Raw genomic sequence first — 57,671 nt, 5'->3', positions numbered from 1 at the left:
GCCAAGGGGTGCCATACGATGCTACGGGAGAATTCTTCCTGGGTCAGTTGGCTAACTTCAACCTGGCAGGTAACTTTAACAGCCGTATCAACCAAAACCTGCGTGAAGACAAAGGTTACACTTACGGTGCATATGGCTACTTCTCTGGCAATCCGGAAACAGGCTCCGTTGTATTCACCGCACAAGTGCGTGCTGATGCGACCATTGCTTCGATCATGGAAATGAAGAATGAACTGAATGAATTCTCTCAAGCTGGTATGACGGACGATGAATTGACGTTTATGCGCCAGGCAGTAGGACAAAAAGATGCACTGAAATATGAAACTCCAACACAAAAGGCGGAGCTCATCAGTGATATCTTTAAGTACAACCTTGATAAAGACTATCTTCAGCAGCGAAATGCGATTGTGGAAACCGTGGACAAGCAGACGCTTAACACTCTCGCACAGAAGTGGTTTGACCCTAATGACTACCAAATCATTGTGGTTGGCGATGCAAAATCACTTCGCCCTCAATTAGAAAAGTTGGGGAAAGACGTAGAAGAGCTTGAAATCATTCGATAGAGTACACATCTAATAGCGGAGGGCGTGCTCTCCGCTATACATCTAGATAAGTGACTTTTCATGGGTTCTTTATCTAGATGAACTAAATATCAATAACTTAGCTTTCACTTGCTTCGGATGGCAAGTGGCCTGCTCCTAATATAAGCGAACCTCATTTTGACTGATTTTGCTGCGCGACTGGAAAAAGTTGCATCAAACCCGGAAGTATTTAAACAGTTTGGACGCGGTGTTGAGCGTGAAACGTTACGCTATCGTCAGGATGGACAGCTAGCAACAACACCTCATCCAGAGGGATTGGGCTCAGCGTTCACAAACCAGTGGATTACCACGGACTTTTCAGAGTCGTTACTGGAGTTCATTACTCCGGTTTCTCATGATGTTCCGGAGCTAATGGCACAACTGAAAGATATTCATCACTTTACTCAAACTAAAATGGGTGAAGAAAAAATGTGGCCGCTTTCTATGCCATGTTATGTCGCCAGTGAAGATAATATTAATCTGGCACAGTACGGATCGTCTAACGCAGCTCGAATGAAAACGCTCTACCGAGAGGGTTTGAAACGCCGTTATGGCAGCTTAATGCAGATCATTTCGGGTGTTCACTTCAACTTCTCGTTCCCAGAATCGTTTTGGGATGCCCTATATGGTGAGCAGGATGAAGAGGCTCGTCAGGAAACCAAATCCGATGCCTATTTTGCCCTCATTCGTAACTACTATCGTTTTGGTTGGATGATTCCCTACTTCTTTGGTGCTTCGCCTGCGTTGTGTGGTTCGTTTATTCAAGGCCGAGAAACAAGCTTACCGTTTGAGAGCTTGGGTGGAACGTTATTCTTACCGAAATCAACGTCTTTGCGTCTGAGCGACCTTGGTTACACGAATAATGCACAGAGTTCGCTAAAGATTGGCTTCAATAGTATTGACCAGTATCTGGAAGGTTTAAGTGATGCTATTCGTCGTCCGTCAGAAGAGTTCGCAAAAATTGGTGTGAAAGTTGATGGCGAGTACCGTCAGCTCAATTCGAATGTGTTGCAAATAGAAAACGAATTGTACGCGCCAATTCGCCCTAAACGAGTGGCTAAAAGTGGTGAGAAACCATCAGAAGCGTTAAAGCGTGCGGGTGTTGAATATATTGAAGTTCGTTCATTGGACGTGAACCCATTCAGCCCAGTAGGCATAACTGAAGAGCAAGTTCGCTTCCTCGACCTGTTCCTGACTTGGGCAGCACTGTCAGACTCAGAACCAATGGATAACTGTGAACTGGAGTGTTGGCGTGATAACTGGAACAAAGTCATTGTATCGGGCCGTGAAAAAGGCTTGATGCTTCAGATCGGTTGCCAAGGTGAGCGCTTACCTCTACAAGAGTGGGCTCACCGCGTGTTTGCAGATCTACGCCAAATTGCTGTGATGATGGATGAAGTGAACGGTGATAATGCTTACCAAGAGGTTTGCGATAAGTTAACTGGCTGGATTGATGAACCTGAATTGACGACTTCTGGTCAATTGCTGGAACTGACCAAGGAGTTGGGCGGCTTAGGTAAAGTAGGTTGTTCACTTGGTATGAAGCATCGTGAAGATAACCTGAATCACGGCTACCAGCATTACTCACAAGAAGTGATGGAACAGGAAGCGTTAGCATCGGTTGAAAAGCAAAAGCAAGCAGAGCTAAGTGACACGATGTCTTTTGATGACTTCCTGGAAGACTATTTTTCTTATTTAAAACAATAACAGAGTAGTAAGGATTGGGTGGGATTGAATATTAAGCCTCTGGTTGTATCGGTGTTAGGTAGTGTGTTGCTCGCCGGATGTGCGACGGCACCACCACAGCAGCAAGATAATCTATGTGAGATATTCCGCGAAAAATCTGGCTGGTATGATGATGCGAAAGATATGGAAGAAGAGTGGGGTACTCCGATCCATGTCGCAATGGCGATTATCAAGCAAGAGAGCGGATACCGACACGACGCAAAACCACCCAAAGATTATGTGCTGGGCTTTATCCCTTGGGGTAGAGTCAGTAGCGCATATGGCTACGCTCAGGCGCAAGATCCCGCCTGGGACGATTTTCAGGATTCGACCGGGCAAGGTGGCTCGCGTACTAACTTTGATGACGCTATGATGTTTGTCGGTTGGTATACCCACGAAACCCGTCGCCAGCTTGGTATCTCTTTATGGGACCCATATAACCAGTATCTTGCCTATCATGAAGGGAGAGGTGGTTATCAGCGCGGAACCTATAAAAGGAAACCTAGCTTAGTTAAAGTCGCGAGACGTGTAGAACAAACCGCGAAGAATTATGGCTGGCAGCTGAAACAATGTCGTCAGGAACTGGAAGACAACAGCAGCTGGTTCTTTTAACCCTCATAGGGATAAACAGAAATCAAACCAATACCGTAAGGTGTTGAGATTACAATCAGGAGAGATGTAATGCCTTTACTCGATAGTTTTACTGTGGATCACACTCGTATGAATGCACCTGCTGTGCGAGTCGCGAAAACCATGCAAACCCCAAAAGGGGACACCATTACTGTCTTCGATTTACGCTTTACTGCACCAAACAAAGATATCCTTTCAGAGAAAGGCATCCATACACTAGAGCACCTTTACGCTGGCTTTATGCGTAGCCATCTAAACGGTGACAGCGTTGAGATCATTGATATTTCACCAATGGGATGTCGTACTGGATTCTACATGAGCCTGATCGGTACGCCTTCAGAGCAACAAGTCGCGGATGCTTGGATTGCATCAATGGAAGATGTACTGAAAGTAGAAAGTCAGAACAAAATCCCTGAGCTAAATGAATACCAATGTGGCACTGCGGCAATGCACTCACTGGATGAAGCAAAGCAAATTGCGAAAAACATTCTGGACGCGGGTGTGTCAGTGAATAAAAATGATGAGCTAGCTCTGCCTGAGTCGATGTTAAAAGAACTGCGTATCGACTAAGACCTGAGTTGTCTTATCAAATGATTTAACGAAATGAGCCTGACAATGTCAGGCTCTTTTTATGTGTCTGTAAACAGATTACTTTTAGTTACTGCCTTTCTTCCGTTTAGGGTAGACGCGAACTAACTTAATTCGGTTCTCTTCAATCTCGACAATTTCCATCGGATGTCCGGACACTTGCACGCTCAGGTGACTTTCGGGAATGTCTTCTAAGTGCTCTAAGATCAAGCCGTTTAGTGTACGAGGACCATCAGTCGGCAGATGCCATTTCAGACCTTTATTGATGTCACGGATATTGGTGCTACCTTCAATCAAGAAGCTGCCATCCCCTTGTGGGCTGATTTCATCAGATAAGCTTGGTGAGATCGAAGTGGTAAACTCACCGATGATCTCTTCCAGGATATCTTCAAGCGTTACCAAGCCAATAATGTCACCATACTCATCAACGATAAGGCCAATGCGCTGTTTATTGCGCTGGAACTTCAACATCTGCACGTTCAGAGGCGTACCTTCAGGGATGTAGTACACCTCATCAGCCGCACGCAGTAATGTCTCTTTGGTGAACTCATTCTTTTCCAGCATCAGGCGGTAAGCCTCACGCAAACGCAGCATGCCGACCACTTCATCGATTTGGTCGCGGTAAAAAACGATACGGCCATGTGGTGAGTGCGTTAACTGACGAACGATAGACTTCCAGTCGTCGTTGATGTCGATACCAGTAATTTCATTACGTGGCACCATAATATCGTTTACCGTGACGTGCTCAAGATCTAGGATGGACACCAGCATATCTTGGTGGCGACGAGGGATAAGGCCGCCGGCTTCATTTACTACTGTACGTAATTCTTCTGAGCTGAGGTGATCTTCCACAGAGTGATCCGCCTTTACCCCAAGCAGACGAATAAAGCCATTGGTAATGAAGTTTACAAGCAGCACAAGTGGTGAAAGCAACTTCATCAGAATGGTCAACAGAATGCTGCTGGTATAAGACACGCGCTCTGGATACAAAGCGGCAATAGTTTTTGGCGTCACTTCGGCAAACACCAAAACCACCATGGTGAGCGCACCAGTCGCAATCGCCACACCCATGTCACCGTAGAGGCGCATGCCGATAATAGTCGCAATTGCAGAAGCGAGGATGTTCACAAGGTTATTGCCGATAAGAATAAGACCGATCAGGCGATCCGGACGGTCCAATAATTTTTCGACACGCTTTGCTCCCTTATGCCCATTTTTGGCTAAGTGTTTCAAGCGATAACGGTTCAGTGACATCATCCCTGTTTCTGAACCGGAAAAGTAACCTGATATGACGATAAGACACGCGAGTAGCGCAAATAAGATACCCGTAGATATGTCGTCCAAAACGTTGCTGTTCCTTGTAAGTATTGGGTTATTTTTAAAAGCTATGTATAACTGTTAAGTCATAGATTTACGGTACTGTATTTGATTTAACTTTGAATATAAAGGGCTTGTGGACGCCTTAATTCAAAATGATCTCTTTTACAAAGCGGCTGCCGAAATAAGCCAGAGTGAGTAATGTGGCTCCCGCAACGGCAAACCAGGTCACTTTTCTTCCGCGCCAACCTTTTTGATAATGGCCCCACAGTAATACTGAATAGACCACCCAAGCAATGAAAGAAAGAATGGCTTTATGCGCTTTTCCTTCCGCGAACATATCTTGAACAAACACGTAGCCAGTAATAAGCGTAGCCGTCAGAAGTAAATTACCAATCAAAATAATTTTAAACAACTGACGTTCAACCATAAGTAATGGCGGTAAATTAGGGTTGATTGCCAGAGACTTTTTGGTTTTCAGTTTGTGGTCCAGCCAAGCGAGTTGCAGCGCATACAACGCACCAATACTCAGAGTGGCATAAGAAAACAGAGCAAAAGAAATATGAATGAGTAGCTTAGGATCGTTTTCTAAATGCTTGATGAAGGTGCTTGGTAAAAAAGCCGCGGCAGATAAGTTGATGGCAGCAAAGCTATAAACAACAGGCAACAGAAACCAAAGCCGGTTCTTTAGCATCGCAACGCTCATCACCAGAGAGATGATGAAACTGATAAGAGAGGCGACATTAAGAATACTAAAGTTCTGACCAGAGCCATCGAGGATCAGATCACTCAATAACCACGCATGGAAAACAAGCGCACAGGCAGCGCTGGCAAATACGGTTTTTGCTTTGATGACTGACTGCTGTGAAAGTCCGGGTATGATCGTCGCAATCGCTAATACGTAAAGTATGGCGGCCGCGATGGCAATTACGCTATCCATGAATCCTAAATGTTGTTGTGCACAATAGAGAAATTATACCTTGCATTACTCTTTGCGGCTACGCTCTATGCGACAACAATCGCGATAGATGAGATATTGAAATTAATAAGTTACCCCTCCATATAGAAATAGAGACAATAATAGAGCAGCGGTACGGGTATGACTCAGACCTTGGCTAAGGTATACTCACACTAATTAATCGCCATTTTAGCGAAGAGACAAAGATGTTTGAGAATTTAACGGATCGATTATCCAAAACGCTGAAAAATATCAGTGGCAAAGGTCGTCTGACAGAAGACAACATTAAAGAAACCCTACGTGAAGTGCGAATGGCACTCTTGGAAGCGGACGTTGCGCTTCCTGTTGTTCGTGAATTTGTAAACCGCGTTAAAGAAAAAGCGGTTGGTGTAGAAGTTTCGAAATCTCTGACTCCGGGTCAAGAGTTTATTAAGATCGTTCAAGGCGAACTTGAAGCTGTAATGGGTGAGTCTAACGAAGCTCTGAACCTAGCCGCTCAGCCGCCAGCAGTGCTTTTGATGGCAGGTCTACAAGGTGCGGGTAAAACCACATCGGTAGGTAAGCTATCTAAGCTGTTAAAAGAACGTGATAAGAAGAAAGTACTGGTTGTGTCTGCCGACGTTTACCGTCCTGCGGCGATCAAACAGCTAGAAACACTGGCATCAGACATTGGTGTTGATTTCTTCCCGTCGTCACCAGACCAAAAGCCTATTGATATTGCGAACGCAGCAATCGACCACGCGAAGAAGAAATTCTACGACGTTCTGATTGTCGATACCGCTGGTCGTTTGGCGATTGATGAACAGATGATGGGTGAGATTAAAGATCTTCACTCTGCGATTAACCCGGTTGAGACACTGTTTGTTGTTGATGCAATGACAGGTCAGGATGCGGCGAATACCGCTAAAGCCTTTGGGGATGCACTGCCACTTACGGGTGTGATTCTAACTAAAGTTGATGGTGACGCACGTGGTGGTGCGGCGCTATCGGTTCGTCATATCACGGGTAAACCAATCAAATTCCTAGGTGTTGGTGAGAAAACTGACGCACTAGAACCTTTCCACCCAGACCGCGTAGCATCACGTATTCTTGGCATGGGTGACGTTCTGTCTTTGATTGAAGACCTGCAACGTAACGTCGACCAAGAAAAAGCAGAAAAACTGGCGAAAAAGTTCAAAGAGAAGAAAGGCTTCGACTTAGAAGACTTCCGTGAACAGCTAGGCCAAATGCAAAACATGGGCGGCATGATGGGCATGATGGATAAACTTCCAGGCATGTCTCAGCTACCTGACAATGTCAAAGATAAAGTCGATGACAAGATGTTTAAGCAAATGGAAGCGATCATCAGCTCAATGACGATGAAAGAGCGTCAACGCCCAGAAATCATCAAGGGCTCGCGTAAGAAGCGTATTGCTGCAGGTTCCGGTGTGCAGGTTCAGGACGTAAACCGTCTGCTAAAACAGTTCACCCAGATGCAGAAAATGATGAAGAAGATGCAAAAAGGCGGCATGAAAGGCATGATGCGCAACATGCAAGGCATGATGGGTGGCATGGGCGGAGGTGGTGGTTTCAACCCATTTGGTCGATAATCACCCGCTCACACTATAGTTTCAGGGTGTTAGCTACATCACAAACTTTAATTTCAATTTATGTTGGTGAAAAAGTAACTAAATCCCTTGCATTGCTCCGGCATAAGAGTAAAATTCCGGAGCTTTATTTTGGCACGAGCCCCAAATTGTTCATTTATTGAATGGTTCTTGGGGTTAATTTTATTTTTGAGAAAGCAAAGAGGACGACATGGTAACCATTCGTTTGGCACGTCACGGCGCTAAGAAGCGTCCATTTTATCAAATCGTAGTAGCGGACAGCCGCAACGCTGCAACTGGCCGTTTCATCGAGAAAGTTGGTTTCTTTAACCCAACTGCTAAAGGTCAAGAAGAAGGTCTACGTCTAGACCTAGACCGCGTTAACCACTGGGTTGGTCAAGGCGCGTCTGTATCTGACCGCGTTGCTAAGCTAGTTAAAGACGCTCAAAAAGCGGCTTAATTTTTTACTGTTAGAAGTAGAAACTAGTTTATGTCGATGAAAGGTAAAGAAACAATGAGCAACGAAAAGATTGTTGTAGGCAAGTTTGGTGCTACTTACGGCATTCGAGGTTGGCTTAAGGTTTTTTCCTACACAGACAATGCTGAAAGCATTTTCGATTACAGTCCTTGGTACATTAACCAAAAGGGCACATGGGTTGAGTACAAAGTAGAAAGCTGGAAGCGCCATAACAAAGGTATGGTGGCTAAGCTGGAAGGCATGGATGTTCGTGAAGACGCGCATTTAATGACGAACTTTGAAATTGCTATTGACCCTGCGGTACTACCTGAATTGTCAGAAGATGAGTTCTACTGGCGTGAATTGTTTGGGATGCAAGTAGTAACCACTAAAGGTTACGATCTGGGTGTCGTTACTGACATGCTAGAAACTGGCTCAAATGATGTTCTGGTTGTTAAAGCAAATCTTAAAGATGCTTTCGGGCAAAAGGAACGATTAATCCCGTTCCTTGAAGAGCAAGTGATCATTAAAGTTGATCGCGAAGCTCAACGGATCGAAGTTGACTGGGATCCTGGATTCTAATCTCCAAAATTACAGAGCGAGATAAACATGTGGGTTGGCGTTATTAGCCTTTTTCCTGAAATGTTCCGTTCTGTTACTGATTTTGGAGTAACAGGTCAAGCGGTTAAAAAAGGTCTTTTGTCGATTGAGACTTGGAATCCTCGAGATTTCACTCACGACAAACATCGAACTGTCGATGACCGACCTTACGGTGGTGGCCCAGGTATGTTAATGATGGTTCAGCCTTTGCGCGATGCCATTCATACCGCTAAGCAAGCCTCACCGGGTAAGACGAAAGTCATTTACCTCTCTCCTCAAGGTCGCAAGCTCGACCAGCAAGGGGTTGAAGAACTGGCAACAAATGAGAATTTACTTCTTATTTGTGGCCGTTATGAAGGGGTAGATGAGCGCATCATTCAATCCGAAGTCGACGAAGAATGGTCGATTGGGGATTTTGTGATGACGGGTGGCGAGATACCAGCCATGACGTTAATTGATTCAGTTTCTCGGTTTATACCGGGAGTGCTGGGTGATTTCTCGTCAGCAGAAGAAGATTCTTTTGCTAATGGTTTGCTAGATTGCCCTCACTATACGCGTCCTGAAGTATTGGATGGCAAAGAAGTACCAGCGGTACTGATGTCAGGTAATCACAAGGACATTCGTCAATGGCGACTCAAGCAGTCGCTGGGCCGAACTTGGCTAAGAAGACCAGAGCTCCTGGAAAACCTAGCTCTGACTGACGAACAGGAACAATTACTTGCCGAGTTTGTTAATGAGCATAAAGCCGTTAACGAACAGAATGCAAAGTAACCTAATTTATTTAGTATCAGTTTATTCTAGGAATTTTAAAATGAGTAACATCATCAAAGCTCTTGAAGAAGAGCAAATGAAATCAGACCTACCTAAATTTGCACCAGGTGACACTGTTGTTGTTCAAGTTAAGGTAAAAGAAGGTGACCGTGAGCGTCTACAGGCTTTCGAAGGCGTTGTAATCGCAATCCGTAACCGTGGTCTACACTCTGCTTTCACTGTACGTAAGATCTCTAACGGTGAAGGTGTTGAGCGTACGTTCCAAACACACTCTCCAATCGTTGATAGCATCGAAGTTAAACGCCGTGGTGCAGTACGTCGTGCCAAGTTGTACTACCTACGTGAGCGTTCTGGTAAGTCTGCTCGTATCAAAGAGAAACTTGCTAAGAAGTAATGCTATAACTAGCGTTCTCATTAAACGGAGTCCTTTTGGGCTCCGTTTTTTATGTTTGCTCATAACTGGCTACTTTCCTTTCTACAGTTTTCATCGGCGCTCATTTACTGGCGTAAACTTCGTTCCTTCTCCTTGCTATATGAAAATACACCTTCGCGTAATCCTCTGAAATAGAAGGAGAGCGGTAAATGTAGAGAGTGGTAGAGAAACGAAAGAGAAGTGTTTTCTTACAGACAATAAAAAAGTTGACGCTCTCACGCCAACTTCCTCAATCTTCAGAACCTAGAACCTAGAACCTAGAACCTAGAACCTAGAACCTAGAACCTAGTATTGATCTTCTGACCAGCCGTCACTATCTGACATGTCTGGCGCGCCAGCAATGGCATTCTCTTCGTCTGCCCATTCACCAAAATCAATCATCTGGCATTTTTTGCTACAAAATGGTCGGTGAGGGCTTTGCTCTCCCCATTCTACGTCGGCTCCACATTGAGGGCATTGAACGATAGTAATTTTAGACATGGGTTGGTTCTCTGAATTAACAATGTTTCTCGAATAGAGAGGAATAATGAAATAGTAGTTGAGTGAGATTCGGCTAGCTACATACCGCTAATTCAAACTCGACATCTTGAGTGCAAGCTTGACCACTTTCAAACGACATAAACTTAATCGCAAAGCGGTTTTTATGACCTGAAATCATTGGGTAGACGCCGTGCTCCATAGGAATATGGAGTCTCAGAATATTCGCTTCATCAGCATCACTCTGGAAGAAGCCCGCACGGCCGATTTGAGCTTTAAATTGCCCAGTTTCTCGGGTTAACTTTAGCCATAAGTTCAACGCATCCGAAAGCGGCTTCAAGCTATCCAGCCATTTTTGTGCATCCTGCTTTTTACGTTCAAGTGGTAAATGCAGCCAGTAATGCAAAGCGGGTAAATCAAAACAACAAGAGCCACCAGGCAGATTAAACCTTTGTCTGATCGAGCTTAAGAATCGATCATCTTTCAGTGCCTGACCAAACCTTTCAGCGCGCATTAATTGTTTGTGCACTACATCGATGTCATTGAGTAATGATGTCAGTGCCTCTTGATCGACACCTTCTACATGGAGCCAATGTCGATAACTCAAACGCTGTTTTTCAAGATCTTTGGCCAGTTCACTTTTCAGTTGCAGTTGCTCGAAAATCTCAACCATATCAAACAACGCACGGAAAAAGAGCTGGTACTGATGATTTTCAGCAAAGCCAGAAGCCAAGTGAGCCTGACGCAGCAGAGACTCTACTCTTAGATAAATACGAGTTTTCTCATTTAACGGATGTTCAAATTTGTGCGTGGTCATCGACATAAGCCTTGGTGAATTTCATTCTAATTTTGCAGATTTTTCTTACACATGGCTAGGTACTTTTCATGCAAATCTGTGATTTGAAGCAAAAGATCTTGGTCATCCGGGTTATTATTAACCACATCGTCTGCCATATCGAGCCTTTGCTGTCTTGATGCCTGGGATACAAGTATCGCACGGGCTTGTTCTTCGCTGACATTATCGCGTTTCATCGTACGAGATATTTGCGTTTCAGGATCGACATCCACCACCAGAACACGGTCACATAGGCTTTCTAGTTGGTTCTCTACCAGTAGCGGCACAACCAGAAGTGCATAATCAGAGGTGACTTGCTGTAAGTCTTCTACCATTTTTTCGCGAATGATCGGGTGCAATAGCTTATTAAGCCAGTCTTTTTCATCTTGGTTCGAAAAGATTTTCTCTCTTAACTTCGCCCGATCGAGCATTTGATCGTCACGAACAATATCGCTACCAAAGTGCTCAATAATTGCTGTCAGTCCCGGTGTACCGGGTTCGACGACTTCTCTTGCAACAATATCTGCATCAACGATGTCGATTTTAAATTGCTGCTTGAACAGATTCGCCACAGTGGTTTTACCGCTAGCGATACCGCCTGTTAAGCCAATAACCAAAGTCATTTACGCTCCTAGAATTGATGTGAAATACCAATTTAGAATTTGATCACCCCAGAGTAAACTTACCCATCCGGCAATCGCTAAGTAAGGACCGAAAGGGAAGGCCTTTTCGATCCCTTTCTTCTGCAATCGTAGCTGAATTATTCCAAATATGACGCCTACGATAGAAGAAAGCAAAATGATCATTGGTAAAGCTTGCCAGCCCAGCCAAGCGCCAAGCGCTGCGAGTAGCTTAAAGTCGCCATAGCCCATGCCTTCCTTGCCAGTGAGCAATTTAAAGCCCCAATAAACAGACCAGAGACATAAATAGCCAGCGATTGCACCGATCACGGCATCTTGCAGACTAACAGGACTGACTTCGAACAATGCTAGAGCAATGCCAGCCCAAGTTAATGGCAATGTTAATTGATCGGGCAGCAGCATGGTATCGAGATCGATAAACGTCGCTGCGATCAGAATGAAAGTAAAGAATATAAGCGCAATAGTGAAATAGCTGAATCCAAAATGAAACGCAACGTAGCCGGAGCAGGCTGCCGTCAGTATTTCTACAAGTGGGTATCTGGCGCTGATCGCTGCGCTACAGTTGTGGCATTTACCTTTTAGAAGTAGCCAACTGATCACTGGAATGTTATCGCGAATGCGAATCGGAGTACCGCATTGTTGGCAAGAGGAGCGGGGTACGCTTAATGTGAGTACTTCTTTAGGTGATTCAATATTGTATTCAGGAAAAGACTCAGCACATTCACGGCGCCATTCCAGCTCCATGATTTTTGGAAGTCGATAGATAACGACATTGAGAAAACTTCCCACGATCAAACCAAAAACCACGGCGAATATAACGAATAACCACGGGTAGTACTGAAATACTTCCATATTTGTCTCTTGAGCGGTGCATCAAACGGCAAGGTGCTGTTTTAATGATTAATTTACAGCCTCCATTTTAGCCTAATACACTCATTAAGTTAAAGATTGGCAGGTACATTGCTGTCACTAATCCACCAACGACCACACCAAGAAAAACAATAATCAGCGGTTCAAGAATCTTACTTAGGTTATCGACGGTATTATCTACTTCGAACTCATAAATAGTTGCGACTTTATTGAGCATCTCATCAAGCCTGCCTGATTCTTCTCCAATCATCACCATTTGTAGCACTAATTCAGGGAAAACATCGCAGTTACGCATTGCGACATACATTGGCATACCAGCTGCTGTATCACGATAGACTTCTTCGACTGCCAGCTGATAGTGCAGGTTTCCTGACGTTTTGGAGGTGGTTTTTAAACTGGTCAGAATAGGAATACCCGCGCTAAAGCTGGTGGCCAGGGTTCGGCTAAATTTAGCAATCGCAGCCTTGGACAACACAGCGCCAAGAACGGGAATTCTCAATATGGCTCGATCCATCATCAAGCGAAAAGAATCAGAACGTTTGACCAGTATTCTTGCTGATATAATTAGGCTAAGTGCCCCAAGAGCGATAAATGAACCCCAATTTTGCATCCACGCAGACAAGTCTAGTACTTGTCTGGTGAACCAAGGTAAATCTGCACCAAACCCAGAAAACATTTTTTCAAACTCAGGGATAACTTGAGTGAGCATTAGATAGGACACGCCGAGCGCAACCAACATAACCATGGCTGGGTAGATCAGGGCTTTGATGACTTTCGCTCTGAGTTCCTCACTTTTTTCACGGTAAGTGGCCAGTCGTTCGAAGACTTCTGCCAGATTGCCTGAGAGTTCTCCGGTTGAGATAAGGTCAGTATAAAGTGCGTCAAAATGTGCGCTGGCGGTGCGCATTGCTTTCGACATCGGTGTACCCGCTTCAACCGCTCGAGTTACGCTCATTAAAATAGACTTCATCTCGGCTTTTTTATGGTTATTGGAAACCAATTTTAAAGCCTGAACGAGTGGGACACCAGTGACCAGCATAGTCGAAATTTGACGAGTAAAAACGGTGATGTCTTTGCCTTTTACCCGATGACTCAGTTTGGTTATAAAAGAAATACTACTTTTTTTCAGTTTTTTGATTTTTATGTGCTGAGCGCTGAGTCGTTCGCGTACTTCCACTTCGCTCATGGCCAGCGTTTGCCCAGAAGTTTTTTTTCCTGAGCTATTAATGCCTTTCCAGCGGAAGTTCTTTAGTTGTGGGGTCGTCGTTTTCATAGGCTAAATGGCTGCTAGTTCAAAGTGAAATTAAAAGTAGAGCACGCGCTGCAGTTCGCTAAAGCTTGTGACGCCTTGCTTAAGCTTTTCAATACCTGACATTTGTAGTGTGCTCATCCCGTTACGGATGGCGAGTTTTTCGAGTTGATTTACCGAGGCACCTTTAATCAGTGCTTCGGATAGGGTTTCATCGAAACGCATCACCTCATAGATGCCAGTTCTTCCCGAATAGCCGTGTGTACAGTGGTTACAGCCATTTGGGTTAGCTTGATAAATCTGGTCAGTTGCTTGAATGCCAATATGTTGTAATGCGGCGGTAACCTCTTGAGGCTGCTTACAGTGCGAGCAAAGTTTACGGGCTAAGCGCTGGGCAATAACAAGGCTGAGCGAAGAGGCGAGGTTGTAGCTTTCAACGCCCATATTCGTTAGGCGGATAACGGTTTCAGCGGCTGAATTTGTGTGGAGTGTCGACAAGACTAAGTGTCCGGTTTGTGCGGCCTTAATCGCGATTTCTGCTGTGTCCAAATCGCGGATTTCTCCCACCATGACCACATCAGGATCTTGACGCAGGAAAGAGCGCAGTGCCTCGGCGAAACCAAAGCCTATCTTGGGTTGAACCTGAACCTGATTAATTCCGGAGAGGTTGATTTCCACCGGGTCTTCAGCCGTAGAAATATTGATCTCTGGTTTATTGAGTATGCTCAGCCCTGTGTACAACGAGACGGTTTTGCCGCTGCCGGTTGGGCCGGTCATTAAAATCATGCCTTGTGGACGACGCAGAGCATCTAAGTACAGCTGCTTTTGCTGGTCACTGTAGCCTAGTTTATCGATATCCAGAGAAGCGGAGCTGCTGTCGAGCAGTCGCAATACGATTTTTTCTCCGAATAGAGTGGGTAAGGTGGACACTCGCATATCAATCGCAGTGTCTTGATTAAGCTTTAACTTTATTCGACCGTCTTGCGGCATACGCCTTTCAGCAATATCAAGCTTGGACAGAATTTTGATTCGAGCCGATAAGCGTCGACTTAAATGGCTTGGCGGCTGTTGAGTCTCAATTAGAATGCCGTCACAACGCAGCCGAACCCGATACATTTTTTCATAAGGTTCAAAGTGGATATCGGATGCCCCTTTACGTACAGCATCCAATAAAATCTGGTTGATATAGCGACTAACCGGTGATTGGTCCTGACTTAAGTCTTCGATGTTATCGATTTCATCAGCACCGACGTCAACCAAATTAGCCAACTCTTCTTGGTTGATCTCTTTTAAGCCGGATCTCTCCTGACCTAACGCGCGACCGTACAAACGGCGAATCGCAGCATCAAGCTCCGAAAAATCCGTAATGACGAGATCAATTTGCAATCCGGTTGCAAAGCGAAAATCATCTTCTGCTTGTTGGTTAGTTGGGTCGGCAATAGCGAGAGTTAACGTCGAAGGCGTTCGCTCCAGTGGCAGGGCATGATGACTCGTGATCAGCTCGCGCAGCCCCAATTTTTGGCACAGGGCGCTGTAATCATAATTAGATAACGGTTCGTAGGGTAAACCAAAGATTGAACTTAGATGAGTGGCGAGTTCTCTGGAGGTAAATATGCCTGAATTGACTAACGCTTCCGGTATCGAAATACCAGAAGCGTTGACTTGCTCTATTAACGACTCTTCTTGGTGCTGGATAATCAGATTAGCATTACGAAGAGTCCCAATTAAGTTGAATAACATTTATTTAATCGTTGAACCAGCAGCACAACCTTTTGGAGATATTTCACTTGCTGCTGTCGTTTCACATATCCAAAGTCCACCAGATCGAACTAACTGAATCTTTTGTGTATTGACGACACCTGCATCAAAGGTGAATTTTACTGTTCCATCTAAAGAGCCGTCGCTTGTAGGGGTGATTAGAACGTTGCCATCTCCCATGTCTTCTACGGTACCGAGCCGCGTAAAATCAGCTTTGGTACCTGATGTTGTTGAAGGAAAGCTACCTTCAGTAGCAATATAATCCTCGATGTTAGTTTTCAGAGCAGTAATATTTGCTAGGCCTACTCCTAAAGCTGATTTCTTTACGTAGTTTTGGTACTGAGGGATAGCAATTGCTGCCAAAACCCCTATTACCGCCACCACGATCATTAATTCAATCAGCGTAAAGCCTTGCTGTTTTTTCTGTTTATTTGACTTCATTCTCTCTTCCTTCTCATGAGATAGATAATGCTGTTGCATTGGCACAAGATTATGGAGAGTAAGAAGTGGTGAAAACTGGCAGGCAGCGGGTGATCGAGTCAGATAGATATCTTTAATGCTCAATTACATTTGATATGCAACGAATTGCGATTGATTTGGCTTTTTACGGATAAAAATAAAGGGCCAAAGGGCCAAAGGGCCCTTTATTTAATGTTTGTTTTATAAGTTGTTGAATTTTCTTGTTTAATATGGATTTTGTTAATTGGTTATTTGAAGCGCATCGAAAGATCCATCGCTTTCAGGTGCTTGGTTAGCGCGCCGACAGAGATGTAATCGACGCCTGTTTCTGCATATTCTGCGATGGTGTCTAAGGTGATGTTGCCAGAGTTTTCTAATGCTGCGCGACCTGCGTTGATTTCTACTGCTTCACGCATCATCTCTTTAGTAAAGTTATCCAGCATGATGATATCCGCACCGGCTTCAATCGCTTCTTTTAACTCGTCTAAGCTTTCTGTTTCCACTTCGACTGGTTTGCCAGGGTTCAACTCTTTTGCTGTTGTGATCGCTTGAGTGATGCCGCCGCAGGCAATGATGTGGTTTTCTTTAATGAGGTATGCATCGAATACGCCGATACGGTGGTTGAAGCCACCGCCACAAGCTACGGCGTATTTTAGAGCGCTGCGCAGACCCGGAATAGTTTTGCGCGTATCTAACAGACGGCACTCGGTGTGCGCGATCTTTTCTGCGTACACGGACGTTGTGGTCGCACAACCAGAAAGCGTCTGAATAAAGTTCATCGCGTTACGCTCGCCAGTAAGCAGGTCACGAGCAGGGCCTGATAAGGTACAAAGTGTCTGGTTTGGTTCAACCTTGTCACCGTCTTGTACATACCACTCGATAGTCACTTTACCGCCCAGCTGTTTAAATACTTCATCTGCCCAAGCCTGACCGCAGAACACACCGTGCTCACGTGTAATGATCGTCGCAGTGTTAACGGCATCTTCAGGGATAAGAGATGCGGTGATATCGTTGTTGATATCCACTGTGCCGCCGAGGTCTTCTTTTAAGGTATCGGCGACGGAGCGAGTGATCTCCAGAGGAAGTTGTTGTTTCAGGTATTCCAGGCGTTCTTGGCTGTTGTGTGTGTTCTTCATCGCAAATCTAGTCTTGAAAGGGAGATGGCAACGAATGATACTCTCCGGTGTCAATAATTTCAGCAGTTAATTTGCAAACTATAGAGGTTGATATGCCCCCAATAATCGAGAATGGCTGGTTGACGCAAGCAAAGCATGTTCCGTCGCCTTTTTTTGATGCTCGTTCAGATAGCACTGATATCTCTCTGCTTGTTGTTCATAACATCAGTTTGCCGCCTGGCCAGTTTGGCGGTCCTTATATAGAGGACTTTTTCTGTGGGAAATTGGACCCGAAAGTACATCCATTTTTTGAAGTAATTCACAAAATGGGGGTTTCGGCTCATTGCTTAATAAAGAGAAATGGCGAGATTGTACAGTTTGTGTCCTTTCTCGATAGAGCATGGCATGCTGGCCAGTCAAGTTTTGCCGGACGAGCTGGATGCAATGACTATTCGATAGGTGTTGAGCTGGAAGGGACTGAGTTTGTCGCATACACAGATGAGCAATATCAGTCACTTGCGGGTTTATCTCAAGCGATTATGTCGCAATACCCTAACATTACCCCTCAACGAATTACTGGCCACCAGTACATCGCCCCGCTAAGAAAAAGTGACCCTGGCTTAAGTTTTGACTGGGTCAAGTATCGACGACTAATTTGAAATTAAGTTGTGATAAATATGTAAATTATAAAAGCTAGAATCAATAAGGCATGGTTTCAACCATGCCTTTTTGTATACAAAAAATAATTACTTTTGTTGAAAATTAACTACATTTTTGTGTGTACAGCGAGGGAAGTGGCCGATATTTGCCCTGATCTTTTTGTCATTTTATGCTTTTACTTTCAAAATGCTCAGCACGTCATTTCCCCACTTGTTTTGTTATTGTAATTGGTAAGACCAATTTTATTGCTGTTTTAACCGTCAATTGTTATCAGAGTGTTTTTGCTAGGCCCGTTCTATGATTTAGGTCAATTTTTGGCTGGACAGTGACGTTTTAATTATGTTAATTTCTGCACCAACTTAAAATTGGTATTACCAATTACCTGCAAGAGTAGAAGAATAATAAATTATGGCTTATCAAAGGATTCGTCAGCCAAAGCTCTCTGATGTTATTGAACAAGAGTTAGAAAGGTTGATTGTGGAAGGAACATTGTCTCCGGGGCAGCAGTTGCCACCAGAGCGCGAACTGGCAAAACAGTTTGATGTTTCTCGTCCGTCGATCCGTGAGGCAATTCAACGCCTTGAAGCTAAGCGTCTTCTTACTCGCCGTCAGGGTGGTGGCACTTTTGTTAGTGAGAACATCTGGAAAAGTTTTTCCGATCCTCTGCTAAATTTATTGTCTAGTCACTCTGAAACTCAGCTGGATTTACTGGAAACGCGCCACGCGATGGAAGGTATTGCAGCTTACTTTGCAGCCGTTCGTGGTACCGAAGAAGATTTTGCTCGAATTCAAGCCTGTCTTGAACGAATCAGCCAAGCGCAATCCAATGATGACGTTGCAGCTGAATCGGCGGAAGTAATGCAGTTCTTAATTGCTTTAACGGAAGCGGCTCACAACGTAGTACTACTGCATATTGTGCGCAGCCTGGCACCTTTGCTTGAGCAAAATATTCTACAGAATTTTAAATTATTGCATCGCCGCCCTGAGGCGGTCGAGAAAGTAAGTAAACACCGAGCTAACATCGTGGATGCGATTGTATCTGGTCAGCCAGAAAAGGCGCGTGAGATGTCACATTCACACTTAGCTTATATTGAAGAAACATTGTTGGATTTGACCAGAGAAGAGTCTCGTCGTGAACGCTCTTTACGTCGAATGCAACAGGGCAATGACTCTTAAAGACGATTTGCTTGTTTTATAGATCCAACCAACAGAAGGATAGATCGCCATGTCTGATATGAAGCATGACGTAGATGCACTGGAAACTCAAGAATGGCTACAAGCACTTGAGTCAGTTGTACGTGAAGAAGGCGTAGAGCGTGCTCAGTTCCTACTTGAGCAAGTTCTAGATAAAGCACGTCTAGACGGTGTTGACATGCCAACTGGAATCACCACGAACTACATCAACACGATTCCAGCAGATCAAGAACCAGCTTACCCAGGTGACACAACACTTGAGCGTCGTATTCGTTCCATCATTCGCTGGAACGCAATCATGATCGTTCTACGTGCATCGAAGAAAGACCTAGAACTAGGCGGCCACATGGCGTCTTTCCAGTCTTCTGCTGCATTCTACGAAACATGTTTCAACCATTTCTTCCGTGCTCCAAACGAGAAGGATGGTGGCGACCTAGTTTACTACCAAGGTCACATTTCTCCAGGTATCTACTCTCGTGCATTCGTTGAAGGCCGTCTAACTGAAGAGCAGCTAGACAACTTCCGTCAAGAAGTAGATGGTAAAGGTATCCCGTCATACCCACACCCTAAACTAATGCCTGAATTCTGGCAGTTCCCAACCGTATCTATGGGTCTAGGTCCGATCTCTGCGATCTACCAAGCTCGTTTCCTTAAGTACCTTGAAGGCCGCGGCATGAAAGATACTTCTGAGCAGCGCGTTTACGCGTTCCTGGGTGACGGTGAGATGGATGAGCCAGAATCACGTGGTGCTATCTCTTTCGCTGCGCGTGAGAAGCTAGACAACCTATGTTTCCTAATCAACTGTAACCTTCAGCGTCTAGACGGCCCTGTAATGGGTAACGGTAAGATCATTCAAGAACTTGAAGGTCTGTTCAAAGGTGCTGGCTGGAACGTAGTTAAAGTAATCTGGGGTAACAACTGGGATTCTCTACTAGCTAAAGATACAACTGGTAAGCTTCTACAGCTTATGAACGAAACAATCGATGGCGATTACCAAACGTTCAAAGCGAAAGACGGTGCATACGTACGTGAGCACTTCTTCGGTAAGTACCCAGAAACAGCTGCACTAGTTGCTGACATGACTGATGACGAAATCTTCGCACTTAAGCGTGGTGGTCACGAGTCTTCTAAGCTATACGCTGCATACAAAAACGCGGCAGACACTAAAGGCCGTCCAACGGTTATCCTAGCTAAGACTGTTAAAGGTTACGGCATGGGTGAAGCGGCTGAAGGTAAGAACATCGCGCACCAAGTTAAGAAGATGGACATGACTCACGTTCTACACCTACGTGATCGTCTAGGTCTACAAGATCTTCTAACTGACGAAGCTGTGAAAGAGCTTCCGTACCTGAAACTTGAAGAAGGTTCAAAAGAGTACGAATACCTACACGCTCGTCGTAAAGCGCTACACGGTTACACGCCTCAGCGTCTACCGAACTTCACTCAAGAACTGATCGTTCCTGAACTAGAAGAATTCAAGCCTCTACTAGAAGAGCAGAAGCGTGACATCTCTTCTACTATGGCATTCGTACGTTCACTGAACGTTCTGCTTAAGAACAAGAACATTGGTAAGAACATCGTTCCTATCATTGCTGACGAAGCACGTACATTCGGTATGGAAGGTCTATTCCGTCAAATCGGTATTTACAACCCGCACGGCCAGACTTACACACCAGAAGACCGTGGCGTTGTTTCTTACTACAAAGAAGCGACTTCAGGTCAGGTTCTACAAGAAGGTATCAACGAGCTAGGTGCTATGTCTTCATGGGTTGCAGCAGCAACTTCATACTCGACAAACGACCTACCAATGATTCCGTTCTACATCTACTACTCTATGTTCGGTTTCCAACGTGTTGGCGACATGGCGTGGATGGCTGGTGACCAACAAGCACGTGGTTTCCTACTAGGTGCAACTGCTGGTCGTACGACACTGAACGGTGAAGGTCTGCAGCACGAAGATGGTCACTCGCACATCATGGCGGGTACAGTTCCTAACTGTATCTCTTACGATCCGACATTCGCTTACGAAGTAGCGGTAATCATGCAAGACGGTATCCGTCGCATGTACGGTGAGCAAGAGAACGTGTTCTACTACCTAACGCTAATGAACGAGAACTACGCAATGCCAGCAATGCCAGAAGGCGCTGAAGAAGGCATTCGTAAGGGTATCTACAAGCTAGAAACTTACACTGGTTCTAAAGGTAAAGTTCAGCTAATGAGCTCTGGTACTATCATGAACGAAGTACGTAAAGCAGCTCAAATCCTTAGCGATGAGTACGGTGTTGCATCTGACGTTTACTCTGTAACGTCATTCAACGAAGTAACTCGCGACGGTCAAGCGGCAGAGCGTTACAACATGCTACACCCAGAAGCGGAAGCGCAAGTACCATACATCCAAACAGTAATGGGTACTGAGCCAGCTATCGCAGCAACTGACTACATGAAGAACTACGCAGAGCAGGTTCGTGCATTCATCCCTGCTGAATCTTTCAAAGTTCTTGGTACTGATGGCTTCGGTCGCTCAGACAGCCGTGAAAACCTACGTCGTCACTTCGAAGTGAACGCAGGTTACGTAGTAGTAGCAGCGCTAACTGAACTAGCGAAACGTGGCGAAGTTGAGAAGTCTGTAATTGCTGAAGCAATTAAGAAATTCGACATCGACACTGAAAAAACAAACCCGCTATACGCTTAATTAAGAAGGTAGATAAGAAATGGCAATCGAAATTAATGTACCAGACATCGGTACGGATGAGGTTGAAGTTACTGAGATTCTTGTAAGCGTTGGCGACAAGGTTGAAGAAGAGCAGTCTCTGATCACTGTTGAAGGCGATAAAGCTTCTATGGAAGTTCCTGCTTCTCAAGCGGGTATCGTTAAAGAAATCAAAGTTGCAGAAGGCGACAAGGTTTCTACTGGTTCTCTAATCATGATTTTCGAAGCCGAGGGTGCAGCTGAAGCTGCGCCTGCTCCTGCGGCGGAAGCAGCTCCAGCAGCAGCTCCAGCTCCAGCAGCAGCGGCAGAACTGAAAGAAGTTCACGTACCAGATATCGGTGGTGACGAAGTTGAAGTTACTGAAATCATGGTAGCAATCGGCGACAGCATCGAAGAAGAGCAATCTCTGATCACTGTAGAAGGCGACAAAGCTTCTATGGAAGTTCCTGCACCATTCGCAGGTACGCTTAAAGAAATCAAAGTAGCAGCAGGCGATAAAGTATCGACTGGCTCTCTAATCATGGTATTCGAAGTAGCAGGTTCAGGCGCTCCAGCAGCAGCTCCTGCGGCAGTAGAAGCACCAGCGGCAGCAGCTCCAGCAGCATCTGCGGCAAAAGAAGTTAACGTTCCAGATATCGGTGGCGACGAAGTAGAAGTTACTGAAATCATGGTTGCAGTTGGCGATACAGTGGAAGAAGAGCAATCTCTAATCACTGTAGAAGGCGACAAAGCTTCTATGGAAGTTCCTGCACCATTCGCTGGTACTGTTAAAGAAATCAAGATTGCAGCTGGCGACAAAGTGTCTACTGGCTCACTAATCATGGTATTCGAAGTGGCGGGCGCAGCTCCAGCTCCTGCAGCGGCTCCAGCTCAAGCGGCAGCACCTGCAGCAGCGGCTCCTAAAGCAGAAGCTCCAGCGGCGGCAGCTCCAGCAGCGACAGGCGATTTCAAAGAGAACGACGAGTACGCTCACGCGTCTCCAGTTGTTCGTCGTCTAGCTCGTGAGTTCGGCGTAAACCTTTCTAAGGTTAAAGGTTCTGGTCGTAAGAGCCGTATCCTGAAAGAAGACGTTCAGAACTACGTGAAAGAAGCGCTTAAGCGTCTTGAGTCTGGTGCTGCAGCATCTGGCAAAGGCGACGGTGCAGCTCTTGGTCTACTACCATGGCCAAAAGTGGACTTCAGCAAGTTCGGTGAGACAGAAGTTCAACCTCTATCTCGCATTAAGAAGATTTCTGGTGCTAACCTACACCGTAACTGGGTAATGATCCCGCACGTTACACAGTGGGATAACGCAGACATCACGGCTCTTGAAGCATTCCGTAAAGAGCAAAACGCGATTGAAGCGAAGAAAGACACTGGCATGAAGATCACTCCACTAGTGTTCATCATGAAAGCAGTTGCTAAAGCACTTGAAGCGTTCCCGGCGTTCAACTCTTCTCTATCAGAAGACGGTGAGAGCCTAATTCTGAAGAAATACGTGAACGTTGGTATCGCGGTAGATACGCCAAACGGTCTGGTTGTTCCTGTATTTAAAGACGTGAACAAGAAAGGCATCTACGAGCTATCTGAAGAGCTAATGGCTGTTTCTAAGAAAGCTCGTGCTGGTAAGCTAACTGCGGCTGACATGCAAGGTGGCTGTTTCACTATCTCTAGCCTTGGCGGCATTGGCGGTACTGCGTTTACTCCAATCGTGAACGCGCCAGAAGTGGGTATCCTAGGTGTATCTAAGTCAGAGATGAAACCGGTATGGAACGGTAAAGAGTTCGAACCGCGTCTACAACTTCCACTGTCTCTATCATACGACCACCGTGTGATCGATGGTGCGGAAGGTGCGCGTTTCATCACTTACCTAAACTCATGTCTATCTGACATTCGTCGTCTAGTTCTTTAATAGAAGTTAGATGTATGAGAGGCGGCAATTTAGCCGCCTCTGCTAATAATAATTACTGAACAATTTGGTTATCGCCCTTATTCACTATGGGGTTTTCACAATCGAATTGTTGTCTAGCTCACAGGCTAAATTGATTTACTTTTCACGCCATTAACATCTCTGTAAACTGTTAGCGGTCTGAAAGTCACTGTTTAAAAAATCTTACTTAAACAAAAAGAATCAAAAATCACTCAGCCTGTTAGGGATAATGACTACAAGAGGTCAAAATGAGCAAAGAAATTAAAGCCCAAGTTGTTGTACTTGGTTCTGGTCCTGCTGGTTACTCTGCAGCATTCCGTTGTGCGGATTTAGGTCTTGAAACTGTACTAGTTGAACGTTACAGCACTCTTGGCGGTGTGTGTCTGAACGTGGGTTGTATCCCATCTAAAGCACTTCTTCACGTTTCTAAAGTAATTGAAGAAGCAAAAGCAATGGCTGATCACGGCGTTGTATTTGGCGAACCGCAAACTGACATCAACAAAATCCGCATCTGGAAAGAAAAAGTTGTTAACCAACTTACTGGCGGCCTAGGTGGCATGGCTAAGATGCGTAACGTAACTGTAGTTAACGGTTACGGTAAGTTTACTGGTCCTAACTCTATCCTTGTAGAAGGTGAAGGCGAGTCAACTGTTGTTAACTTCGACAACGCAATCGTTGCTGCTGGTTCTCGTCCAATCAAACTGCCATTTATCCCGCATGAAGACCCACGTATTTGGGATTCTACTGACGCTCTTGAACTAAAAGAAGTGCCAGAAAAACTACTTATCATGGGTGGTGGTATCATCGGTCTGGAAATGGGTACGGTTTACCACTCTCTAGGTTCTAAAGTTGAAGTTGTTGAGATGTTTGATCAGGTAATCCCTGCAGCAGACAAAGATATCGTTAAGGTTTACACCAAGCGTATCAAAGACAAGTTCAAGCTAATGCTAGAAACGAAAGTAACAGCAGTTGAAGCGAAAGAAGACGGTATCTACGTTTCAATGGAAGGTAAGAAAGCACCTGCTGAAGCAGAGCGCTACGATGCTGTTCTTGTTGCTATCGGTCGTGTACCAAACGGCAAACTGATTGACGGTGAAAAAGCGGGTCTAGAAATCGACGAGCGCGGCTTCATCAACGTTGACAAGCAAATGCGTACTAACGTTCCTCACATCTTCGCGATCGGTGATATCGTTGGTCAACCAATGCTTGCTCACAAAGGTGTGCATGAAGGTCACGTAGCAGCTGAAGTTATCTCTGGTAAGAAGCACTACTTTGACCCTAAAGTTATCCCTTCAATCGCATACACTGAGCCAGAAGTGGCTTGGGTTGGTAAGACTGAGAAAGAAGCGAAAGACGAAGGCATCAAGTACGAAGTGGCAACATTCCCATGGGCTGCATCAGGTCGTGCAATCGCATCTGACTGTTCAGACGGTATGACTAAGCTAATCTTCGACAAAGAAACTCACCGCGTAATCGGTGGTGCTATCGTTGGTACTAACGGTGGTGAACTACTTGGCGAAATCGGTCTTGCGATCGAGATGGGTTGTGATGCAGAAGATATCGCTCTGACTATCCACGCTCACCCAACTCTACACGAGTCTGTTGGTCTAGCTGCTGAAGTATTTGAAGGTTCTATCACTGACCTTCCAAACAAAAAAGCAGTTAAGAAGAAGTAAGTTTCTTTACTGATTAAATAATAAAAACCGCTGAACATTCAGCGGTTTTTTTGTTTTTAACAGCTAAGTTTCAAATACAAAAAAGCCTGGCAGAAGCCAGGCTTTATGATTTTTGGTGTAGACCTTACTGATTGCGATCGTAAATACAAAGCATATCAAGGTATGAACTTACGAGGTTTTTCAGCTCATCTTCACCCTTAAAACGGTTTGCTTGTACAAACAGTGAGTAGCAAATGCCGTGGAACAAGTTAGTCAAATGTTCTGGTTGATGCGTGTTACAGATTTCACCACGCTCAATTGCTTTGATAAACATGTTCTGTACCAACAGCTGGTTGGTGCGGTTGGTTGACACGAATAGTGGCCAAACTTCGTCGCGTGTCGATGCGCTCCACTCAAACCATACTTTCAGCCAGTGGCAATCTTGATTGACTAACTCAATCATTGCGCTGGTAATATTCGCAATATTGTCACGAGCGTGTAGGTCTAAATCGATGTTATCTGAAAGGAAGTTCGAGAACTGACGTACAACGTGGTTCAACACTTCATCAACGAGATCTTCGCGAGTTGGGAAGTAGTTAAAAACGGTAGCAACAGAAACCTGTGCGATTTCAGCGATATCCGCATGACCACCGCGGCCAATACCGCGACGCGCAAATACTTCCAACGCGATTTCCATGAGTTGTTGTTTACGCTTAATAGGGGAAAGCCTAGTACGGGCTCTCTTTGCAATTGAGTCCATTATATTTACCTTGCCATTTTCGTTGAATGGGGGGAAATCCCCCTAATTGATTATTTTAATAATTGCTTAAAGCAAGTGATGAGTGTAATGGTGCATATACTCAAGGTCAACATTTGTTGTGTGATTTGTAGACAGTAATGCCCTGATTGTTGATGCTTTTCGTCATAATCTGGCGAAAATACGGTTACGCTCCCAAGAAAATCGGGAAAGGGTTGTGGCTTTCAACACAATGAACGTGGTGATACACTACGCGCCGTAAGATTAGGTGATCGTTTGCGCGCGATTGACCTTAACCCACCAAATAAATTGAGCAGAGTATGAAACATACAGTAGAAGTCATGATTTCTGAGGAAGTCGTTCAGGATCGAGTTCGTGAAATAGGCAAGCAAATTACTGAGCGTTACCAAGGTAGCGAAGATCTGGTTTTGGTTGGCTTATTGCGTGGTTCATTTGTTTTTATGGCCGACTTAGCCCGTGCCATTGACCTGACTCATCAAGTCGATTTCATGACGGCTTCAAGCTACGGCAATACGATGGAAAGCTCACGTGATGTTCGTATCCTGAAAGATCTGGATGACGATATCAAAGGCAAAGATGTGTTGCTTGTTGAAGACATTATCGATACCGGTAATACGCTGAACAAGATTCGTGAGATCCTGTCGCTGCGTGAGCCAAAATCTATCGCAATCTGTACCTTATTGGATAAACCATCTCGCCGTGAAGTGAACGTGCCTGTTGACTGGATTGGCTTTGAAATTCCGGATGAGTTTGTGGTTGGTGTAGGTATTGATTACGCTCAGAAATACCGCCACTTACCATTTATCGGTAAAGTTGTGCCTCAAGAATAAGCACAGGTCCATTATCGGATTATAAAAAATCAGATAGAAAAAACGCCCATTTCGAAATGGGCGTTTTTTGTTTAATCAACTTGTCGTATTAACGACACAGCAGCTTGTTCTCGGAGTTTAAAATCGTCGACAAGGCTGTTTTGTACGACTCTTCAACAGTTTCTTTAGAGTTAGAGCGAATACCCAGATACTCTAAACGGCCGTCTTCAATACCATAAACAAAGCCGTGAATCTCAACATCTTGTCCGCGCTCCCATGCATTTTGCATGATGGTTGAATTACCCAAGTTATAAACTTGTTCGGCAACGTTAAGTTCACCTAGTTTATCGGCACGATCTTCCAGAGGCATTTGATCCAGATAGGTGCGATGTTTGAAGTAAATATCACGAATGTGCAATAACCAGTTATTGATCAAACCGAGTTGCGGATTATCAATCGCAGCGTTAACACCGCCACAACCGTAGTGACCACATACGATAATGTGTTTTACTTTGAGAACGTCAACGGCATATTGAACAACAGAAAGGCAGTTTAGGTCTGTGTGGATGACTTGGTTTGCAACATTACGGTGAACAAATAACTCTCCGGAGTAAAGGCCGGTTAATCGTTCTGCTGGTACACGGCTGTCTGAACAACCAATCCAAAGAAAATCGGGTTTCTGGCCCTCTGCGAGCTTAGCGAAATATTCAGGGCGATCAGACTTAATTTCTTCTGACCATTTTGAATTATTCTCAAATAATTGTTTAATTTCCGGCATCTTGCAAATAACTTCCCTTAAATGACAAAAGCACTGATAGCTAAGCTGTTCAAATATAGCAAGCGATCAGAATTTCAACTATACACAATGTTACAATTTCGATCCCGTTAAATATTCGTCAGACAGGACTCATCTGACGTGTTCTTACCAATAAATTCGTACAATTGAGCTCGTTTATTTATCTCCCTTCAAAGCCCATGAAATAGTTATGGTTTAAGGGAGAATGTCACTGGTTACAGTGATGAGTTTGGTTTGATATTAATGCAAGGGAATTAAGTGTTGTTCGGGAATCGATTTGAGGATATCAATTTCAAAGGGGACATCTTTGGTGGTGTCACTACGGCAATTATCTCGCTGCCTTTGGCTTTAGCATTTGGTGTCGCTTCAGGAGCTGGCGCAGAAGCTGGCTTATGGGGTGCGATCATGGTGGGTTTGTTTGCTTCTCTGTTTGGTGGTTCTAATACGCTGATATCAGAACCGACCGGGCCGATGACCGTCATTATGACCGCTGTATTGACGAGCATGATGGTGAAATATCCGGAAACAGGGATGGCGATGACGTTTACTGTCGTCATGATGGCTGGTGCATTTCAGATTTTGCTAGGGACACTTAAGCTGGGTAAATACGTTACCTTAATGCCTTACAGTGTGATTTCCGGCTTTATGTCTGGCATTGGTGTCATACTGATTATCCTGCAATTATCTCCTCTGCTGGGACACGCAGCGCCTTCAGGTGGAGTGCTAGGGACACTATCCGCATTACCAGAGACTATTTCTAACCTGAAGTTTAGTGAGCTGTTCTTAGGCTTGCTGACGCTAGGTATTCTGTTTTTCTTCCCGAAACAATATCGCAAGTATGTCCCTGCTCAGCTGGTGGCACTGGTTGCTGTAACCTTATTGTCGGTGATGCTGTTTGATACGGATGACATTCGCCGGATTGGTGAAATCCCAGCAGGCCTGCCTTCGTTGGTGGCACCACACATTAATCCAGACATGTTTGTCGAGATGGTTATCGATGCGCTGGTCCTGGGTACCCTTGGCTGCATCGATACACTACTGACGGCGGTTATCGGTGACTCGCTTACGCGTAAAGAACATGATTCTGATAAAGAACTGCGTGGTCAGGGCTTAGCGAACATGATTTCCGGATTGTTTGGTGCGCTACCGGGTGCGGGTGCGACGATGGGAACCGTGACTAACATTCAGGTTGGTGCGCGCTCACCGTTATCAGGTGTGGTACGTGCGCTGATGCTGGCATTAGTTGTATTGGTTGCGGGCGGGCTGACCGAGCCAATTCCAATGGCGGTACTAGCTGGTATCGCGGTGTATGTCGGATTTAATATTCTCGACTGGAGCTTTATTCAACGTGCTCACAAGGTCAGTTTTTCGGGCATGGCGGTGATGTACGGGGTGATGCTACTGACCGTATTCGTCGATCTGATTGTTGCGGTAGGGCTTGGGGTGTTTATCTCCAACATCATTATTATCGAACGCCTGAGTCGTGAGCAGGCGCGCCAAGTTAAAGCCATTAGTGATGCTGATGAAGATGATGTGCCTCTAACAGACAGTGAAAGAGGGCTATTGGATCGAGCCAACGGCACGGTTCTGTTCTTCTACCTTTCTGGGCCAATGATCTTTAGCGTATCAAAAGCGATTTCTCGTCAGCACTCAAGTATTGCCGATTATGAAGTGATGATCCTGGATCTTACGGATGTACCAATGATTGATGTGACTGTGGGATTAGCACTGGAAAACGCGATAAAAGATGCGCTGGATGCGAATTGTGAAGTGTATCTGTTGTGCCCAAATCAACGTACGCGTGAACAACTAGAAAAGTTCCACGTGATTGATCTGGTTCCGGCTGCCAACATTTATCGATTCCGCTATGAAGCTTTGAACGCCGCAGTTGCGCATGTTGAGGAAGCACAATACCAACGCATTACTGCGTAATTCACTCAGTTTCTATTTTCAGCTCTGCCAAGCCTTTTGGCAGAGCTCGTTATCTCACCGTCTGTTCCAGACCTCATTTCCCTCTGTTATCGACTCTCCAACGCTCAGAAAACCATAGGTTTACTGTGGATAACACGTCCAACTTTATCGAAAGGTTTAATTGTAATCATCGTTATTCAACGATAAACTAATAATCCTTCACTGCAATACCGAAAGATGTTTCTGGGGCATCGGCTCTTAATCGTTCAAATACTCTCACTTGGTATCAGCAATCACGAATTACAACAGACGGCAATCAACTACGCTATGTACGCATTAGAAATCGAACAGCTACGTAAAACGTACGCAGGCGGCTTTGAGGCGTTAAAAGGCATCAGTCTACAAGTTAAACAAGGTGACTTTTACGCGCTTCTCGGCCCAAACGGGGCAGGGAAATCAACCACAATCGGTATTATCGCTTCGCTTGTCAACAAAACTTCCGGAACCACCAAAGTTTTTGGTTATGACATCGACACCGACCTTGAATTAGCGAAACAAAATTTAGGTCTGGTTCCTCAGGAGTTCAACTTCAACCAATTTGAATCGGTTGAGCAAATCGTTATTCAACAAGCAGGGTATTACGGCGTACCAAAAGCGGTTGCAAAAGAGCGTGCACAGAAGTACCTGACTCAACTTGACCTTTGGGACAAACGATCAGAGGCTGCTCGAAATCTATCAGGTGGTATGAAGCGTCGACTCATGATAGCCCGAGCGCTAATGCATGAACCAAAATTACTGATTCTGGATGAGCCAACCGCTGGCGTGGATATCGAATTGCGCCGTTCAATGTGGGAATTCCTTAAAAAGATTAACGCTCAAGGTATCACGATTATTCTGACCACTCACTACCTTGAAGAAGCGGAAATGCTTTGTCGCAACATCGGTATTATTAATCGCGGTGAGCTGATCGAGAACACTACGATGAAAGGCTTGTTGTCTAAACTGCAAGTCGAAACATTTGTGCTGGACGTTGAGAATGAAAGCTGTCTTCAGCCTCTTGATGGTGTCATTTCTCAAACATTAAGAGAAGGCTCTCTAGAAATTGAGCTTGAGAAGTCGGAAGGCTTGAACCATGTGTTTACTCAGTTAACTGAGCAAGGCGTAAGAGTACTGTCGATGCGTAATAAGGCTAACCGCTTGGAAGAGTTGTTTGTCCGTATTGTTCGCGAGCAGAGTTAAGGAAACGATATGTATCATATTTATTGGACAGCTTTTGTCAGTTTGCTGGGTAAAGAGATCAATCGCTTTACGCGTATTTGGGTACAAACCTTAGTTCCGCCTGTGATTACCATGTGCTTATATTTCATCATCTTTGGTAATCTTATTGGTTCGCGTATTGGTCAGATGAACGGATTTAGCTATATGGAATACATTGTTCCTGGCTTGATCATGATGTCGGTCATTACCAACTCATATTCAAACGTTGCTTCGTCATTTTTCAGTGCAAAAATGCAGAAAAATATTGAAGAATTGCTTGTGGCTCCGGTGCCTAACTATGTCATTATTGCAGGTTATGTCATGGGTGGGGTTACCCGAGGCTTGTTGGTTGGCACCTTTGTCACTTTCGTCTCGCTATTCTTTGTTGATTTGAATGTGGATCACTGGGGAATTATATTCCTGACCGTATTTATGACTTCTGTTGTTTTTGCGTTAGGTGGATTAATCAACGCTGTATTTGCTAAGACGTTTGATGATATTTCTATTGTCCCTACGTTTGTCCTGACGCCATTAACCTACTTAGGCGGGGTTTTCTATTCGATCAGTCTGCTACCAGAATTTTGGCAAGGCGTATCAAAAATCAATCCGATCGTCTATATGGTCAACGCATTCCGTTATGGATTTTTAGGCGTATCGGATGTGGGCATCGTGACATCGTTTAGTGTACTAGGGGTTTTTGTTGTATTGCTGTATGCCGTGGCGCATTACTTAGTAACCAAAGGTAAAGGTTTACGCACCTAAACTTTACCGATGAAGTGACAACAAAAAAGGTCGACTCGAAGTCGACCTTTTGTTTTTACTTTTGCTTGCTAGGCATCATTTGACTTGCCATCGCTTGATTCTGAATTATCTTTAGCGTCAATAACCATATCGACGGTTTGATTGTCGATCAGACGAACATTACCTAAAAATGCTGACATCAGAATAACGGCTTGTGTTGTGTCTGCTGTTATCACATCTAAGGTGCGAGCATCACGGATAAATATTTCATCCGGATGTAACCCCGCCGCTCTGAGCTGATCACTTGCATCTTCAATGATTGAAGCGTAATCATCACGCCCGCCACGCATTGCACTGCTAATCCAACGCATGGTACGTGCAAGCACTGGTGCACGCTGACGTTGATCAAGTGTAAGTAGACCATTGCGAGAGCTCATCGCAAGCCCGTCCATTTCACGAACAGTCGGTACGCCTACGATTTCAATATCCATTGCCAGGTCATCCACCATCTTGCGAATAACAGCAAGTTGCTGGAAGTCTTTTTCGCCAAAACAAGCCAGATCTGGTTGGACAATATTAAATAATTTATTGACGATAGTCGTCACGCCGCGGAAGTGACCCGGACGAGAGGCACCTTCTAAAGTGGTCGAAAGACCAGGTACATCGACAAAAGTCTGCTTATCTAATCCTTCAGGGTAGATGATCTCCGGTGTTGGAGTGAACACTAGCTCAACCCCTTCAGCGGAGAGCTTGCTGAGGTCTTCATCCAATGTTCGCGGGTAGTTACTTAAATCGTCGGCACGTTCAAACTGCATCGGGTTAACAAAGATGCTTACGACAACCACATCAGCGTATTCGCGAGCTTTACGAACAAGTGTTAAATGACCGTCATGAAGATTGCCCATGGTTGGGACAAACGCGATTTTACGTCCTTCACGCTTATAGGTTTTTACCTGTTCACGAACCGCTGAAATTTCCGCAAAAGTTTGCATTCACTTATCCTCTAAGCAATGGTATGTGCATCGTCTGGGAATACACCGTTTGCAACATCTTCCATGTATTTTGCAACGGCTTTGCGCATATCACCTGTTTCTGCAAGAAAGTTTTTGGAGAATTTAGGCATGTAGTTGGCAGAAATACCAAACATATCATGCATGACAAGAATTTGACCGTCAGTCGCATTACCGGCACCGATACCGATGACTGGTACGTCAAGCAACTGAGTGATGCGTTCTGCTAAAGCTGCAGGAACACATTCTAGTAGGATAATTTGAGCACCCGCTTCTTGAAGCGCCAGTGCGTCTTTGACCATGCGATCGGCGTTTTCCTGCTCGCGACCTTGTACTTTATAGCCACCAAAGATGTTTACAGACTGAGGCGTCAGACCCAGGTGAGCACAGACAGGAACCGCACGTTCAGTAAGCATTTTAACGGTATCAACTAACCAATCACCGCCTTCGATCTTCACCATGTTTGCGCCAGCACGCATGATTTTTGCTGCATTTTCGCAGGCTTGCTCTGGCGTTGCGTAGCTCATGAATGGCATATCAGACATCAGCAAACAGTTTGGGCTACCAGCACGAACGCAGCGAGTGTGGTATACGATATCTTCTACGGTAACTGGAAGCGTATCGTTTTCGCCTTGAAGCACCATGCCTAGTGAGTCACCCACTAGTAGAACTGGCATTTCCTGGCTTTCAAAAAGTTGGGCAAAACTTGCATCGTAAGCTGTTGAAGTAGCAAATTTACGACCTTCTTGTTTGCACTTAATAAGGTCGTTAATGGTCATTTTTTTCATTGTTTTATCCTTACTAGGAGTTGGCTATGACTGCCAAATATTGAGGCCGTTTCTATCTACTTGATTCAGTAGTGAAGAGACCTCGGTCCCATCAGGGAGTTGTAAACTTGGTGCAATTTCCGCAAGAGGGTAGAGCACGAACTCGCGCTCTTTCATTCCGTAGTGAGGAATGGTCAGTCTTTCGGAATTAATCACCTCATTGCCGTAAAGTACAATGTCGAGATCCAATGTTCTTGGCCCCCAACGTTCATCTTTACGGACACGCCCTTGCTCTTGCTCGATCGCTTGGGTGCAATCAAGCAGTTGCAAAGGCGTCAAATTGGTTTGAATCGCCACGACCGCATTAATGTAATCCGGCTGATTTTGTGGCCCCATAGGCGTGCTGCTGTAAAGCTGTGAAGCTTTCACAAATTTTGATTCAGGTAGTGTTTTTAGCGCTTCGATCGCTTGTTTTGCTTGGCTGACAGGATCAGCCAAGTTGCTGCCTACCGCAATGTACGCTGTGATCATGACTTAGGCTTACTCTTTTTCTTGCGATAGGTTTTACGGCGACGCTGGCCTTTCGGCGCTTGGTCGTCGAGATCACCAGCCATTGCCTGGCGCATTTCTCGGCTTGCATTTTGGAAAGTTTCCCACCACTTGGCAAGCTTCTCTGTCTCCCCGCCTTCAATTTCGCCGCGCATTTCAAGAAAGTCGTAACCCGCGCGGAACTTGTTTAATTCCATAAGGCGTGAGGCGCGCTTACCATTGCGTCGTGGCAGGCGTAATTGCAGTTGCCAAATCTCGCGAATAGTCGCAGTGTGACGTCGTGGGATCGCAATTGTGCGAACCTGCTCATCAAGGATGATGTTACTGGCTTCCATGATGGCATCGTAGTAACCAAGATGGCGTTGTTCCATCAGTTTCTCGGCAACGGCACACAGTGGATACCACAGCATCGCTGCGAACATAAATGCAGGGTTGATGCGTTTACCTTCTTCGATTCGCATATCTGTAGAATCGAGGACCAGATCCAGCATCTGTTCGGTGTGTGATGAGTAGTCTTCAGTGAAGTGCTCAGAAATCGTCGGGAAAAGCTGTTGGAATAAGTTGTATTCGCGCAGCAGGTGGTAGGTTTCTAAACCTTGACCAGACTGTAACAGCTTTAAAGATTCTTCGAAAAGACGTGCAGATGGGATATCACGCAATAGCGTCGACATTTCTTCGATTGGCGCTGCGGTGTCTTCTTCAATATCAAAGTCGAGCTTAACGGCGAAACGAATCGCACGCAGCATGCGTACCGGGTCTTCACGGTAGCGAGTTTCTGGATCACCAATCAGGCGAATCAGACGATCTTCTAAGTCCTCGATACCACGAGCATAATCGTGAATTGAGTAATCCGCGATGTTGTAGTACATCGAGTTGATCGTGAAATCGCGACGTTCAGCATCTTCATCGATGGTGCCGTACACGTTGTCGCGTAGCAGCATGCCTTCTTTTGATTGCTGAGAAATACTTTTGTTTTTCTGTTCTTGATGGTGACCACGGAAGGTCGCGACTTCAATGATGTCCCGGCCAAACATGATGTGAGCCAAGCGGAAACGACGCCCAATCAAGCGGCAGTTTCTGAATAGCTGTTTTATTTGCTCTGGTGTTGCATTGGTCGCAATATCAAAGTCTTTTGGTCTCTGTCCAAGCAGTAAATCTCGAACCCCGCCACCCACAAGAAAAGCATCGAAACCAGCACCATTAAGGCGGTACAGTACCTTCAGTGCATTGTCACTGATCTGCTTACGCGAAATGTTGTGCTCTTCACGAGTTATTACATTGAGAGCGAGCTCTGGGATTGTGGCAGGTTCGCTTGGTGTATAGTCGTTTGTATTCATGTGCATCTGGCAATAACTGGGTTTAATCCAATTTTGCTTTGGTTAGTTTTGGTGCCCTCGGGCAGATTTGCGGCTAATGATAGCACTACACAGCGCCATTTGAGAATCATGCTGTGATTTCGATCTCTGTTGGTAGCTGTTCTAACTGCCAGTTTTCGCTGCCCCAGCGAAGGATATTCGTAATATCTGAGGCGCGTATTTCTTCTGGTATATCAAAGCCTAAAAACGTCATCGCTTTTAGTAGTGCTGGCTTCGGATTGTCAATATCAATAGCCGTCGCGTGATTTTGTTTCGACAGTTTATTGCCGTTGTTATCTATCGCCAATGGTAAGTGCAAGTAACTGACTTCAGGTTGCCCCAGAATTTGGTACAAGCTGATTTGGCGCCCAGTCGGTTCGATTAAATCTGCGCCACGAACAACTTCAGTGACCCCTTGGTCGATATCATCCAATACTACCGCAAGATTATAAGCAAATAAGCCATCTCGACGCTTAATAATGAAATCTTCATTAACCAGTTGTTCTGGAATCTGAATAGTTCCATGTTTCAGGTCGAAGAAACTGGCGATAGGTTTGGTCATTTTTAGGCGTATTGCGCCTTCTTTCAAGTTTTTATCTCGGCAAGTGCCCGGATAAAATCCACCATGTTGCTTAATTTGCTTACGTGTACACTGGCAATAATACGCGTCACCATTTTCTAGCCAAGTATCTATTTGAGCCTGGTAGAGATGATGACGCTGACTCTGGTAAACCACCTCGCCATCCCAATGTAATTGGTAAGCTTGCAGTGCTTCCAGAATGGCTTGTGTTGCGCCGGGCATTTCCCTTGGAGGATCGAGGTCTTCTATGCGAACTAACCATGCTCCATGGTTAGCTTTTGCCTGAAAATAACTGCCAAGGGCGGCTACCAGTGAGCCAAAATGCAGTGGCCCTGAAGGAGATGGGGCGAATCGGCCAACATAGCTTGTCATGTGTGTGTATCTCGAACAGATAAGCCAAAACAAAAAGGGAGCCAGAGCTCCCTTCCATAATCAAAATGCGTGGTGATTAGCCTTGCATCTGCTTTTCTTTGATTTCTGCAAGTGTTTTACAGTCGATACAAAGATCGGCAGTTGGGCGTGCTTCAAGACGGCGAATGCCGATCTCTACGCCACAAGACTCACAAAAGCCGAAGTCATCTTCTTCGATTTTGTCTAACGTCTTTTCAATCTTCTTGATCAAACGGCGCTCACGATCACGATTACGCAGTTCTAGGCTGAACTCTTCCTCTTGAGAGGCGCGGTCCACTGGATCAGGGAAGTTTGCTGCTTCATCCTGCATATGGTGAACAGTACGGTCCACTTCAGATCTTAGCTGATCACGCCAAGCCGTTAGGATTTTCGTAAAGTGTTCAACCTGCTCTGGTGACATGTATTCTTCACCAGGCTTTTCCTGATATGGCTCCACGCCTGCAATGGCTAGGATGCCAATCGTTTTTTTCTTTGATTCTGGCATACAGCATCTCCTACTTACACCTAGTCAACTGCTTCGCAGTCTATTTAAGGCGGGTATCTATAGCAAAAAGAGGCGGTGCAGGCAAATACTGATTTGCAATCTTATCGTCAATGTGAAGATAACATCATTTTTTCTCTAAATTGATGAAATCAACAGCGGAAATTAGCGATATGTCAGTACTGCTTAGTTCAGCTTTATAGCAGAGAACTTCGACTCCAGCGTCTTGTGCTTGTTTGAGTAATTGTGAATATTTTGCGTCTATATGGTGTGCCGCAGATACTTTTTCAATACCCGAATGTAAAACAGTAAATAAAAGTATGGCTCTACTTCCATTTTGTGCCATTTCTGTGAGCTCTCTCAGGTGCTTTTGTCCTCGAGTAGTGACTGCATCGGGGAAGTATCCTTGCCCATCCGAGTGAGTTTCATCAAGAAGAGTGACGCTTTTCACTTCTATATAACACTTTGGTTTATCACTTGCGCTGAGCAAGATATCAATTCGGCTATTTTCATTGCCATATTTCACTTCAGTTTGAAGTGTGTCATAACCGCAAAGTTCTGAAATGACGTTATTTTCAATCGCCTCAACCGCTAATTGGTTGGCACGGGCGGTATTGATACAAATACGATGACCGAGCTTGGTTTCACTGAGCTCCCAGCTATTAGGGTATTTACGCTTAGGGTTATCGGATGTCGAGTACCAAACTTTATTTCCAGGGGTGGCACAGCCAGTCATCGCGCCTGTGTTGGCACAATGGATGGTGCGAATTTCACCGTTATCAAGCTCAATATCGGCAAGGAAGCGTTTATAGCGTTTAAGTAGAGTCGCTGACTCTAAAGCGGGTTCGAAATGCATTTTGCTTATTTAGACAGGAATGTTTTTATGTACAATGTTGCCATCATTACACCATAAGGTATTTCCTTTGTCACAATTGCCGATTGAAGCCGTGATGCCTCAGTTACTTGCCGCGGTCAAAAACCAACATCAGGTCATCCTTAAAGCTGCGCCAGGTGCAGGTAAGTCGACTTACTTTCCTCTCCAACTAATTAAGCACCAATTGGTGACTGGCAAAATTATTATGCTGGAACCAAGACGATTGGCAGCCCGCAATATTGCTCGTTATTTGTCTGAACAATTAGGGGAGCAAGTGGGGCAAAGTGTTGGGTATCGTGTTCGCGGTGAGACAAAGGTAAGCGCTGCAACGCAATTGGAGATCGTGACGGAAGGGATCATGACGCGCATGATCCAAAATGACCCTGAACTGGATGGTGTCGATCTACTGATTTTCGATGAATTTCATGAGCGCAGTATTCATGCGGATACGGCGTTGGCATTCAGTTTAGAAGTTCAGGAAGCGCTACGCGATGATCTTAAGCTGGTGGTGATGTCGGCAACGCTCGATCAAGATGCTTTGCAAGTGTTGCTACCCGAAGCGAGTTTTATTGAATCAGAAGGGCGCAGTTTTGATGTTGAAACGCGCTACGTACCGCTCGCCGCTAATGATCATCTTCCCGTTGTTATGGCCAAAACGATTGAGAGTCTGATGAATAAAGAGTCCGGCTCTTTACTGGCTTTTCTACCTGGCGTTGCTGCAATCAAACAGGTTGAAGAACGTTTATCGCATTTGCCAACGGAAGTTGAAGTGTGCCCACTATACGGCCAGCTTAGCTTTGCTGAGCAGCAAAAAGCGATCTCTCCGGCGGTAAAGGGGAAACGTAAAGTCGTGCTGGCAACAAACATCGCGGAAACGTCCCTGACTATTGAAGGTATTCGCCTTGTTGTGGATTCTGGTTTAGAGCGTATCGCACGTTTTGATCTCAAGAATGGTCTCACCCGTCTGGAGCAGGTTCGTATTGCCCAGTCTTCGGCGATACAGAGGTTGGGGCGAGCTGGTCGAATTGAAGAGGGGATTTGTGTTCGCCTCTATTCTGAAAGTCAGTTCAAACAGCAACCGACGGTACCGCAGCCTGAAATTCTGCATTCTGATCTGGCGAGTTTGGTTATGGAGCTGGCTTTCTGGGGCGCGAGTGATATTCAGGACCTAAAATGGCTCAATATCCCCTCTCAAGCCGCTTTGAGTCAGGCGAAGCAACTGTTAGTTTCACTTGGGCTTTTAACTGAACAAGGTCAATTGACGGCGAATGGCAGACAGGCTCATGAGCTTGGTGTGGAACCTCGCGCGGCTGCAATGTTGATAAAATCTTCGCAGCACAGTGAGAAGATGTTAAATACTGCGCTTGCAGCGGTCGCCCTTATAGAAGAGCCAGAAAGAAACGTCACCAATATTGCCCATAGCTTGCATCGCTGGGTAACAGGAACACATCCGAAAAGGTCGTTGTTGCTTAAACGCGCGCAATCTTTGTCTCACAAGCTGGATGGTGCCTTTTCCGTTGCTGATGTTGATGAGAGTGCTTTACCTCTGGTGTTGAGCCTGGCGTTTCCGGATCGCATTGCGCAGCAACGCAGTAATCAATATGGTCGATTCACGCTCTCGAACGGTCACGGTGCGGAATGTCGCCCCGACGATACCTTAGGCGCCAGCGAGTATTTAGTTGCGGTTGATCTTATGCGTTCACATTCCAATTCGAGTCAAATTCATTTGGCGTGTGAATTGGACGTCAACTTACTGCAAACTACGTTTAAGTCGCTATTTTCCTCTGAAGAACTGGTGGATTGGGACGAAAAAAGAGGGCGTTTAATCGCGCAGCGGCAGCAAAAACTCGGTCAGTTGGTGATAGAGAGTGAGTCGTTGCCAAGCCCGGGCAAAGAAAAAATGACACAAGCTTTACTCACTTATGTCCGCCGTCAGGGATTGAGCAGTCTAAACTGGTCGCCGACAGCAGAGAGTTTGATCGAGCGTATTCGCTGCGCAATAGACTGGCTTCCAGAGCAACCTTGGCCAAGTTTTGATAACGAGAGTTTGCTTGAATCACTGGAAGAGTGGCTAGAGCCATACATGGCGTCCGTATCGTCAGTAAAAGATCTGAATAAGGTTAATTTGACGGAAGCTTTGAATGCGCGTTTAGGCTGGCCCTTAAATCAGAATATTGATGAGTGGCTACCTGAGCACTATCAGCTACCGACAGGTACAAAGAAATGCATTCGATATCAATACGGTCATGAGCCCGTGTTATCAGTCAGAATGCAGGAAGTATTTGGCGAAAGCACATCGCCAACCGTTGCTTTAGGGCGTAAACCTTTGGTGCTGGAGTTACTTTCTCCCGCGCAGCGTCCATTGCAAGTGACCACGGACCTCGCTGCGTTCTGGAAAGGCAGTTATAAAGACGTACAGAAAGAGATGAAAGGGCGCTACCCAAAACACGTTTGGCCAGATGATCCTGCCAGCCATGTAGCGACAACGAAAACAAAAAGACAATTGAATAATGACTGACACTAAAAAGCCAAGCACAAAAAAAGCGCCTGCGAAGAAAAAAACAGCAGCGAAAAGTACGGCAACACGTAACAAACGTAGCCCGGGTAAAAAGCCGGACAATGGCAAACGTTCGTGGTTGAAAACGTTGTGGTCGTTTGGCTGGAAAGCGGGTGTTGCGCTGGCTGCGGTATTGTTGTTCGTCGGAATCTATTTAGATAGCGTGGTCAAAGAGCGCTTTGATGGTCAGCTATTTGAACTGCCAACCGTTGTTTACGCGCGTATTCTGAATTTGAGCCCGGGTGAGAATATCACCATCAAAGAGCTGCGTAATGAATTGGATGTACTCAACTATCGAAAGGTGAGCACGCCTCGTTATCCGGGCGAATACTCTTCGTCTTCTACCCGCATTGAATTAATTCGTCGTCCATTTGAGTTCGCTGATGGCCCGGAGCCAGATCGTCACGTGATGCTGCATTTCTCTGACGGTGGTTTACAGCGCATTCAGTCTTTGGAATCCAAAGGGGATCTTGGCTATCTGCGTCTTGAACCTAAAATGCTGGGTATGTTGGAGAAAGATCAGGACGAGCAACGACTGTTTTTACGCCGAGACCAGTTCCCGGAAATTTTGGTGGATGCGCTACTGGCTACTGAAGACCGAAACTTTTATCAACATGACGGTGTTTCTCCGCTGGCCATCGGGCGAGCGCTGGTTGCAAATATAAAGGCAGGCCGTACGGTTCAGGGTGGTAGTACACTGACTCAGCAGTTGGCGAAAAACTTATTTCTTACCCGCGACAAAACATTGTGGCGTAAGCTACGTGAAGCCTACATTGCGTTGATTCTGGATTATCGCTACAGCAAAGATCGTATTCTGGAAGCGTACTTAAACGAAGTGTATTTAGGGCAAAGTGGCGGTGAAGCGATCCATGGCTTTGGTTTGGCCTCGCGTTACTACTTTGGCCAGCCGATCAGTGAGCTACGCGTCGACCAACTTGCCATGTTAGTCGGTATGGTCAAAGGACCGTCTTATTACAACCCTATTCGCTATCCAGAGCGAACCAAAGATCGCCGTGACCTGGTATTGCGTCTGTTGATGCAACAAAATCTACTGACGGCACAAGAGTATGATCAGGCAGCCAGTCGTCCGCTTGATACGCAAAGCAATCCTCGTATTGCCAGCCGTCAGCCTGCTTACTTCCAGCAATTGAACATCGAGCTGAAAGAAAAAGTCGGTGAACGTTTTAAGGCGGAAACAGGGTTAAGAGTCTTCACCTCTCTCGATCCGGTATCGCAAAGCAAAATGGAAAAAGCCATCGCGAAAAAGATCCCAGAGTTGGCGAAGCGTGGTGGTAAAGATCTCGAAGCTGCAGCGGTGGCTGTTGACCGCCACAGTGGTGAAATCCGCGCGATGGTTGGCGGTAAGAGAGCGGGTTATGATGGATTTAACCGAGCACTGAATGCGAGCCGTCCTATTGGTTCTTTGGTGAAACCTGCAATTTACCTGACTGCACTGGAGCAACCGGAAAAATACAATTTGGGAACAACGCTGCATGACACGCCACTAAGTCTCAAAGGCAGTGAAGGTACGGTTTGGACTCCGCGTAACTACGATCGTAAATATCGTGGTGATGTGCCACTGTACCTTGCGTTAGCGAAGTCGCTTAATGTGCCAACAGTGCGTTTGGGTATGGAGCTAGGTATTCCTGAAGTGACGAATACGTTAGAGCGCTTAGGCGTAAGCAAAAATGAAATCCGCCCAGTGCCTTCTATGTTCCTTGGCGCGTTTTCATTGACGCCGCTTGAGGTGGCTCAGATGTACCAGACTCTGACAAACTCAGGCAAACGAGCAAGGTTAACAGCACTTCGCTCTGTCATTGATATGGAAGGAAATGTTCTATACCAATCACTTCCTCGCTCGTCTCGTGAGGTTGATGAACAGGCGGCCTGGCTCACCACTTACGCGATGAAACAAGGCGTTGCTCAGGGAACGGGGCGCTATTTGCAGAATCAATTTTCTTGGGCTGCATTGGCTGGTAAAACAGGTACTAGTAATGATACCCGCGACAGTTGGTTTGTGGGCGTAGACGGTCGAGAAGTTACCACTATCTGGCTGGGCCGTGATGACAACAAACCAACCAATCTAACCGGCGCGAGTGGTGCTTTACGTGTGTATGCCGAATATTTGTCTCAGCGTATTCCTGAACGTTTAGCATTACCTTGGCCACGAGAAGTAACAACACTGGGCTTCAAACAAACAGCCGAAGGCGGGTTGGAAATGAACTGTCGTAGCGAATATAAACTGCCGGTTTGGGATAAAACAGGCCTGGTAAAGCAGCAGTGTGAGAAAAAATCCAACTGGATTAATGATTTATTTAATTGGTAGTGTCGCTAAACTGCAAGTGGAAACTTGTTTCACTGGTCAATTCTTAGTACATATTAGTGCGTATAACCTGGGAGCTTTGGCTGACCAATGCAGCCAATGCGCTCCCTGTGACCAGAGATTCGATAAAGGAAAAATGAATGTTCAAAAAGTTGTCATGTAGCCCGTTAACTCGCCATTTCGCGCTTTGGGTAAGCTTCTTTTTGATCGCTGCGCCTTCGGTTGGCCGGGCTCAGGAAGAGACTTCCGCATCGCGCCCTAAAATCGCAGTGGTTCTCGCTGGTGGTGGTGCAAAAGGTGCCGCCCATATAGGCGTGTTGAAAGCACTGGAAGAGATGAACATTCCGGTCGATATCATAACCGGAACGAGCATGGGCGCGTACGTCGGTGGCTTGTATGCCACTGGTATGAGCGCCGATGAGATTGAGAGCTTTATTTACACCGTGGATTGGAACGGCGGTTATCGAGACCGTGTAGACCGAAGCCAGCGCCGAGTTCGTGATAAAGAGTATGAAGACCGTTATCAGATTTACACCGACCTTGGCCTGAGATTGACTGAGGTTAGGGCACCAACTGGTGTCGTGCTAGGGCAAAACATGCTGCGTATTCTGCGTGAAAGCACGGGTAATTTGGGGCGTTTTGATTCCTTTGATGAACTCGCCATTCCGTATCGTTCTGTAGCAACGGACATATTAGAGCTTGAAGAAGTCGTCATTGGTAATGGCTACTTGGTGGATGCGATGATGGCGAGTATGTCTGTGCCAGGCGCGCTCCCACCTTATCAGTTAAATGGTCACATGCTGGTCGATGGCGGCGTAGTAAATAACATGCCGGTTGATGTGGCTCGTGCAATGGGCGCGGACGTTGTTATCGCCGTAGATATCAGTACCGATTACAAAACCAAAGAAGACTTTACCGGGCTGTTTACCGTAGCCGACCAACTTTCCAATTATCTTGTGCGCCGCAGTACTCAAGAGCAAGTCGAAGCACTCCAAGAGCAAGATATCTACATTCGTCCGAATGTTGGTCAAATGGAAACCGTTGAGTTCGATAAGATGCCTTCGGCGTTTCAGTCAGGGTATGAAATTACTAAAACGTTGGCACCGAAATTAGAAGGCTTGAGTCTATCCAGTGCGGATTACCAACGTTACATCGACCATAAACAAGAAGCGCGGAAAACCTTAGTCCATGGTGATGAACGTGTGGTTGATGAGGTCGTGATCATCAATAACACGCACTACAGCGATGTGTTGTTGACCAACCGTCTGCATTTGGAGACAGGGCGAAAAATCCCCACGCAAGAAATAGAAAAAGCGGTTGAAAACCTATACGCGCTTGATCGCTTTGAGCTGATTACTTATCAGTTTGAGGAAGAAGAAGGCGTCACACAACTGGTGTTTAACGTTAACGAAAAATCGTGGGGCCCTAATTACCTCAACTTTCGATTTTTCCTCGAAGATGATTTTGATACTGACAGCCAGTATGGCATCGGCTTATCAACCAATTTCACCAACCTAAATTCTCATGGTGCAGAGCTGGCATTTAATGTTGAAATGGGTACGGATAAGCTGATTGAGGCTGAACTGTACTCGCCAGTCATGTCCAGCCAGCAGCTTTTCGTTTCCGGACGACTCACCTACAGCAATGAAAGCCGAAACTTACCGCTGAGTGACTTCCAAAACCCGGACATTGGTGCAGTGGACGACTTCCTGCCTGTGTCGTACAGCGATTTTACATCAGAGCTTTCTATTGGCCTTCAACCCACGTTATGGCAAGAGTTACGATTGGGCGCACGATACTCAACAGGCAGTATTGAACTTTCCACGTTGGCATCGGCAGGTAATCTGGATTTTGACCGACTTGGCGCATTTGCAAGTTATCGTTTAGACACGCTCGATGACTTCGCTTTTCCTACTCGTGGCCTGTTGGTTGACTTGGAGTATTTCGTCTCTCATGACAAAAGCCCGGAAGGTGATAACTTCTTGGAATCCGAGTCTTCGGTTGAAGATACGGTGTATGAAATTTCCGCCCGATTTAAAGGTGCAGTGAGTCATCAGCGTCATACTTTAGTCGGACATGCTGAATACAGCTTTGTTGAAAGCAAAAACTCCACCATTCCACTCGATCCGCGAGAGTTAGGGGGCTTTTTAAACCTTTCGGGCATTCCGAGAAATAGCCTGATTGGGCAGGACTTATTCTTTAGCAGTCTGGTCTACCGCTATAAATGGTTCGATAATGACTTCGGATTGTTCGAAGCACCGGTATATATAGGCGCTTCATTGGAGTATGGTGGAGTATGGTCTGACAACGATCTCCATTTAGATGAAGCACCGCTGTATAATGCGGGCTCAGTATTCTTTGGCGTCGATTCCCCAATCGGGCCTATAATGTTGGCTTACGGTCGTACAGAGCAGAACTTGGAGGCAGTGTATTTGATCGTAGGAACCTCGTTTAATTAATCGGGACAAGAAGGCATAACCTAAGCATATTTGTTCAAAATTAGCAGAACTTTAGTCGTAAGTTGCTATGTTGGTCAAAATGATGAGATTTTAATTGAAGGTTAAATTTGCTATTCTTTGGCCCACAGTTTGGCCTCTACGGCGCTGTTTCTCAATCATAATTGAATGAAAACAAGGGCAATGGAGAGCCAAGTTTCCAAGGATGTTCACTCCTTTACTTTAAAAATAGTAATAATAAAGGAGGAACCGCAATGAGAGGAAAAAGTCGTGCTTGAAGCCTACCGTAAACACGTCGAAGAGCGTGCTGCCGAAGGAGTTGTACCTAAACCACTAGACGCTGAGCAAGTAGCTGGCCTTGTGGAACTTCTGAAAAATCCCCCTCAAGGTGAAGAAGAAGTCCTTCTTGACCTACTAGAGAACCGTATCCCACCAGGTGTTGATGAAGCCGCTTATGTTAAAGCTGGTTTTCTGACCGCAGTAGCAAAAGGTGAGGTATCTTCTCCGCTAGTAAGCCGTGAAAAAGCGGCACAGTTGCTAGGTACTATGCAAGGTGGTTACAACATCGAACCTCTAGTAGACCTACTAGAAGACGATGCTCTAGCACCAATCGCTGCAAAAGCGCTATCTCACACTCTGCTTATGTTCGATGCTTTCTACGATGTAGAAGAGAAAGCGAAAGCAGGCAACGCGCATGCACAGCAAGTTCTACAATCTTGGGCTGACGCGGAATGGTTCCAGTCTAAGCCTGCGCTACAAGAAAAAATCACTCTTACTGTATTCAAGGTTACTGGTGAAACAAACACCGATGACCTGTCTCCAGCGCCAGATGCTTGGTCTCGCCCAGATATCCCAGTTCACGCGTTAGCAATGCTGAAGAACGAGCGCGAAGGCATCAACCCTGACCAACCTGGTAGTATCGGTCCGATCAAACAGATCGAAGAACTGCAATCGAAAGGCCATCAACTGGTTTACGTTGGTGACGTAGTAGGTACGGGTTCTTCTCGTAAATCTGCAACTAACTCAGTGCTTTGGTTCATGGGTGATGATATCCCTAACGTTCCAAACAAACGTGCTGGTGGTTACGTGCTAGGTGGTAAGATTGCACCAATCTTCTTCAACACAATGGAAGACGCGGGCGCACTACCAATCGAAGTTGACGTATCGAAACTGAACATGGGCGACGTTATCGACGTTTACCCATTCGAAGGTAAAGTTTGTAACCACGAAACTGGCGAAACACTGGCTGAATTTAAGCTAAAAACAGACGTGCTTATCGACGAAGTACGTGCTGGCGGTCGCATTCCACTGATCATCGGTCGTGGTCTGACTGACAAAGCTCGCCAATCTCTAGGTCTAGCGCCTGCAGATTTCTTCCGCAAACCAGGTGACGTTGCTGATACAGGCAAAGGTTACTCGCTTGCACAGAAGATGGTTGGTAAAGCATGTGGCGTAGAAGGTGTTCGTCCGGGCACTTACTGTGAGCCTAAGATGACTACGGTTGGTTCTCAGGATACAACGGGTCCTATGACTCGTGATGAGCTTAAAGACCTTGCGTGTCTTGGCTTCTCTGCAGACCTAGTGATGCAGTCTTTCTGTCACACCTCTGCGTACCCTAAACCAGTTGACGTAAACACGCACCACACACTTCCTGATTTCATCATGAACCGTGGCGGTGTTTCTCTACGTCCGGGTGACGGTGTTATCCACTCATGGCTAAACCGTATGCTTCTGCCTGATACAGTAGGTACAGGTGGTGACTCGCATACTCGTTTCCCACTAGGTATCTCTTTCCCAGCAGGTTCTGGTCTGGTTGCATTCGCAGCGGCAACAGGTGTTATGCCACTGGATATGCCAGAGTCAATCTTGGTTCGCTTCAAAGGTGAAATGCAGCCTGGTATCACGCTACGTGATCTAGTACATGCAATCCCTTACTACGGCATCAAGCAAGGTCTGTTGACGGTAGAGAAAGCAGGTAAGATCAACGAATTCTCTGGCCGCGTTCTAGAAATCGAAGGTGTTGAGCACCTAACGGTTGAGCAAGCGTTTGAACTTTCAGATGCGTCTGCAGAGCGTTCAGCAGCAGGTTGTACCGTTAAGCTATCTCAAGAGTCTATCGAAGAGTACCTAAACTCGAACATCACTATGCTTAAGTGGATGATCTCTGAAGGTTACGGCGACCGTCGTACTATCGAGCGTCGTATCACTGCAATGCAAGAGTGGTTGGATAACCCAGAGCTAATGGAAGCGGATGCGGATGCAGAATACGCGCACGTAATCGAGATCGATCTAGCGGAAATCAACGAGCCAATCCTATGTGCTCCTAACGATCCAGATGATGCTCGTCTACTTTCTGAAGTTCAAGGTACACAAATCGACGAAGTCTTCATCGGTTCATGTATGACTAACATCGGTCACTTCCGCGCTGCAGGTAAACTGCTTGAGCAATGGGGTGGTCAGCTAGATACGCGTCTATGGGTGGCTCCGCCAACGAAGATGGACCGCGATCAGCTAACGGAAGAAGGTTACTACGGTATCTACGGCCGTGCTGGTGTTCGTATCGAAACTCCGGGATGTTCACTATGTATGGGTAACCAGGCTCGCGTAGCTGATAAAGCGACAGTAATGTCTACTTCAACGCGTAACTTCCCGAACCGTCTGGGTACTGGTGCGAATGTTTACTTGTCTTCAGCTGAGCTAGCAGCAGTTGGCGCAATTCTAGGCCGAATTCCAACTAAGGAAGAGTACCTGGAGTACGCAGCGAAGATCAACGCAACAGCAGCGGATACTTACCGCTACCTGAACTTCCATAAGATGGATCAGTACACTAAGAAAGCGGATACGGTTATCTTCCAAGAGCCAGCATAAGCTTTATCGGTGAAATACAAAAACCGCAGACAGTGTCTGCGGTTTTTTTGTTAAATGACTCAGGGAAAATCTATCTGTTAAAGCTTTAACTGCAACATCGCAGCGACATTACGTGCGGTTAGTTCAATGTTCTGTGCCGCTTCAGCGAATGCTGTTGGCAGGTCTACCGAGCGGTTTACAATCGAAAAAACTGCATCAATACCATGCTTATGAACGACGCCACAATCGTGAGACAAACTGCCCGCGATACCGATCACTGGTACAAAATGTTTATTGGCCACACGAGCAACACCAATAGGCGTTTTGCCATGAATGGTTTGACTGTCAATACGACCTTCACCCGTGATGACAAGATCTGCACCTTCGACGATTTCGTCCAGATTAACCGCATCCATTACGATCTCAATTCCAGGGCGCAGTTCCGCATTAAGCAGGCCCATTAGTGCCGCGCCTAAACCTCCCGCAGCGCCAGCGCCTGGACGTGTTAGAACATCTTGGCCGAGTTGCGCTTTGATTACGCTTGCGTAGTGTGCCAGGTTTCGATCGAGCTGTTCAACCATGTCAGGCGTCGCGCCTTTTTGCGGACCAAACACTTGTGATGCACCTTGAGGCCCGCATAGAGGATTGTCTACATCACACGCTACCTCCAAGCGTACTTGTGCAAGTCGGGGATCGAGACCTCGCATATTGATACGGTGAAGTTTGGAAAGTTCGCCACCACCAAAGCCAAGTGGTTCATGATTCTCGTCCAAGAGGCGAATCCCTAGTGCTTGCGCCATGCCTAATCCCCCATCATTAGTCGCGCTACCGCCAATACCGACGATGATGTGCTCGACACCTTTATCTAGTACGGCTTTAATCAGCTCACCAGTACCAAACGTTGTGGTAATCATTGGGTTACGTTTATCTGGATCGACCAAGTGCAAACCAGATGCAGCCGCCATTTCGATGATCGCTGTTTTGCCATCTCCCAGTAGTCCATAGAAGCCAGAAACAGGTTCGCCAAGTGGGCCTGTTACTGAGTGCTCAACTATTTCGCCACCAGTAGCATCAACAAGAGATTGAACGGTGCCTTCACCGCCATCAGCCATTGGCAGTTTGATGTACTCTGCATTTGGCAGGACGTGTTTAAACCCTTGTTCGATAGCGATTGCAACTTCCATCGCGCTTAGACTTTCTTTATAAGAATCCGGAGCAATAACAATTTTCATAGTGATACCTAAACGACTTAAACAAATAAACCAAACACACCAAACATCATGGTAGAGACAAACGCGATCATCAGACCAACCGCAGACTCATAAGGGATGAGCTTAAGACGCTCGCGGATATCCATGTTGAGTGCACCACCTGTAGCGTGGAAGAAGCTACCATGAGGCATGTGATCAAGTACGGTTGCACCAGAGTGAATCATTGCTGCGCCGGCGAGTGCAGGAACACCCAGCTCAAGAATCGTGTGGCTAAATACGCTCGCTGCTACTGCTGTACCAGCGGTTGTCGAAGCGGTAGCCAGTGACATCATGGCACCAGAAATTGGCGCAAGTAAGTATGATGGCAGACCTGAAGCAGTGAGGACTTCAATCAGGCCTCCTTTAAGACCAGAGTTAGCGATGATGCCTGCGAGTGTGCCAGTACCCAATAGCATGACAGCGACAGGAGCCATACGGGTTAGACCTGATACGGCAAAGTGGTTTGTGTCGTTAAAACGGCCCATGACAACCGTGCCGATCAGGCCACCAAGAGGCAAAGCGATAAGAGGGTCAACGTTAATACCAGCGATTGGGCGCAGTGCCAGTAGCGCGATAGCCACAAGAGGAGCTACGATGGCAGCGCCAAAGGTTGGTAATTTTTTTCGGTCAACAGAAACCACTTCGCTTGCTTGTACCATGCTTCCTTTATTGCTTAGACGCTTAGCTAAAAAGTAAGCGAGCGCAAGACCAAACAGGCCAGGGACAACACCAGCAAGCATTACGGAAGTTAGTGGTACGTCAAAGGCATCAGCGGCTGCGATGGCATTTGGATTTGGTGACATTACGTTACCGGCTTTACCACCGCCAACCATCGCCAATAGTATCGCAGTTTTAGAAATGCAAGCACGCTGGGCAATAGCTAAAGCAATGGGAGAAACCGTAATAACGGCAACATCAACGAATACACCAACGGAGGTTAAAATGAGAGTCGCTAGTGCCAGCGCTAGTAGTGCACGAGTTTCGCCTACTTTTTTGACAATCGTTTCTGCGATAGAAGTTGCCGCGCCAGATTCTATCAGCACACCAGCTAATACGCCGGCAGCCAGAATACGAAGTACCGCTGTCACGATACCTTGAGCCCCACCAATCATCAGAGAAACGGTGTCCGTCAGTGAGACACCACCAACAACACCACCAATTAAGGCACCGATGATCATGCCGTACGCTGGTGGGACTTTCTTTAGAATTAGAGATATCGCCACAATTAATGCGGCCAAAGCTCCAAGAGTAGAGACTTCAATCATTTTATATTACCCAAGCTAGTGATTTAGTCTGGCCAATATAAAAGGCACGATTCAGTCAGTCTTTGGACGATGAAACAATCTTTCTTTTAAAAAACAACTCAATTACTGTGCGTCTGCATATTTTTCGTTTTCCAAGTGACTAAACGAAGACCCAAGATATAGTTGAATTATCGAATCTAAACTGTTGATATCTAAAGATGTTATTTGTGAGATCTTATCAAGGCGGTAGCGCAGAGTGTTACGGTGAATATGAAGAGTGCAACAGGTTTGATGTGCATCGCAATTTTGTTCGAAATACACCTTGAGCGTCTTTATGAGAGTGCCTTTGGAATCACTCAGTTGCAGCAATTTATACGGCTGACACAATTGCTGTAGTTGCCAGGGTTCATTTTTTACCGCGCTGAGTAGTACCGGAATACGGTAGTCCTGACAGAAGAAGAGCTGTCCAGGCTGGTTTTGCGTCAACTCCATGGTGCGTTTGGCCGTTTGATAAGACTGGGCTAAACCTTGCAGAGAAGGGAAGTAATCGCCTAGCGTAATCCGGATTTTAAACTTACCTTGCGTTTTTACCCGGCGTAACAATTGGTTTGCGCTCTTGATTTCGTTCTCTTTCGACCAACCGTTTACCGTTAACGTGATAGGTTTGAGCACGACGACTTCAAGCTCTGATACGGAAATGATTCCGACTAAGTTATCGCGCTCTGGGTACTCGAGCAGGTGTACCAGCTGCTGCAAGTGCTCCAGCAGCATTGGCTTATCATTACTCGGTATGACTTTGACTACCGCAGCAATTCTTGGTTGAGACAGATCGAGATCAAGACGCTCTGCGATCGAGGTCAGTTGATTGTCATTTAAAGTTGAACCTTGGATGAGTTGAAGAACAAGTTCTTCCCGGTGACGTTTGTTCCATTCAATTTGTGACATGAGAGCAGCTTGTTCGATGATCAACTCTGCGGTCATTTTCACCAGCTCACCATAATGGTGAACCTCCTCTGGTGCACCGGATATACCAATAGCCCCGATTACCTGATTACGATAGATAATTGGCAGATTAATTCCGGGTTTGACGCCTTTGAGGTTATTAACCGCGGCCTGATTGATCTCGACAATACGTCGCTCATTGATTGCGAGAACAGCGCCTTCATGTTTTTGTTGTAAGCGAGTACTGTCACCTGAGCCAATAATACGCCCCTTTTCATCCATGACGTTGACCGAATGAGAGATGATTGTCATTGTTCGCTCAACGATTTGTCGGGCAATGTTTTCGTTTAACTGCATACTCGTTTTATAAACCCAGCTCTAGTGGTGGTTTAGCGAGGCATATTAACTGATAATAAAGAGTATAAGTATTGATTTAACTTATATTATTGTCAGTTAAGATAAATAAAGGAAATAGGATGGACTACGAATTTAAGAAAAACACCTTAGATGGTAGTTACTATTGTCACTGCTCAATGGAGCACGAAATTATCGGGCGTTGGTTACAAGAAGAAATTGGTAAGGAACGCCATCATATCGCAGAAGTAGATGCGCTTATTTCTTCGGCTATCAGTAAACCAACTCAAGAGTATTCGCTTTTGGGAAGAGAAATCAGTTTGATGATTTGTGGTGATGAAGTAACGGTACAAGATAATGCATTGCTGCATCATTATGAACAAGACAAAGACAGCGAGTTCGAATTGTACGACTGTGAAAGCACCGCTAGCTGTGGTCTCGAAGACTTTATGACTCTTATAGAGCAATGGAAAGAGTTTTTGAACATTTAATGCACAATTTTGGGTAATCAATTGTAGCTTGCTTTATATTTGGGAAAGAGGTGCACTATTATGGTGCGCCTTTTTTTGTTTGTATTGTAACCAATAGCCTTTAATTCCTTTAAATCAATAACTTAAAAACTTGGCACGTAGATTGGATTATTAGAAGTGTTTCAGGATGAATGCTTCGGAGAGAATTTAATGAAAATAATCAATGCCATTATAAAGCCATTTAAGTTAGACGATGTACGTGAAGCGTTGGCTGACGTAGGCATCGAAGGTATGACGGTATCAGAGGTTAAAGGTTTTGGTCGCCAAAAAGGTCACACAGAGTTGTACCGCGGCGCAGAGTACCAAGTGGACTTTCTACCAAAAGTAAAAATAGAAATCGCAACTCATGCAGATAATGTCGATCGTGTGGTAGAAGCCATCACAAAAGCGGCGCAAACAGGAAAAATTGGTGACGGTAAAATTTTTGTATACGACCTGAATCAAGCTGTTCGCATCCGTACCGGTGAAATGGACGCAGAAGCACTTTAAAAGTATTCAAGGGATTGGAGACACTATTATGGAATTAGCAACAACAGTAACAGAGTTACGTTACGCACTAGACACTTTTTTCTTCCTCATTTCCGGTGCATTGGTTATGTGGATGGCAGCGGGCTTTGCCATGCTTGAAGCAGGCCTCGTTCGCTCTAAAAACACAACAGAAATTTTGACTAAAAACTTTTGTCTGTACGCGATTGCTTGTACGACTTACTTAGTCGTTGGTTACAACATCATGTACGTTGATAACGGCGAAGGCGGTTGGTTACCATCACTAGGTGCCCTTATTGGCTCTCAAGGTGAAGGTGCAGACCATTCACTAGAATCAGATTTTTTCTTCCAGGTAGTATTTGTTGCGACAGCGATGTCTGTAGTTTCAGGTGCGGTTGCTGAGCGTATGAAGCTATGGTCATTCCTGATCTTCTCTGCAATCTTGACTGCATTCATCTACCCAATGGAAGGCTACTGGACTTGGGGCGGCGGTTTCCTATCAGAAGCGGGCTTTAGTGACTTTGCTGGCTCAGGTATTGTACACATGGCAGGTGCTTCTGCTGCACTAGCTGGTGTTCTGCTACTGGGTGCTCGTAAAGGTAAATACGGTAAAAATGGTGAAATCCACCCAATCCCAGGTTCAAATATGCCTCTAGCAACGCTAGGTACATTCATCCTATGGTTTGGCTGGTTTGGTTTTAACGGTGGTTCTCAGCTAATGGTCTCTGACTTCGAGAACGCAACAGCGGTTGGTCAAATCTTCCTAAACACGAACGCAGCAGCGGCAGCAGGTTCTATTGCGGCACTGTTTGTATGTAAGACAACTTGGGGCAAAGCTGACCTAACTATGATCCTAAACGGTGCATTGGCTGGTCTGGTTGCAATCACAGCGGATCCACTATCACCATCACCACTTTACGCAGTTGCAATCGGCGCGGTAGCAGGTGCAATCGTAGTATTCAGCATCATTGGTCTTGATAAACTTAAAATCGATGATCCAGTTGGCGCGATTTCAGTACACGGTGTATGTGGTTTCTTCGGCCTAATGGTTGTTCCTCTAAGCAACGGTGACGCGACATTCGGTGCTCAGCTTCTAGGTGCAGCAGTTATCTTTGCTTGGGTATTCGGTGCAAGTCTGGTTGTTTGGGCAATCTTGAAAGCAACAGTAGGCATCCGTGTAAGCGAAGAAGAAGAGATGGAAGGCATGGACATGCACGACTGTGGTGTAGGTGCATATCCAGAGTTCGTCACAGCGAAATAAAATTTACCATGTAGCATATTGTTACACTTCACATAATGAAAAACCTGCCACTATTGGCAGGTTTTTTTGTATCGATCATTGTTTTACTATTGAAGATAAATATAATAACGCAACTGATAAACGTTATCATTACGAATACTTAAAGGATTGATCCATGAAAAAAGTGCTAACTCTTTCTGCTTTAGCTTGTGCAACACTTGCTCCAACAGCCATGGCTGCTGAAGAAGTAAACGTATACTCATACCGTCAGCCGTTCTTGGTTGAGCCTATGTTTAATGAGTTCACAAAAGAGACAGGCATCAAAGTAAACGTTAAGTTTGCTAAGACAGGTATTGCAGAAAAGCTGGTTCAAGAAGGTGAATACAGCCCAGCTGACGTGCTTCTAACTGTTGATATCGCACGTCTAGCAGAGCTAACCCAGAAAGGTGTGGTTCAGCCAGTGGATAGTCCAGTTCTAGAGAAGAACATCCCAGCTCAATACCAAGATTCAGCAAACGAGTGGTTTGCTCTGACGACTCGTACTCGCAGCGTATACTCTTCTCGTGACCGTGTAGGTAAACTAGGTAAAGACTTCACTTACGCTGACCTGGCTAAGCCAGAATTTAAAGGCAAGATCTGTACTCGTAGTGGTAAGCACCCATACAACGTATCTCTCGTTTCTTCTATGATCGCTCACCAGGGTGAAGCGGCGACAAAAGAATGGCTAGAAGGCGTGAAAGCTAACCTTGCTCGTAAACCTCAAGGTAATGACCGTGGCCAAGTTAAAGCGATCAAAGAAGGTCTATGTGATGTTTCTCTGGGTAACAGCTACTACTTAGGCAAGATGGTTAACGACAAAGAGCAGAAAGCTTGGGCTGATTCTGTATACATCAACTTCCCTAATCAAGAAACGACTGGTACTCACGTAAATATCTCTGGTATGGCGATGGCTAAGTACGCGCCAAACAAAGAAAACGCACTTAAGCTTATGGAGTTCCTAGCGGGCGACAAAGCGCAAAGCATGTACGCAGAAGTGAACTTTGAATACCCAGTGAAAGCTGACGTTAAGCCTTCTGAGCTAGTAGCATCTTGGGGTGAATTTAAAGCAGATACTCTTTCTCTAGATGAGATTGCTGATCACCACGAAGCTGCGATCAAGCTACTAGACGAAGTTAAGTTCGATCTTTAATCGTTCGCTTGATATCAGTCGGTGAGAAGTTGAACCACCGATGATAAATTTACAGCCTCAAGTCGCTCTTTTATCAGGGCTACTTGAGGTTGTTTGTTTATAAGGGTATAACTAGCCCTAATTAATTAAAAGGATATGAGATGTATTTGCAGGTGCATTTATCTCTCACTCAGCCTGGCTGTAATTAGGCAATGAAAGAAAAGAATTATATATGGAAAACCAGTAGCGGAGCGTTGGCTTTGCTACTGGTTTTACCGATCTTAGCGATCTTCTACACCGCCGTTGGTGATACGGATGAGCTGTTTGCGCACCTTATGGCGACAGTCATGCCTACCTATATCTATAACACTATTACGCTAACTATAGGTGTGATGGTGTTGTCTCTCGTTTTTGGTATTCCGTGTGCCTGGTTTATGGCTATGTGTAAGCTGCCTACCGAAAAATGGCTGCAGTGGGCACTGGTTTTACCGTTAGCGATGCCGGGATACATCATCGGGTATATTTTTACCGATTGGTTCGATTTTGCCGGTCCGATACAAATCTTTTTACGCGATTTAACCGGATGGGGCCCCAAAGAGTACTGGTTCCCGGATATTCGTACTTTGTCCGGAGCAACGTTTGTGCTGGCCCTAGTTTTGTATCCATATATTTATCTGCTCTGTCGAGCTGCATTCATGGAACAAAACGTGTCACTGTTGCAAAGTGCGCGTCTTCTTAAATGCTCACCATGGGAAAGCTTCAGGCGTATTTCTCTTCCTTTGGCTCGTCCTTCAATGGCTGTCGGCTTATCACTGGTTGCGATGGAGACCATCGGCGACTTCGGCACTGTCAGCTACTTTGCCGTTAATACGTTAACAACCGCGGTATACGATACTTGGCTTGGATACTCTAACCTTAATGCTGCGGCCAAAATTTCCGCCATCATGTTGGTGATCGTCGTGCTGCTATTAAGCACAGAGCGTTACAGCCGAAGAAAGCAGAAACTATTTCAAAGCCAGTTCAACAGCCACGAAGATTTTCGTTATGAATTGAAGGGCTGGAAAAAATGGGCAGCACTGATTTGGTGTTGGGGACTGGTTTTAATCGCATTTATCCTGCCGCTAATGCAGTTGGTTGATTACTCAATTACTTACTTTGCGCAAAGTTGGACGCCACAATTCCGTGAGTATGCCTGGAATAGTCTGGTTGTGTCGGTTATCGCGGCAATCATTGGTGTTGTTGTTGCTCTTGTGGTGAATTTTACTTACCGAGTCAATGGCAAGAGGACAACGCTTACCTTTATACGCTTATCCTCAATGGGGTATGCAGTGCCCGGTACGGTACTCGCGATTGGTGTGATGGTGGCCGTTTTATTTATGGATCACCGCATCAATGATGTTGCCAAAGCAATGGAGTGGGGCAGACCTGGGCTAATATTTTCAGGTTCAATGTTTGCCATTATTTTTGCCATGGTTGTGCGTTTCTCCGCTGTTGCCATTGGTAGTATCGAAAGTAACTTAAACAAAATCTCCCCGTCCTTGGACATGGCATCACGTACCATGGGTTGCACACCGAATTCCATGTTATGGCGTGTTCACTTTCCGCTGGTTAAGCGTGGCGCACTTATCGTTGCTCTGTTAGTTTTTATCGAGTCGATGAAAGAGCTCAATGCGGCTCTTCTTTTGCGCCCGTTCAACTTTGAAACACTGGCAACCTACGTTTATAACTTTGCTTCGGACGAGCACTTAGAGTTGGCAGCTTTACCGGCTGTGTTGTTGGTTTTTGTTGGGTTGATCCCACTTGTTGTCGTTAACCGTTCACTGGAGCAAAATCACTAATGAGCTGCGCATTATCAATTAAAAACCTGACCTGCCACTACGATGACCAAACGGTTTTAGAGTCATTATCTCTTGAGGTTGAGCAAGGCCAGATTGTGTGTCTGTTGGGTGCTAGTGGCTGTGGTAAAACGACATTACTAAAAGCGGTAGCGGGATTGCTGCCTTTGTCTTCTGGGCAAATGAGTCTCAACAGCTTGATTATTGATGATGGTGAGAATTGGCTACCGCCAGAACAGCGCAATATTGGTATGATCTTTCAAGACTACGCGTTATTTCCGCACCTTACTGTGGCTGAGAATATCGCTTTTGGTCTGAAGAATGAAACGGCCCAACAGAAGCTTTTGAAAGTGGAAGAGATGTTGGGGTTGGTTCACTTAAAAGGCTATGGGGATCGCTATCCTCATCAGCTGTCAGGTGGTCAGCAGCAACGTGTGGCTATTGCCCGTTCTTTGGCGTACAAACCTGATTTGCTGTTATTGGATGAGCCGTTTTCCAACATTGATACGCAAGTGCGTCACGAGCTGATTCGCGAGATCCGTAAAATTTTTAAGCAGCAAGGTGTAACTGCGATTTTCGTGACTCACAGTCGAGAGGAGGCTTTTGCCTTTTCAGACAAGATGGCCGTGATGAACAATGGCATTATTGAGCAGTATGGAACAGCTTCAGAGTTGTACTACCAGCCTTCGAGCAAATTTGTCGCTGATTTCCTAGGCGGTGGTAGCTATCTGGCTGCAACCAGAGTGTCACAAGGCGAGTTTGAGACGCATCTGGGTGTGATAGAAGCAAGTGCTCAACAGGACATTCAATTGCAGGAAGAATGTGCGTTACTACTTCGTCCTCAACATGTTCAGGTTCAGGCCGATGAAGAAAGCGCCGTGAAAGTGCTGGAGCAACACTTTATGGGTGATCACTGCCGCTATGTGATTGATGTGAACGGAG

The 57,671-nt window shown here is 45.7% G+C and carries 50 protein-coding genes (2 of these 50 cut by a window edge); 28 read left to right on the top strand and 22 right to left on the bottom strand.

Features of this window, described 5'->3' with window-relative positions:
- The 4 genes from VER99_RS11685 to luxS all read left to right on the top strand — a co-directional run.
- Positions 1-563, top strand: partial view of a M16 family metallopeptidase gene (locus VER99_RS11685; protein ID WP_020333955.1) — the end only. The gene continues 2,281 nt to the left of window position 1, outside the view; the window shows 563 of its 2,844 coding nt (coding positions 2,282-2,844); its start codon lies beyond the left edge, outside the window; it ends in the stop codon at positions 561-563.
- 156 nt (positions 564-719) lie between these two features.
- Positions 720-2,288, top strand: a complete 1,569-nt coding sequence (gene gshA, locus VER99_RS11680; RefSeq protein ID WP_020333954.1) for a glutamate--cysteine ligase — start codon at positions 720-722, stop codon at positions 2,286-2,288.
- A 24-nt stretch (positions 2,289-2,312) separates the two neighbouring features.
- Positions 2,313-2,918, top strand: coding sequence for a transglycosylase SLT domain-containing protein (locus VER99_RS11675; protein ID WP_014232963.1), 606 nt, complete (start codon positions 2,313-2,315; stop codon positions 2,916-2,918).
- A gap of 69 nt (positions 2,919-2,987) precedes the next feature.
- Entirely contained in the window at positions 2,988-3,506 is a 519-nt protein-coding gene (gene luxS / locus VER99_RS11670; protein WP_014232962.1) for an S-ribosylhomocysteine lyase, read from the top strand.
- An 84-nt stretch (positions 3,507-3,590) separates the two neighbouring features.
- Here the strand turns inward: luxS and VER99_RS11665 are convergent, their stop codons facing one another.
- Complete coding sequence (locus VER99_RS11665) at positions 3,591-4,868, bottom strand: HlyC/CorC family transporter (protein ID WP_014232961.1); 1,278 nt, start codon at positions 4,866-4,868, stop codon at positions 3,591-3,593.
- A 118-nt stretch (positions 4,869-4,986) separates the two neighbouring features.
- Positions 4,987-5,781 (bottom strand): cytochrome C assembly family protein, encoded by a 795-nt coding sequence (locus tag VER99_RS11660; protein WP_014232960.1) that lies wholly within the window; start codon positions 5,779-5,781, stop codon positions 4,987-4,989.
- A 224-nt stretch (positions 5,782-6,005) separates the two neighbouring features.
- Between VER99_RS11660 and ffh the strand changes: the two genes are divergently transcribed.
- From ffh to rplS, 5 genes are all read left to right on the top strand, one after another.
- The gene (gene ffh, locus VER99_RS11655; protein ID WP_014232959.1) at positions 6,006-7,388 is read left to right on the top strand and encodes a signal recognition particle protein; all 1,383 of its coding nucleotides are present in this window, start codon (positions 6,006-6,008) and stop codon (positions 7,386-7,388) included.
- Between the two features lie 208 nt (positions 7,389-7,596).
- Positions 7,597-7,845, top strand: coding sequence for a 30S ribosomal protein S16 (gene rpsP, locus VER99_RS11650; RefSeq protein WP_005379962.1), 249 nt, complete (start codon positions 7,597-7,599; stop codon positions 7,843-7,845).
- 30 nt (positions 7,846-7,875) lie between these two features.
- A complete protein-coding gene (rimM, locus tag VER99_RS11645) occupies positions 7,876-8,424 on the top strand; it encodes a ribosome maturation factor RimM (protein ID WP_014232958.1) in 549 nt (182 codons plus the stop codon).
- Between the two features lie 27 nt (positions 8,425-8,451).
- Positions 8,452-9,213, top strand: a complete 762-nt coding sequence (trmD, locus tag VER99_RS11640; RefSeq protein WP_014232957.1) for a tRNA (guanosine(37)-N1)-methyltransferase TrmD — start codon at positions 8,452-8,454, stop codon at positions 9,211-9,213.
- A gap of 40 nt (positions 9,214-9,253) precedes the next feature.
- Positions 9,254-9,607, top strand: a complete 354-nt coding sequence (rplS, locus tag VER99_RS11635; RefSeq protein WP_005379971.1) for a 50S ribosomal protein L19 — start codon at positions 9,254-9,256, stop codon at positions 9,605-9,607.
- Positions 9,608-9,931: 324 nt separating this feature from the next.
- Here rplS and yacG read toward each other — a convergent pair whose 3' ends face one another.
- The 8 genes from yacG to nadC form a co-directional block, all read right to left on the bottom strand.
- Entirely contained in the window at positions 9,932-10,126 is a 195-nt protein-coding gene (yacG, locus tag VER99_RS11630; RefSeq protein WP_014232956.1) for a DNA gyrase inhibitor YacG, read from the bottom strand.
- Positions 10,127-10,199: 73 nt separating this feature from the next.
- On the bottom strand, positions 10,200-10,940 hold the full coding sequence (zapD, locus tag VER99_RS11625) for a cell division protein ZapD (protein ID WP_020333952.1): 741 nt from the start codon (positions 10,938-10,940) through the stop codon (positions 10,200-10,202).
- Between the two features lie 26 nt (positions 10,941-10,966).
- Positions 10,967-11,581: a dephospho-CoA kinase gene (gene coaE / locus VER99_RS11620; protein ID WP_020333951.1), complete on the bottom strand. Its 615-nt coding sequence runs from the start codon at positions 11,579-11,581 to the stop codon at positions 10,967-10,969.
- Positions 11,582-12,451: a prepilin peptidase gene (locus VER99_RS11615; RefSeq protein ID WP_020333950.1), complete on the bottom strand. Its 870-nt coding sequence runs from the start codon at positions 12,449-12,451 to the stop codon at positions 11,582-11,584.
- A gap of 67 nt (positions 12,452-12,518) precedes the next feature.
- Positions 12,519-13,742 carry a type II secretion system F family protein gene (locus VER99_RS11610; protein ID WP_020333949.1) on the bottom strand — a complete coding sequence of 408 codons (1,224 nt, stop codon included), beginning with the start codon at positions 13,740-13,742 and terminating at the stop codon, positions 12,519-12,521.
- A gap of 30 nt (positions 13,743-13,772) precedes the next feature.
- The gene (gene pilB / locus VER99_RS11605; RefSeq protein WP_020333948.1) at positions 13,773-15,458 is read right to left on the bottom strand and encodes a type IV-A pilus assembly ATPase PilB; all 1,686 of its coding nucleotides are present in this window, start codon (positions 15,456-15,458) and stop codon (positions 13,773-13,775) included.
- Positions 15,459-15,917, bottom strand: a complete 459-nt coding sequence (locus VER99_RS11600) for a pilin (RefSeq protein WP_020333947.1) — start codon at positions 15,915-15,917, stop codon at positions 15,459-15,461.
- Positions 15,918-16,183: 266 nt separating this feature from the next.
- Positions 16,184-17,071: a carboxylating nicotinate-nucleotide diphosphorylase gene (gene nadC / locus VER99_RS11595; RefSeq protein ID WP_020333946.1), complete on the bottom strand. Its 888-nt coding sequence runs from the start codon at positions 17,069-17,071 to the stop codon at positions 16,184-16,186.
- A 92-nt stretch (positions 17,072-17,163) separates the two neighbouring features.
- Between nadC and ampD the strand changes: the two genes are divergently transcribed.
- The 5 genes from ampD (at position 17,164) to lpdA (ending at position 25,199) form a co-directional block, all read left to right on the top strand.
- A complete protein-coding gene (ampD, locus tag VER99_RS11590) occupies positions 17,164-17,709 on the top strand; it encodes a 1,6-anhydro-N-acetylmuramyl-L-alanine amidase AmpD (RefSeq protein ID WP_020333945.1) in 546 nt (181 codons plus the stop codon).
- A gap of 409 nt (positions 17,710-18,118) precedes the next feature.
- Complete coding sequence (pdhR, locus tag VER99_RS11585; protein WP_014232947.1) at positions 18,119-18,886, top strand: pyruvate dehydrogenase complex transcriptional repressor PdhR; 768 nt, start codon at positions 18,119-18,121, stop codon at positions 18,884-18,886.
- Positions 18,887-18,935: 49 nt separating this feature from the next.
- Positions 18,936-21,596 (top strand): pyruvate dehydrogenase (acetyl-transferring), homodimeric type, encoded by a 2,661-nt coding sequence (aceE, locus tag VER99_RS11580; protein WP_014232946.1) that lies wholly within the window; start codon positions 18,936-18,938, stop codon positions 21,594-21,596.
- A gap of 19 nt (positions 21,597-21,615) precedes the next feature.
- The gene (gene aceF / locus VER99_RS11575) at positions 21,616-23,505 is read left to right on the top strand and encodes a pyruvate dehydrogenase complex dihydrolipoyllysine-residue acetyltransferase (protein WP_020333942.1); all 1,890 of its coding nucleotides are present in this window, start codon (positions 21,616-21,618) and stop codon (positions 23,503-23,505) included.
- A gap of 266 nt (positions 23,506-23,771) precedes the next feature.
- Positions 23,772-25,199 carry a dihydrolipoyl dehydrogenase gene (gene lpdA / locus VER99_RS11570; RefSeq protein WP_014232944.1) on the top strand — a complete coding sequence of 476 codons (1,428 nt, stop codon included), beginning with the start codon at positions 23,772-23,774 and terminating at the stop codon, positions 25,197-25,199.
- A 124-nt stretch (positions 25,200-25,323) separates the two neighbouring features.
- On the opposite strand, the gene VER99_RS11565 is transcribed toward lpdA, so the two are convergent.
- Positions 25,324-25,938 carry a LuxR/HapR/OpaR family quorum-sensing transcriptional regulator gene (locus VER99_RS11565; RefSeq protein WP_020333941.1) on the bottom strand — a complete coding sequence of 205 codons (615 nt, stop codon included), beginning with the start codon at positions 25,936-25,938 and terminating at the stop codon, positions 25,324-25,326.
- Between the two features lie 317 nt (positions 25,939-26,255).
- Between VER99_RS11565 and hpt the strand changes: the two genes are divergently transcribed.
- Positions 26,256-26,786: a hypoxanthine phosphoribosyltransferase gene (hpt, locus tag VER99_RS11560; RefSeq protein WP_014232942.1), complete on the top strand. Its 531-nt coding sequence runs from the start codon at positions 26,256-26,258 to the stop codon at positions 26,784-26,786.
- Positions 26,787-26,874: 88 nt separating this feature from the next.
- On the opposite strand, the gene can is transcribed toward hpt, so the two are convergent.
- Positions 26,875-27,543, bottom strand: a complete 669-nt coding sequence (gene can, locus VER99_RS11555; RefSeq protein ID WP_014232941.1) for a carbonate dehydratase — start codon at positions 27,541-27,543, stop codon at positions 26,875-26,877.
- A 279-nt stretch (positions 27,544-27,822) separates the two neighbouring features.
- Here can and VER99_RS11550 point away from each other — a divergent pair, with 279 nt between their 5' ends.
- The 3 genes from VER99_RS11550 to VER99_RS11540 all read left to right on the top strand — a co-directional run bounded on the left by VER99_RS11550 (position 27,823) and on the right by VER99_RS11540 (position 31,491).
- Positions 27,823-29,493 (top strand): SulP family inorganic anion transporter, encoded by a 1,671-nt coding sequence (locus VER99_RS11550; protein ID WP_014232940.1) that lies wholly within the window; start codon positions 27,823-27,825, stop codon positions 29,491-29,493.
- Between the two features lie 306 nt (positions 29,494-29,799).
- Positions 29,800-30,711 carry an ABC transporter ATP-binding protein gene (locus VER99_RS11545; protein ID WP_014232939.1) on the top strand — a complete coding sequence of 304 codons (912 nt, stop codon included), beginning with the start codon at positions 29,800-29,802 and terminating at the stop codon, positions 30,709-30,711.
- 9 nt (positions 30,712-30,720) lie between these two features.
- Positions 30,721-31,491 (top strand): ABC transporter permease, encoded by a 771-nt coding sequence (locus tag VER99_RS11540; protein ID WP_014232938.1) that lies wholly within the window; start codon positions 30,721-30,723, stop codon positions 31,489-31,491.
- Between the two features lie 68 nt (positions 31,492-31,559).
- Here VER99_RS11540 and panC read toward each other — a convergent pair whose 3' ends face one another.
- The 7 genes from panC to sfsA form a co-directional block, all read right to left on the bottom strand.
- On the bottom strand, positions 31,560-32,462 hold the full coding sequence (panC, locus tag VER99_RS11535; protein WP_020333938.1) for a pantoate--beta-alanine ligase: 903 nt from the start codon (positions 32,460-32,462) through the stop codon (positions 31,560-31,562).
- 11 nt (positions 32,463-32,473) lie between these two features.
- On the bottom strand, positions 32,474-33,268 hold the full coding sequence (gene panB / locus VER99_RS11530) for a 3-methyl-2-oxobutanoate hydroxymethyltransferase (RefSeq protein ID WP_020333937.1): 795 nt from the start codon (positions 33,266-33,268) through the stop codon (positions 32,474-32,476).
- A gap of 24 nt (positions 33,269-33,292) precedes the next feature.
- Positions 33,293-33,778, bottom strand: coding sequence for a 2-amino-4-hydroxy-6-hydroxymethyldihydropteridine diphosphokinase (gene folK, locus VER99_RS11525; RefSeq protein ID WP_014232935.1), 486 nt, complete (start codon positions 33,776-33,778; stop codon positions 33,293-33,295).
- Complete coding sequence (pcnB, locus tag VER99_RS11520; protein WP_020333936.1) at positions 33,775-35,139, bottom strand: polynucleotide adenylyltransferase PcnB; 1,365 nt, start codon at positions 35,137-35,139, stop codon at positions 33,775-33,777. The genes folK and pcnB overlap by 4 nt, the downstream gene beginning before the upstream one ends.
- A gap of 100 nt (positions 35,140-35,239) precedes the next feature.
- Entirely contained in the window at positions 35,240-36,103 is an 864-nt protein-coding gene (gene gluQRS / locus VER99_RS11515) for a tRNA glutamyl-Q(34) synthetase GluQRS (RefSeq protein ID WP_020333935.1), read from the bottom strand.
- Positions 36,104-36,179: 76 nt separating this feature from the next.
- Positions 36,180-36,626 (bottom strand): RNA polymerase-binding protein DksA, encoded by a 447-nt coding sequence (dksA, locus tag VER99_RS11510; protein WP_014232932.1) that lies wholly within the window; start codon positions 36,624-36,626, stop codon positions 36,180-36,182.
- Positions 36,627-36,750: 124 nt separating this feature from the next.
- Entirely contained in the window at positions 36,751-37,479 is a 729-nt protein-coding gene (gene sfsA / locus VER99_RS11505; RefSeq protein WP_020333934.1) for a DNA/RNA nuclease SfsA, read from the bottom strand.
- A 67-nt stretch (positions 37,480-37,546) separates the two neighbouring features.
- On the opposite strand from sfsA, the gene hrpB reads away from it, so the two are divergent.
- The 4 genes from hrpB to acnB all read left to right on the top strand — a co-directional run bounded on the left by hrpB (position 37,547) and on the right by acnB (position 47,701).
- Entirely contained in the window at positions 37,547-40,015 is a 2,469-nt protein-coding gene (hrpB, locus tag VER99_RS11500) for an ATP-dependent helicase HrpB (RefSeq protein ID WP_024372747.1), read from the top strand.
- Complete coding sequence (gene mrcB, locus VER99_RS11495) at positions 40,008-42,380, top strand: penicillin-binding protein 1B (RefSeq protein ID WP_020333932.1); 2,373 nt, start codon at positions 40,008-40,010, stop codon at positions 42,378-42,380. The genes hrpB and mrcB overlap by 8 nt, the downstream gene beginning before the upstream one ends.
- Before the next feature lie 137 nt (positions 42,381-42,517).
- Positions 42,518-44,836, top strand: coding sequence for a patatin-like phospholipase family protein (locus tag VER99_RS11490; protein WP_020333931.1), 2,319 nt, complete (start codon positions 42,518-42,520; stop codon positions 44,834-44,836).
- 267 nt (positions 44,837-45,103) lie between these two features.
- Positions 45,104-47,701 (top strand): bifunctional aconitate hydratase 2/2-methylisocitrate dehydratase, encoded by a 2,598-nt coding sequence (gene acnB, locus VER99_RS11485; protein ID WP_020333930.1) that lies wholly within the window; start codon positions 45,104-45,106, stop codon positions 47,699-47,701.
- A 77-nt stretch (positions 47,702-47,778) separates the two neighbouring features.
- Here the strand turns inward: acnB and VER99_RS11480 are convergent, their stop codons facing one another.
- The 3 genes from VER99_RS11480 to VER99_RS11470 form a co-directional block, all read right to left on the bottom strand.
- A complete protein-coding gene (locus VER99_RS11480) occupies positions 47,779-48,912 on the bottom strand; it encodes a glycerate kinase (protein ID WP_020333929.1) in 1,134 nt (377 codons plus the stop codon).
- 17 nt (positions 48,913-48,929) lie between these two features.
- Positions 48,930-50,195: a GntP family permease gene (locus tag VER99_RS11475; protein WP_020333928.1), complete on the bottom strand. Its 1,266-nt coding sequence runs from the start codon at positions 50,193-50,195 to the stop codon at positions 48,930-48,932.
- Between the two features lie 102 nt (positions 50,196-50,297).
- Positions 50,298-51,473 carry a sugar diacid recognition domain-containing protein gene (locus VER99_RS11470; RefSeq protein ID WP_020333927.1) on the bottom strand — a complete coding sequence of 392 codons (1,176 nt, stop codon included), beginning with the start codon at positions 51,471-51,473 and terminating at the stop codon, positions 50,298-50,300.
- 119 nt (positions 51,474-51,592) lie between these two features.
- Here VER99_RS11470 and VER99_RS11465 point away from each other — a divergent pair, with 119 nt between their 5' ends.
- From VER99_RS11465 to VER99_RS11440, 6 genes are all read left to right on the top strand, one after another.
- Positions 51,593-51,961: a YacL family protein gene (locus tag VER99_RS11465; RefSeq protein ID WP_014232923.1), complete on the top strand. Its 369-nt coding sequence runs from the start codon at positions 51,593-51,595 to the stop codon at positions 51,959-51,961.
- A gap of 189 nt (positions 51,962-52,150) precedes the next feature.
- Positions 52,151-52,489, top strand: coding sequence for a P-II family nitrogen regulator (locus tag VER99_RS11460; RefSeq protein WP_005386570.1), 339 nt, complete (start codon positions 52,151-52,153; stop codon positions 52,487-52,489).
- Between the two features lie 28 nt (positions 52,490-52,517).
- Positions 52,518-53,747 carry an ammonium transporter gene (locus VER99_RS11455; RefSeq protein ID WP_014232922.1) on the top strand — a complete coding sequence of 410 codons (1,230 nt, stop codon included), beginning with the start codon at positions 52,518-52,520 and terminating at the stop codon, positions 53,745-53,747.
- Between the two features lie 154 nt (positions 53,748-53,901).
- The gene (locus tag VER99_RS11450) at positions 53,902-54,915 is read left to right on the top strand and encodes a Fe(3+) ABC transporter substrate-binding protein (RefSeq protein ID WP_014232921.1); all 1,014 of its coding nucleotides are present in this window, start codon (positions 53,902-53,904) and stop codon (positions 54,913-54,915) included.
- Positions 54,916-55,106: 191 nt separating this feature from the next.
- Positions 55,107-56,732 carry an ABC transporter permease gene (locus VER99_RS11445; protein WP_020333925.1) on the top strand — a complete coding sequence of 542 codons (1,626 nt, stop codon included), beginning with the start codon at positions 55,107-55,109 and terminating at the stop codon, positions 56,730-56,732.
- A protein-coding gene (locus VER99_RS11440; RefSeq protein ID WP_020333924.1) for an ABC transporter ATP-binding protein crosses the window boundary here: on the top strand, positions 56,732-57,671 show its 5' portion. It continues 92 nt past the right edge of the window; 940 of the gene's 1,032 nt are visible here — the first part of the coding sequence; it begins with the start codon at positions 56,732-56,734; the stop codon falls past the right edge of the window. The genes VER99_RS11445 and VER99_RS11440 overlap by 1 nt, the downstream gene beginning before the upstream one ends.

This window comes from Vibrio natriegens NBRC 15636 = ATCC 14048 = DSM 759, from assembly GCF_035621455.1.
Taxonomy (GTDB): domain Bacteria; phylum Pseudomonadota; class Gammaproteobacteria; order Enterobacterales; family Vibrionaceae; genus Vibrio; species Vibrio natriegens.
Note: the sequence above shows the minus strand (reverse complement) of the source record. Positions and strands in the feature narration are given on the sequence as shown.

Excerpts from the sequence above, each read along its gene's own strand:
- luxS (WP_014232962.1), top strand. The coding sequence starts at position 2,988 with ATGCCTTTACTCGATAGTTTTACTGTGGATCACACTCGTATGAATGCA.
- VER99_RS11660 (WP_014232960.1), bottom strand. The coding sequence starts at position 5,781 with ATGGATAGCGTAATTGCCATCGCGGCCGCCATACTTTACGTATTAGCG.
- ffh (WP_014232959.1), top strand. The coding sequence starts at position 6,006 with ATGTTTGAGAATTTAACGGATCGATTATCCAAAACGCTGAAAAATATC.
- rpsP (WP_005379962.1), top strand. The coding sequence starts at position 7,597 with ATGGTAACCATTCGTTTGGCACGTCACGGCGCTAAGAAGCGTCCATTT.
- rimM (WP_014232958.1), top strand. The coding sequence starts at position 7,876 with ATGTCGATGAAAGGTAAAGAAACAATGAGCAACGAAAAGATTGTTGTA.
- trmD (WP_014232957.1), top strand. The coding sequence starts at position 8,452 with ATGTGGGTTGGCGTTATTAGCCTTTTTCCTGAAATGTTCCGTTCTGTT.
- rplS (WP_005379971.1), top strand. The coding sequence starts at position 9,254 with ATGAGTAACATCATCAAAGCTCTTGAAGAAGAGCAAATGAAATCAGAC.
- yacG (WP_014232956.1), bottom strand. The coding sequence starts at position 10,126 with ATGTCTAAAATTACTATCGTTCAATGCCCTCAATGTGGAGCCGACGTA.
- zapD (WP_020333952.1), bottom strand. The coding sequence starts at position 10,940 with ATGACCACGCACAAATTTGAACATCCGTTAAATGAGAAAACTCGTATT.
- coaE (WP_020333951.1), bottom strand. The coding sequence starts at position 11,581 with ATGACTTTGGTTATTGGCTTAACAGGCGGTATCGCTAGCGGTAAAACC.
- VER99_RS11615 (WP_020333950.1), bottom strand. The coding sequence starts at position 12,451 with ATGGAAGTATTTCAGTACTACCCGTGGTTATTCGTTATATTCGCCGTG.
- VER99_RS11610 (WP_020333949.1), bottom strand. The coding sequence starts at position 13,742 with ATGAAAACGACGACCCCACAACTAAAGAACTTCCGCTGGAAAGGCATT.
- pilB (WP_020333948.1), bottom strand. The coding sequence starts at position 15,458 with ATGTTATTCAACTTAATTGGGACTCTTCGTAATGCTAATCTGATTATC.
- VER99_RS11600 (WP_020333947.1), bottom strand. The coding sequence starts at position 15,917 with ATGAAGTCAAATAAACAGAAAAAACAGCAAGGCTTTACGCTGATTGAA.
- nadC (WP_020333946.1), bottom strand. The coding sequence starts at position 17,071 with ATGAAGAACACACACAACAGCCAAGAACGCCTGGAATACCTGAAACAA.
- ampD (WP_020333945.1), top strand. The coding sequence starts at position 17,164 with ATGCCCCCAATAATCGAGAATGGCTGGTTGACGCAAGCAAAGCATGTT.
- pdhR (WP_014232947.1), top strand. The coding sequence starts at position 18,119 with ATGGCTTATCAAAGGATTCGTCAGCCAAAGCTCTCTGATGTTATTGAA.
- aceE (WP_014232946.1), top strand. The coding sequence starts at position 18,936 with ATGTCTGATATGAAGCATGACGTAGATGCACTGGAAACTCAAGAATGG.
- aceF (WP_020333942.1), top strand. The coding sequence starts at position 21,616 with ATGGCAATCGAAATTAATGTACCAGACATCGGTACGGATGAGGTTGAA.
- lpdA (WP_014232944.1), top strand. The coding sequence starts at position 23,772 with ATGAGCAAAGAAATTAAAGCCCAAGTTGTTGTACTTGGTTCTGGTCCT.
- VER99_RS11565 (WP_020333941.1), bottom strand. The coding sequence starts at position 25,938 with ATGGACTCAATTGCAAAGAGAGCCCGTACTAGGCTTTCCCCTATTAAG.
- hpt (WP_014232942.1), top strand. The coding sequence starts at position 26,256 with ATGAAACATACAGTAGAAGTCATGATTTCTGAGGAAGTCGTTCAGGAT.
- can (WP_014232941.1), bottom strand. The coding sequence starts at position 27,543 with ATGCCGGAAATTAAACAATTATTTGAGAATAATTCAAAATGGTCAGAA.
- VER99_RS11545 (WP_014232939.1), top strand. The coding sequence starts at position 29,800 with ATGTACGCATTAGAAATCGAACAGCTACGTAAAACGTACGCAGGCGGC.
- VER99_RS11540 (WP_014232938.1), top strand. The coding sequence starts at position 30,721 with ATGTATCATATTTATTGGACAGCTTTTGTCAGTTTGCTGGGTAAAGAG.
- panC (WP_020333938.1), bottom strand. The coding sequence starts at position 32,462 with ATGCAAACTTTTGCGGAAATTTCAGCGGTTCGTGAACAGGTAAAAACC.
- panB (WP_020333937.1), bottom strand. The coding sequence starts at position 33,268 with ATGAAAAAAATGACCATTAACGACCTTATTAAGTGCAAACAAGAAGGT.
- folK (WP_014232935.1), bottom strand. The coding sequence starts at position 33,778 with ATGATCACAGCGTACATTGCGGTAGGCAGCAACTTGGCTGATCCTGTC.
- pcnB (WP_020333936.1), bottom strand. The coding sequence starts at position 35,139 with ATGCACATGAATACAAACGACTATACACCAAGCGAACCTGCCACAATC.
- gluQRS (WP_020333935.1), bottom strand. The coding sequence starts at position 36,103 with ATGACAAGCTATGTTGGCCGATTCGCCCCATCTCCTTCAGGGCCACTG.
- dksA (WP_014232932.1), bottom strand. The coding sequence starts at position 36,626 with ATGCCAGAATCAAAGAAAAAAACGATTGGCATCCTAGCCATTGCAGGC.
- sfsA (WP_020333934.1), bottom strand. The coding sequence starts at position 37,479 with ATGCATTTCGAACCCGCTTTAGAGTCAGCGACTCTACTTAAACGCTAT.
- mrcB (WP_020333932.1), top strand. The coding sequence starts at position 40,008 with ATGACTGACACTAAAAAGCCAAGCACAAAAAAAGCGCCTGCGAAGAAA.
- VER99_RS11490 (WP_020333931.1), top strand. The coding sequence starts at position 42,518 with ATGTTCAAAAAGTTGTCATGTAGCCCGTTAACTCGCCATTTCGCGCTT.
- VER99_RS11480 (WP_020333929.1), bottom strand. The coding sequence starts at position 48,912 with ATGAAAATTGTTATTGCTCCGGATTCTTATAAAGAAAGTCTAAGCGCG.
- VER99_RS11475 (WP_020333928.1), bottom strand. The coding sequence starts at position 50,195 with ATGATTGAAGTCTCTACTCTTGGAGCTTTGGCCGCATTAATTGTGGCG.
- VER99_RS11470 (WP_020333927.1), bottom strand. The coding sequence starts at position 51,473 with ATGCAGTTAAACGAAAACATTGCCCGACAAATCGTTGAGCGAACAATG.
- VER99_RS11465 (WP_014232923.1), top strand. The coding sequence starts at position 51,593 with ATGGACTACGAATTTAAGAAAAACACCTTAGATGGTAGTTACTATTGT.
- VER99_RS11460 (WP_005386570.1), top strand. The coding sequence starts at position 52,151 with ATGAAAATAATCAATGCCATTATAAAGCCATTTAAGTTAGACGATGTA.
- VER99_RS11455 (WP_014232922.1), top strand. The coding sequence starts at position 52,518 with ATGGAATTAGCAACAACAGTAACAGAGTTACGTTACGCACTAGACACT.
- VER99_RS11450 (WP_014232921.1), top strand. The coding sequence starts at position 53,902 with ATGAAAAAAGTGCTAACTCTTTCTGCTTTAGCTTGTGCAACACTTGCT.
- VER99_RS11445 (WP_020333925.1), top strand. The coding sequence starts at position 55,107 with ATGAAAGAAAAGAATTATATATGGAAAACCAGTAGCGGAGCGTTGGCT.